Genomic DNA, 56,936 nt, shown 5'->3' with positions numbered 1-56,936 from the left:
CGTCGGTCGAGATCGTGTCGCAGCAGGCCATGCGCGAACGCGGCGCCACCACCCTCAGCGAAGCCCTGCGCGGCGCCACCGGCCTGGCCGGCGGCGGTCCGCCGTCCTCGCCCACCACGCTGTCCTTGCGCGGCTTCTCCGACATCCTGTATCTGTACGACGGCCTGCGCATGTCGGGCGCCGGCTCGACCAACCGGGTCGAGGACACCTGGAACTACGAGCGCATCGAAGTCCTGAAAGGCCCGGCCTCGGTGCTGCAGGGCGACAGCGCCATCGGCGGCATCGTCAACTTCCAGACCAAGCGCCCCGACCGCGACAACCCCTCGCGCGAAGCGATGTTCTCGTATGGGAGCTACGGCAGCACCCGCACCGGCATCGGCCTGGGCGACAACTTCGGCGAGACCGGCGCCTACCGCATCGACTACAGCCACAACGACAGCCGCGTCGGCACCATCGCCCGCAACAGCAACAAGCTGGACCACCTGACCACCGGCGTCGCCTTCGACGTCGCGCCCGCCACCCGCCTGGACCTGTCGTTCGACTACTCGCGCGACACCGGCCACGCCTATTGGGGCACGCCGCTGATCCCGCGCAGCCTGGCCAAGGACCCCACAGGCGTGGTCAGCACGCCCGACGGCCGCGTGCTCGACCGCGCCCTGGCCGGCAAGAACTACAACGTGCTCGACGACCGCAACGAGGCTGAAGCCTATTGGGTGCGGGCGCGGGTCACCCACCAGCTGACGCCGTCATGGACGCTGCGCAACGAACTGGCGATGAACAAGGTAGACCGGCTGTGGAAGAACTCGGAATCGGCCACCTTCAGCGCCCCCGGCTCGATCGACCGTGACCAGACCATCATCACGCACCACCAGCGCTACCTGATCGACCGTTTCGACGCGACCCACAACGGCACCATCGGCGGCCTGTCGAACAAGTTCGTGATCGGCGGCGAGCTCAGCAAGACCACGCTCGACAGCGAACGGCGCTTCTCGAATCGCTCGGCCAGCACCGGCGACGCCCTGCGCGTGTCGCTGTGGAATCCGGACGTGGGCTATTTCAACGACGACCCCGCGCTGATGAGCGGCCCCGGCAACCGCACCGACTTCACCACCGACGTGCGCGGCGCCGCGCTGTTCCTGGAAGACTCGCTCAAGCTGACCGAGCGCTGGACCGTGGTCGGCGGCTACCGCTACGACCGCATCCGCGTCGAGCGCAGCGTCACCGACCTGAACGCCGGCACCCGCAGCGCCTTCGGCACCCGCTACAACGCCAACTCCATGCGCCTGGGCACCGTGTATGACGTGACGCCGTCGTCCTCGGTCTACGCGCAGTACACCAACGCCACCATCCCGGTGGGCTCGCTGTTCCTCTTGTCGCAGTCCAACGCCTCGTTCCCGCTGGCCAAGGGCGAGCAATGGGAAGCCGGCTTCAAGCAGAGCCTGGGCGACGTCGAATGGACCGCGGCGGTCTATCACATCAAGCTGGAGAACGTGCTGACGCGCGACGCCAATGACCCGCGCGTGACCGTCAACAACGGCCGCCAATCGTCGCGCGGGGTGGAGCTGTCGGCCGACTGGCGCGTCACGCCGCAGCTGACCGTGTCCGGCAACATCGCGGCGCTGAACGCCCGCTTCGATTCGCTGACCGAGGCCGACGGCACCTCGCGCGTGGGCAACACCCCGCCCAACGTGCCCGAGCGCGTCGCCAACCTGTACGCCAACTACCGGCTCAAGGAACTGCCGATGAACTTCTTCGTCGGCCTGAACCACACCGGCAAGATCTATACCGACAACGCCAACCAGATCCGCATCAACGGCCACACCACCGTGGATGCGGCCGTCAGCTACCGCCTGCGGCCGGCGCTGATCACCTTCCGCGTGCGCAACCTGACCGACAAGCTCTACGCCTACTACGGCGGTCGCGCCACCAGCCAGGTGCTGCTGGCGCCGGGTCGCACCTACGAGTTGGGCGCGACGTTCGAGTTCTGATCAGCAGCCCTGCACCGCCAGCTTGCGCTGGCGCTGGTTGGCGGCGCGCTGCCACAGCACCAGCCCCAGCCCGGCGGCGGCGATGACCGCGCCGGCGATCGGCACCGCGGCGTAGCCCAGGCCGGCGGAGATCACGCCGCCACCGGCCGCCGCGCCCACGGCGTTGCCCAGGTTGAACGCGCCCACGTTCACCGACGAGGCCAGGCCGGGCGCGTCGGTGGCGGCGCGCATCACCCGCATCTGCAACGGCGGCACCACGGCGAAGGTGCCGAAGCCGAAGATCAGCAGGCCGATCGCGGCGCCCACCGGGGTCTGCGCCAGCCACGGGAAGGCCAGCAGGTCGGCGATCACCAGCACCAGGAAGGCGATCAGGCTGCCATCCAGCGACCGGTCGGCGAAACGGCCGCCGGCGGTGTTGCCGATGGTGAAGCCGATGCCGATCAGCACCAGCATCGCGGTCACGAAGTTGGGCGAGGCACCAGTCAACTCGGCCAGCGTCGGCGCCACGTAGGTGTACAGCGTGAACATCGCGCCCGCGCCCAGCACCGTGGTCAACAGGGCCACCAGCACCACCGGGGTCTTGAGCACCGCCAGTTCGTGGCGGATGTCCGGACGCCGCCCGGCTTCGCCCGCCGGCAACGCGAACCACAGCGACAGCATCGCCAGCAGGCCCAGGACCGAGGTCGCGGCGAACGACATGCGCCAGCCGATCACCTGGCCCAGCCAGGTCGCCGCCGGCACGCCGCCGACGTTGGCGATGGTCAGCCCCAGGAACATCGTCGCCACCGCGCTAGCCTGTTTGTGGCGCGGCACCACGCTGGCGGCCACCAGCGAACCCAGGCCAAAGAAGGCGCCGTGGTTCAGGCTGGTCACCAGACGCGCCAGCAGCAGCGTGGTGTAGTTGGGCGACAGCGCCGACAGCAGGTTGCCGATGGTGAAGATCGCCATCAGCACGATCAGCGCCTTGCGGCGCGACCAGCGCGACAGCGCCAGCGTCATCAGCGGCGCGCCGAGCATCACGCCGATCGCGTAGGCGCTGATCAGCATGCCGGCGCTGGGGATGGACACGCCCACGCCGTCGGCGATCACGGGCAGCAGGCCCATGGGCGAAAATTCGGTGACGCCGATGCCGAAGGCGCCGACGGCCAGCGCCAGCAATGGCAGGCCGGCTTTCACCGGCGGGGTTTCATGGGTAGACATACGGGTTCCTTGGTTGGGTGCGCCGACCAGGGAATCCAGGGACGCCGCGGCGGGAGCCGGGACGTGGGAACGGTCTGATCGGAAGACAGGCGGCCAGTATGCCGGGTATACCCTTACAGAAAAAGCAACTAAACGGGGAAAGACTTTTGACTTGGAGTCATGAATGACGTTGGGGGGTCGAGAGAGGGGAGAAATTCCCGCTCGGTAATTTTTTCGACGGAAATCGCGTTGTTCATCAAAAAAATTACCGAGCGGGAATATGGGTCCAGGATAAAAGGGACAGGTTAAACGATCCCATCCTCAACTAGGTAGTACGGCCTCAGCCGCCGCTCGCCAATGAAAAAGGCGCCCTCGCGGGCGCCCTTTTCTTGCCTTCGTGTACCGCCGCTTACTTCAGCAGCAGCGCATTCAGTCGCTTCACGAACGCCGCCGGGTCGGCGATCTGCGCGCCTTCGGCCAGCAGGGCCTGGTCGAGCAGCAGACGGGCCCACTGGTCGAACTCGCCGTCGTCGGCGGCGCGGATGCGGGCCAGCAGCGGGTGTTCCGGGTTGATCTCCAGCACCGGCTTGACGTTGGGCGCTTCCTGGCCGGCCGCCTTCAGCATGCGCAGCAGGTGCGGGCTGAGTTCGTTCTGGCCCACCACCACGCACGCCGGCGAATCCACCAGGCGCAGCGTCACGCGCACTTCCTTGACCTGGTCTTCCAGGGTCTTCTGCAGGCGCTCGACCAGCGGCTTGAAGTCCTCGGCCACTTCGGCCTGGTGCTTCTTTTCTTCCTCGTCGGCCAGCTCGGCCAGGTCGAGGCCGCCCTTGGCCACCGAGACCAGCGACTTGCCGTCGAATTCACGCAGATACGACAGCATCCACTCGTCGACGCGGTCGGACAGCAGCAGCACCTCGATGCCCTTCTTGCGGAAGATCTCCAGGTGCGGGCTGTTGCTGGCGGCGGCGAAGGTGTCGGCCGTGACGTAGTAGATCTTGTCCTGGCCTTCCTTCATGCGGCCCACGTAGTCGGCGAACGACACGGTCTGAGCCTGGTCGCCGGTGTGGGTCGAGGCAAAACGCATCAGCTTGGCGATGCGTTCCAGGTTGGCGTGGTCTTCGCCCGCGCCTTCCTTGAGCACCTGGCCAAATTCCGACCAGAACGCGGCGTACTCTTCCGGCTTGTTCTCGGCCAGGTCTTCCAGCAGCGACAGGATGCGCTTGGCCGAGCCTTCGCGGATGGCGCGCACGTCGCGGCTTTCCTGCAGTATCTCGCGCGACACGTTCAGCGGCAGGTCGGCCGAGTCGATCACGCCGCGCACGAAGCGCAGGTACGACGGCAGCAGCTGGTCGGCGTCGTCCATGATGAAGACGCGCTTGACGTACAGCTTGACGCCACGACGGCCGTCGCGGTCCCACAGGTCCATCGGCGCGTGCTTGGGCACGTACAGCAGCTGGGTGTATTCGCTGCGGCCTTCGACGCGGTTGTGAGTCCAGGCGAGCGGGTCGTCATAGTCGTGCGACACCGTCTTGTAGAACTCGCGGTACTGTTCCTCGGTGACGTCGGCCTTGTTGCGGGCCCACAGGGCGTTGGCCTGGTTGACCGTTTCCAGCTCGTCCTGCTTGACCTGTTCGCCCTTCTCCGCGTCCCATTCTTCCTTGGCCATGCGGATCGGCAGCGAGATGTGGTCGGAGTAGCGGCGCAGGATCTCGCGCAGCTTCCAGCCGTTGAGCAGCTCGTCTTCGTCGGCGCGCAGGTGCAGCGTGACGTCGGTGCCGCGCGTGGCCTTGTCGGCGGCGGCGATGGTGAATTCGCCCTGGCCGTCGGATTCCCAGCGGATCGCGTCGGTGGCGCCGGCGCGGCGGCTGACCACCGTGACCTTGTCGGCCACGATGAACGAGGAATAGAAGCCCACGCCGAACTGGCCGATCAGTTGCGCATCCTTCTGCTTGTCGCCGGTCAGCTGCGAGAAGAACTCGCGCGTGCCCGAACGGGCGATGGTGCCCAGGTTGGCCACGGCCTCTTCGCGCGACAGGCCGATGCCGTTGTCGGAAATGGTGATCGTGCGCGCTTCCTTGTCGTAGCCGACGGTGATGGCCAGCTCGCCATCGCCTTCCAGCAGCGCCGGATTGTCGATGGCTTCGAAGCGCAGCTTGTCGCAGGCATCAGACGCGTTCGACACCAGCTCGCGCAGGAAGATTTCCTTGTTGCTGTACAGCGAATGGATCATCAGGTGCAGCAGTTGCTTCACCTCGGCCTGGAATCCCAGGGTTTCGGACGTGGCAGTTTGGCTCATCGTTGTATGAAAAGTCGGAAAATTAGGGACAAAGGAAAGCCGGATGACGGGCCGCGCGGCCCGGGCGGTCTCCGGGAAACCCTATTGTGATGGGGGCCATCTGAAATATTTCAAGACCGGACCCGGCGACGGCCGTTCCGGCGCCGCCTCTGGCAAGCGAGGACACCCCGCTCCGCCCCAGGCATCAATCAAAAATGGACAGGAACCCGCTGCGATAGCGGGTCTTGGCCTCCAGCACCTCTTCAAATTCGGGCACCGCCAGCTTCCCGCTGTGCACCAGCTTGCGAATGTCGTCCGCCTTGATCTGGCGAGTCTGCTGCGAGTGCAACAGGAAATCCGCCGCCGTCGGATCCAGGATGCGATAGATCGGGCTGTAGATCAGCTGGGTCGCGCCCAGCTCGTCGAGGTAATAGAGCGCGTCGCCGTTGCGCCAGACCGACCCGAAGCCGTGATAGACCTCGCCCAGTTTGGTCCATTGCCCCGTCGGCGCGTCCTTGAACCGCAGGATCAGCGTGGACCGGGACAGCAAGCCGCCGCCCCCACGGGAACGGCTCCAGACTTCCTTGCTCTTGAAGAACAGCACCTGGCGGCCGTCCCGGAACACATACGGCGACAGCGCCGTGAAGCCCCCGGCCGCGAACGGATCATCGCCAGCCCGCTCGACCACCCGCTTCTCGCTGTTGTAGAAATAGATGCCGTCCTTGCTGGCGAACAGCGCATGCAGCACATGGGCGCCCGCCTCGTTCAGCAGCCGGTACGGCGCATGGGCCGGGTCGAAAGCCAGCGCGCCCAGGTACACCATGCCGTCGCGCGGGTCGCGCAGATAAGGCTGGCGGTAAAGATTGCCGACCGTGAAGGTGTACAGCGCCGGATCGTCCGACAGCGGCAGCAGCGTCTCGCGGTAGTAGACCCGGCGGCCATCGGCGAAGAAGTCGTCGCCCGGCCGCGTCTCGCCGCGCTGGATCGCGGCGATGCGGCGCAATTGCGCCGGGTCCGCTTGCGGCATTGTGCGGCCTTCGTAGAACACGCGGGCGCCATCGGTGGCCAGTTGCCGATCGAGCAGCGGCCGGTAGGGTTGCGCGCTGGCCGGCAGGGCCAGGAACGGATACAGGTAGGTCTGCGGCTTGTCGCCCTTGCCCGCGCGGTACAGCAGCGTCTGCCAGAGCTCGTCCAGCCGGCCCAGTTCGTGATTGCGCTCGGACGCGAAATCGCAGAAGAACGTGGCCGAACCGTCGCTGAAATAGCTGTTGCCGAGATAGCGCGTCGATGCGGGCCGCATCCCCGGCAGCACGAGGTTGCCGCAATACACATGGCGGCCGTCGCGCGCCGCCTGTCGGCCGTCGTAGCGGCCCGTGTCGAAGGTCTCGATACCCGCGGGGTCCGCCTCGTTCACGCGGTAATAGCCGTTGCTGGGCACGGCCGCGTAGACCGCGCCCTGATAATGCTTGTAGATACTGCTGCCGTAGGACTCGCCATGGTCAATCGCGGCGAAATCGTCGCCCCCGTCGACCAGCCAGATCAGCAGCATCAGCGGCAGGATGGCGGTCAGCAAGACCAGTGCGATCACGATCCCTTTGGTGCGCGTCAGCATCGATTCCCGATTCGTCGGTCCAGGGTTGGCGGACAAGAATTCTATCAAGCCCCCTGCCGCCCCCCAGGCAGACGCGCTGCGCCCGGGGACCTTCCCCGCTAAAATGCCGCACTTTCCTCCCCTACCCCTCCCCGGCCGGCTCCCTGCCATGCAACCCGCCTCCCTGACCCAACCTACCTCCCACGGCGCGTCCGACGACGCCGAACCCCGCCACGACCTGGTCTACGGCCCCGACGATCGTCCCGCCGCCCCGGTCGCCTTCGTCGCCGCCCTGCAGCATTTGCTGGCCATCCTGGTGCCCATCGTCACCCCCGGCCTGCTGATCTGCCAGGCCCTGGGCGTGAGCAGCCGCGACACCACCCTGATCGTGTCCATGTCGCTGGTCATCTCCGGCATCGCCACCTACGTGCAGTGCAAGCGCTTCGGTCCGCTGGGCGCGGGCCTCCTGATCGTGCAGGGCACCAGTTTCAACTTCGTCGGCCCGCTGATCGCCGGCGGCTCGGTCATGGTCAAACAGGGCACGCCGGTAGAGGCCGTGATGGCCGCGATCTTCGGCGTCGTCATCGCCGGTTCCTTCGTCGAAATGGGCATCAGCCGCATCCTGCCCTTCGTCAAGCGCCTGATCACCCCGCTGGTCACCGGCATCGTCGTGCTGCTGATCGGCCTGACGCTGATCAAGGTCGGCCTCATCAGCATGGGCGGCGGTTTCGGCGCCATGGCCAGCGGCACCTTCGCCAGCGCCGAGAACCTGACGCTATCGGGCCTGGTGCTGGGCACCATCATCCTGCTGAACCGCGTGCCGGTGGTGTGGATCCGCAGCACCGCGCTGGTGCTGGCGCTGGCCGTCGGCTACATCGCCGCCGCCTACATGGGCCGCCTGGACTTCACCGGCGCGCGCGAAGCCGCGCTGTTCCAGGTGCCGATGCCGCTGCACTTCGGCCTGGGCTTCTCCTGGGCACTGTTCGTGCCGATGCTGATCATCTACCTGGTCACCTCGCTGGAAGCCATCGGCGACGTCACCGCCACCAGCAAGGTCTCCAAGCAGCCGGTCGAAGGCCCGCTGTGGATGCAGCGCATCAAGGGCGGCGTGCTGGTCAACGGCGCCAACTCGCTGCTGGCCGGCGTGTTCAACACCTTCCCCAGCTCGGTCTTCGCCCAGAACAATGGCGTCATCCAGCTGACCGGCATCGCCAGCCGCCACGTCGGCGTGTGGATCGCCGGCATGCTGATCCTGCTAGGCCTGTTCCCCGCTGTCGCCGGCGTGCTGCAGGCCGTGCCCGAACCCGTGCTGGGCGGCGCCGCCATGGTCATGTTTGGCGCCGTGGCCGCCTCGGGCATCAACATCCTGGCCGGCATCCACCTGGACCGCCGCGCCCTGCTGATCATCGCCGTGTCGCTGGCCCTGGGCCTGGGCGTGTCGCAAGTGCCGGAAATCCTGTCGCACCTGCCGCACGCCGTGAAAAGCGTGCTGGAATCGGGCGTGGCCACCGGCGGCATCTGCGCGCTGGTCATGAACTGGTTCCTGCCGGAAAAGAAGTAAGCACGCGAGCCGGCGCGCCCCGCGCCGGCCCCTTGCCTGACAATTTTCCCCAGACCGCATATAATCGCGGTCTTCGCTTTACCCGCGACCGTCGCCTGGACGGCCCCGCGACCAGCCTGCCCGGGTGGTGAAATTGGTAGACGCAGGGGACTCAAAATCCCCCGCCGCAAGGCGTGCCGGTTCGATTCCGGCCCCGGGCACCACTAGGCCTTCCCAACAAGGCCCATAACCAACAAATTCGCTTTCACGTCAGCGAGTTAGCGCTAAAAGAACCTCCCAACGAGTCCCATAGATCCCCGCCGAGGTACACCGAAACCCGAGATTCTGGGTTCCCACGCGTGTACCCAAAATGCTCTCTGAAATCCACAGGGTAAACCCTCTTTTGGAAAGCATATGAAGCTAACTGCGACAAAGTGAGTGCTCAGCCGCCTTCGATCCCGCTTGGCGAACAAGAAACTCTTCTGAGCGACGTCGGCGGGGCTATCAGCGGTTACGCTCCGACGGAACAACTATCAGCCGATTGGCTGTTCCGATAAGCTGAGCTTGACGGGCTAGGGCTGATTATTCACGGCTTCCATCACGGGCTTGAAACCTGCTTCATCGCACGATTTCGCCAACTCTGACAAACGCCTCCAGTCTCTTTCAAGTCCGATCTTCATAAAGCCGGAGATCGTACTTGCCCGAACAATCAGCGCTTTCTGCGCCTCGGATGCAATCTCAGGCAATTCGGACCATCTGGACAAATCAGCCCAGTATCCCGACTGGCAGAGTGCAAACACTCGACGCTGAAGGGCAATCAAGTCGTCTTGCTTTCCCTGCTTGCGAGCTTCAGTTTGCTGATAGCGAGCTTCGGCACTCGAGACAAGCCATGTAGAATCAGCCGCCGGCTCCAGACTTACATCGCGTGCGTGCTCCCAGCACGTGTCTTTCTTGGCCCACTCACCCGCATTGGTGGCTCCCGCTGGCAGCGTAAGAATCACGGATTGAGCAAGGATCGCCGCCGCTTTCATTGCCTCCTCAAGTTCCGACGAGATCGCTTGTGCATTCCAGAGTGCGTCCCAATCCAGCTCTCGCCCCGAACGGCGAGCTCCGTGGACCAACATTGCAAGCCCGTATGCGACGATCTGTGCGCGATAGTCCCCCCGATACCAGTCGTTTCGGGCAGCTGAGACCATGGCCTCGAGTTTCTTCCACAACAAAGCGACGGCAACGATACGCTGGTAATAGCCGTCCCCATACTGAGGACTGACTTCAGCCCAATACTCGGCCGAGGTTTTCTCAGAAGTCTTCGGTTCAAAGTGGGACGCAAACTTGACAAAGTTCTTCTGAACCCCCTGGCTGGCCCACTGCGGCTTCTCACTGAGAACGCTGTCGAACTTCGCTAGGTCGGTCTTGTTGATGACCTGTCTGGCCGGATACTCGAGATCGAAGTTCTGCTTCTTCTTCTCCGAGAGGTAGAGTCGCTCATTCTGATATTGCCCTCGCGCACGCTCATAAAACCACTTGCTTCGAATACGTGTTGCCTCGCTCGAGGGAACGGCCAATCTTCGCGAGATTTCTTCAATCTTTCTGTGCAATGGATGGTTGGCAAAGAAGTCTGCGACGGCAACCTTGTTCTGCGTGTTCGCGTACTCCGCAATTTTTGGAATGAGATCGTCGGCACCTGCCGCCTCCACGACGGTCAGCTTCATAGCAACGTTCACATCCTCCAGAGACAGGCGGTCCTTCTTCCGCGCATTGAGAATGCTGGCTGTCGTCTGCCCGCCATTGACGATCTGCAGATCGACGAGACTCGAGATGAACGATCTCCCATTGATGACGCCCACCTCCACAGAGGTCGCAGTTGCGGCGATGCCGTTGTTGAATGCAAGGAAAAGATGCGGAGCGTCCTGAATCGTGCGCCGAATGCCCTTGTTGACTCCACCCTTCATCCCCAGAAACGAACGTACATTCCCCTCAAGTACACGACTACCGTAACGCTCAAAGATGTCGGCGAGCAGTGACGCTGGAACAATGCACAGATAGGATTGAATACTCTCGGACCCAGAAGCTCGCATGCATTCAATGCCGCTCGCACCGAAGTCGGAAATGCTCACCGTCACAACTTCACGCTCGCGATCGGATTCGTATACTGAGCGAAGTCGACAGAGATCCCAGACATGCAGCTCTATCGTAATGCCACCGATAGGCTGAAGAACTCTTTCCTTGAATTTCGTGCTCAGGGGTTGGTTCGAGATAACGTGAAGACGAACTCTCGAAATGCGAGCCTTCGACTTCTGCATCAGATGAGCGATTTCGTATGCGCCGTTTGACTCGACGATTCTTTCGCATAACGACTCGTTCAATGCCTCTTCAGCAAACGTCTGGAGATATGCAGAGAGCTGATTCACGGTCGCCGTTGTGAGCGTTTCGGGCTCTTCGTCGTCAAACCATCGCCCAACGACTAGGCCCACGCTCCCGTCCGCCTCGTCGAAGGCGGTGAAGCCATGGATACGGAACTGCTGCCGTCCCCGAGTCGCCGACCCAGAGAACTCAGCAGAAACGAACTCTCCAAACGCTGGATCATCGCCCAGTCTATCGGCAATCTCATGTACGAACGCGAGTACGTCCACCAAATGATCCGAGGCGGCTCGTCTTGCCACCATCTGGTTCAATTCCAAGTAGAACTCCAGATCAGTCATGCTGCCGGGAACTCCACTCGATATCCACTGAGCGCGGCGATGTCAAGTTCGTAGGTCGCGCCGGTGATAGCCGATACGACGTCCGAGGGCACCAGCCTGGGAAATCCGGCTGTGACTGCAAACGAATCTTCTCGCACCGCAACGAACCAATCCTCGCCATAGCGCCGTTGATCAACGTACCCAGCGGCAAGCAACCGTTCTTTAAACGCCGACAGCGCCGCCGGTTCCGCGGCGATACGGGCTTCTAGTCGATCCACGAGGGAGTTTAGGCAAACCGCCTCTGTGAAATTGGCGACTGATGTGGCAAGAGTAATCAGGGTAAGTGTCAACGGCACAGGTGCAGCCAACTGACTAAGAGATGAAATGCCTACTGACCTAGCTCCCGGGTTAATCGCCTTGACCTCGATCGACCTGTCGGCGAGACAGAAGTCCTGATCCGCACTGAGCGGCCCTACCCATGAATCAACGAGCTCTCCGATGGAGGCAGTCTGCGCGACGAGCAACCGCTCCAGGACAAGAAGCTCTCCCACGAGGCCTCGAATCTTGTGCTTCGGAAGTAGCCCGTCGTCCGATCCGGAGAAGAGTCGTTCCCACAAGCGAAGCCGCTCCACGAAGAGTGCAAGTACAGCGTCTTCAGCCTTCACCAACGACGCAGAGTCCACAAGATCTTGGCACAGCCGACCGAAGACGGACTCCAACCCTCTGCGCTTCAAGCGGAGAACTAGCAACCACGCTCCATCCGCTCGTTGGCGACGAAAGTAGTCGAATGCATCCGACTGCAGAACGATTGCAGGCGGTCGACTCGACACTCCGAGGCCCAGAATTGCATGCAACCCGTCGTCGAGTCCTGCATAGATATCATGAGCCTGCTTCTCGTCTAGCCTAATGAGTCGAAACGCGTCAGCTTCAATAGGAAGAGTCTCGGCCTTTCGAGCCTCTTCCTCCCAGATGGTCTCAATCCTAGTCGTCATCGTTCTCATCTGCCTCCAGCAGTCCGGCCTCGCGCAGCGCAACCTTGTTCAAGGTGTAGTAGACGGGCTTCTCGACCCCGTCGAAGTTGGGAAACGAAATGGAAATCGCCACAAGCGAGTGCGGGTCGATCTCGGCAGCAGAGAACATCTCCTCGAGCTTGTCCTTCTTCGGCTTGCCCGAGTCATCATCCTTGCCGGGCTTGGGATCTCCCGGTTCGATCACATGAATAGTCAGGAGGGGGCGTGTGCGGTATCGCCGGTAGAAGTAGCCTGGCACAGCTGCACCAAGCTTCCTGTCTCGCATGCGTTCCCCCTCCCAATCCTTTTCCGCCTGCCGTTTCATATCGGACGTAAACCCCACCAGTTCGTCGGACACGTCGCCGACTCGCTGCTTGTTCAGGCGAAGGAATCCGACGTTCTTTCTGGTTCGCTCGAATTGACGCATTCGCGGCCGAACCTTGACACCAGTTGTTCCATCTGCGGTGACAACGAAGTCTTCCAGGGTCGCGCCGGTGCCTTGAGGCATGCACACGTCCCACATTTCGAGCTCCTTCACCGAATTTCCCGAGATGAAGTCGATGAGCGGGCGAGATTTGCTCGTCGCATCTCTCATGAACGGCGTATTGATTTCCAGGATGTCCAGTCCATTCAGGAACCGCGAAATTTGAGCTTTTTTGATCTCGCCCCAGAACAGACGATTTCCCTTGAGCTTCGCAGTTGACAAGCGCTCAACGAAATCTTTGACTCGAGCCAGATTCATGTCGTTGCGATCCGCGCTCTCCGGCAGCAGAGGGGTCTCTGCGCCGAAACTGCTGTACGACACGGCCACCCGGACTTCGTTGGCGTTCCGCATCTTGTTGAGAGCAGTCACGATCAGCGCATCGGGGTGCGAGCGAATGCGCATGCCGAATCGACGCGGAGGTTGTCGCTGGGCATGCATTCGAGTGATGTCCCGCCGCAGCTCGGTGACAACCTCGGCAAGGTGTGAGTACCAGCCCTTCGCGTTCGGATCCACCCAGATGCGACAAAGATCATCGTAACCCGGTCGATAGCCGAACCACCGCCCCATCTGCAGCAGCGTGTCGTAAGCTTTGGAGTTTCGATAGAAGTAGCTGACGCACAGTCCCTCAAGCGTGAGCCCTCGAGACAATGTCAAACCCCCGACCGCGATGACGCGTCTTCCGTAGCGAGATTTTTCGTAGAGAGAGTAATTTAGCCGGTCCGATTCATCAGACTTCTGATTGACTGTTATGACCTTCACCGAGGAGATGGCTTCATACAGCGTGCGCCGTAGCTCATTCCATTCCAGGCCGACATCCGAGTAGTGTTCGAGCCACAGCTCTTGCAGGCGAACAAGGCTTGCATGATTTGACCAAACAGCATCGCTCGACAGGTACTGCTTAATATCTTCGGAAAGTACGTACAGCTCGTTATTGAGAAGCGTAGCTATTCGTGCCTGTACATCAGTAAACCTTGAGGCATTGACCAGCATCGACCGATGCCGCAATGGCTCCTTCCGATGATCCCGCACAGCGCAGGACAAAAGGAAAACCCCGAGAGCATCCTTCAGCGACCCCGGCAGGCCGGCTACCTGATGATCCTTCTTGTGCGTATACGGCAGCAGCTTCTCTGCGTCCTGGATGTTGCGGACGGCATCTCCATGCGACGCGTCGTCTCCAAAGTAGCTCATCACGCCCAGATAGCTGCTCGGCGTCTCGAGCGAGTAGACGAAGTTTGCCGGAAACAGATCCTCGTCGATATCTGGATTGATCAGTACGTTAGCGAAAGGAGTTGCCGTATACGCGACGTAGGATGCCCTCGAGAAGCGCTCAAGTAGCTCGCGGATTAGCCTGTTGATCGCTGCGGGCTCCTCATCCTTGCGACCATTGACCGAAGCGTTGTCCGCTTCGTCGTCGACCACGAGGAGCGGTAGGTCCAACTGCTTGACGCCCTTCTTCATCTGGGAGTCCAGAAACTCGATAAGATTCGAAAGCGGAGACACGTTCTTCTTCATGACAAGAAGCACGGGCTCGCTGATGTTCCCCAGCGGGATGCCGCCAAGAGCCTCTTGATTGGCCTTCAGAAAATCAGAGTCGATCGAGGTGAGAACATTAGGCCTCTTCGTCGAGAACCGGCCGGCGCCGATCGGCGTATCCGAGCGATCCTTGGTCAAAAGCTTGCGGCTGTCGCGGCCGACGAACCCCTCGTCCAGTCGCTCCTGAGACTGCGCACGCAGATCCTCTATCATTCCGGTCAGAAGCACGATGATCTTATACCCAGCATCACCGGCTTTACTGATGAGCCCGCAATAGCTTGCGGTCTTGCCGGACTGGACATCACCCATAACGAGCCCCTTGGAAATCCAGGGACCGGGCTCCAGGGGACTGCCGCACTCGGTAAGGATGTTCTCCGTGTCCTGATCAAGAACCCGAATGACCTCATTTCCGAAGTTCTTGGTGCGCAACTGTTTGACGTATGCGTCCCAGTAGTGCCAAGGGATGGAGGCCTTCACATCCAGCACCCATGGAGCGATGTCCCCGCCGTGCAGCCCTTGACCCACGGAATGACTCACGCCCATGGATGACTCGAGCTGCCTCTTCACTCCTTGAATCGTCGCATCGTCGATGTCAGGCGACCAAACCCGCAGCATGGCAAGCACCTTGGCTAGCAATTCGTCTGTCAGATCGTTGTCGCCGATAAGGCCAACTGCGGTGACGTACGGGTCGATTTTCACGGCTAAACCCTCTGAATGATCCTGTCGCGAAGACTAGGGTGACGGATGAACGGGTCGGTATCGAGGATCGCCGAAAGCGCGATCCCGGTTGCTTCTTGAAGGCACGACGCAAGTTTCACCAGTGACTCGAGCGCAGAGTCGTCACCTAGACTGCGGCTATCCGAGCACATGTCGGCGTAGATGCCATCAAGCGGAAGCGCAGACGAGATCAGATCGAGAAGGACGTCCAGCTGACGTCGCTGACCATCATCCATTTCGCTGGCAAGTGCAACGAGCGCCGGATGATCGCGATTCACGTCATACCGAAACCTTCCATGGCCCGGCTCGGAGCGGTTCCAAACGGAGACGTAGGTGGCAGTGCCGGTGCGGCGTCCAGGATAGGAGATAGTCCTCTTGCTGGCCTCGGCAAAGTGAGGAATAAGCGCAGTCAGACGGTTCCGGATGAACTCGGGCGGCTGCGCAGCGGATTTCTTGATGTCAAGCGACCAAAGATCGTCGAATGTGTTCGGAATGTCGACCTGAACACGCGTCAGCTTGAAGAATTCCTGCTTCGGAACAAGGCGGAACCACGTCCCCCAGATCACCAAACGACGGTTACGATAGACATAGAAGCCTTGCGTTCCTCGAAGGCCCTCCAAGCCCCCGGCAGTCTCAATGTCGTCCTGCAACAGATGCGAGACCGGTGGCAGAACATGCGGCGTCACGCACACTTGCCCACACTCGTGGCGAATGGTCTGCCCTTCGAGCGGCTGTCGGTAGCTGTTTCCGCGAATGAACGGGTCACGGAAGGGCAGCGCTAAGCCATTCAGCTTGATCGAGATCGGCGACGCTCCATCTTCCTTATGGGTGAAGCGGTGGAACACTAGGGCAAGGTGCTCCCGCAGCCCTGAGAACTTCGTCGTAAATTCACGCGCCAGATTAGTCGAACCCGCCGTCAGTCGATCAAAGTCCTGCCAGACGACCAAGGTGCCGCTGTCCACATCTTCGAGCCGGCTGAACATCGGCAACTTCTGAAGGGCCTCCAATGGCGGAACCACCACTAGCCAACGCCCCGAATCTTGAACGACGTCAAGGTCCCAGCGCCGCGCGGAGAGATTTCCCCCTTGTTTGCTGATCACGGTGAGCACTCGGCATTGTGACAAGGAAGCTGTCTTGAGGCCGAGACCGAACCTCCCCAAATCTTTCGGATGACGGCGATCTGCCGGATTTCTGCTGCCGTGGCGCATCGCCTGCGTGAGCTCGGAAGCGCTCATGCCACGACCATTATCCAAGATCGCGACAAAAGGCTCCCTTGTCGCGTCATACTCTATCTCGACGTTGTCCGCCTCCGCCGAGATGCTATTGTCAACTAAGTCGGCGATCGCAGACTCGGTCGTGTATCCGACCGCGCGCATGGATTCGATTAAAGACACCGGATCAGGGACGATCTCGAGGGTTTCAAGATCAGAACGCGCGATCACAGGTACTCCTCAGCGGCGCCCATGCACCAAAGACACCTGAACATCGAAATCTCCTCCATGGTACGTCCGCATTCGCCTGACCGGCCGCGAAAGAGGCCCGACTGCGTACGGACTGTGCCGCGCGCATGGCGCCGACTCGTCTCTTTGACGGAAGGAGCCCCTTCCGTCCTAGCTTACAAGATTATCTCAAAACGTAACGCGATGGAATGGTGTGAATTCGGCACTCTGTACGATTTCATTATCTCGCCTTGGATCTTTTAACGGCGCGTAATCTGAAGGTCTCGCGCCTGCCTACATGGCAAGCGGATTCAACCGACAACAGTGCACTGTAACGAAGCCCAGCACCCTGCCATAGCCTTCAGAGCTTTCTGCACTTACCCCTTGGCGGCACGCACAACCTCTCGCAAAACGCCTCAGTATTTGACCCATGCTCGTTAAAGATCCGCCGATGTGTACTCAGTCATGTTGGGGTCTCTGCGATCTGCAGCTATGGTTAGGAACAAGGCTAGACTCAGGGACCGTCTCGCTGATGCTGCGATCTTTATTCGATTGTGAAATAATGAATAAATAATGCAACATCACAGACCTTAAATTGAATGTCCAGCCAGACACAAGAGGAACAGGTGCTGGCCTTGGCCAGCAGCGTATCCCTGCTGCGAGCCCGGGATGTCGCCGCCCTCTCCCTGCCAACTATCATTCTGAGCCGCCTGGTCAGGGATGGTCGGCTTAGACGCGTTGGCCGCGGCGTGTACGCCCGTCCTGATCAACCGTTGAGCGAGCACATTTCGCTGGCAGAGGTCGCGCTGAGGGTTCCGAGAGGGGTCATCTGCCTGCTTTCAGCGTTGCGCATACATGAGCTGGGTACACAGGCACCGCATCAGATCTGGCTGGCGATTCCACAGAACTCGCCCGCCCCTCGCTTCGACCGCCCTGCGCTGCGCCCCGTCCGTATGTCAGGCCAGGCTTTGACCGAGGGCATTCAGTCCATGCGCATCGATGGACTGGACGTACCAGTTTTCAATGCAGCCAAGACCATTGCAGACTGCTTCAAGTACCGCAACAAGATCGGCATTGATGTCGCACTTGAAGCGCTACGCGACGGCTGGGAGCAACGCAAGGTCACCCTGGATGAGCTGTCGCACTACGCGGACATCGACCGGGTATCCAATGTAATGCGCCCCTACATGGAAAGCGTCTTCGCATGACTGCCCTACTACGTAAATCACGACGTCGACGCGGTCCGTCCGCGGCGATCACGCACTCACAAGAATTTTAAGGACCTCAATGCCAATTCCAGTAATTGACCTCTTCGCAGGCCCCGGAGGACTCGGAGAGGGGTTCTCCTCGCTCCGCGACTACAAGCGTGAGCCCGTCTTCGAGATCGGCCTGTCGATCGAGAAAGACCCTATCGCTCACAGGACTCTAACGCTGCGTGCCGTGTTTCGTCACCTGCGAGGAACGAAGCACATCCAGCACTACTATTCGTACATCCGCAATGAGATCGACGAGCCAACGTTCAGAACAATTCCCGCCGTCGCCGAAGCCTTCGCCAACGCAGAAAAAGAAGCTCGCTGCCTGGAACTGGGCAAGGCCGACGAGGCAAACATCGACGCGGAAATCCGGGCCGCCCTGGGAGGCAAAGATACGTGGGTTCTCATAGGAGGACCGCCGTGTCAGGCTTATTCACTGGCGGGCAGAGCAAGACGAGCCAACGACAAGACCTTCAAGGATGATGTCAAGCATTTCCTATACAAGGAATACCTACGCATCATCAGGGTGCACCTGCCTACGATCTTCGTCATGGAGAACGTCAAGGGGCTGCTCTCGTCGCAGCATTCAGGAAGCCCAATGTTCGAGCGAATCCTCTCCGACCTTTGTACCCCTTCGCCTGGGGTTGAGTACGAAATCCGTTCTTTCGTCAAGAAGGGCAACAGCGACACGCTCGAACCCGGCGACTTCGTGATACAGGCCGAGAGGTACGGCATACCGCAAAGCCGACACCGCGTGATCTTGCTGGGCATCCGAAAGGACGCCGGCGCGTTCCGCCATGATCTGCTTCCGGTCAGCAAACCCGTGTCGGTCAAGCAGGCCATCGACGATCTCCCAAAGATCCGCAGCAAGCTGTCCAGAGGAGACTCCACCGACGCGTGGCGCAAGGCAGTCCTAGCAGGCCCGTCCTACGTCGAAGGCTGGGGAACTCCAAACGAACGGGCTATGACCGAACTTATGCGGATCTCAGCCCGAGCAGCCACATGGAACAGCGTTGGAAAGCCATTCGCACAGAAGCCCGGCCGAAAACCCAAGTTTGCCGGGCAAACCGAATTCCAACGTTGGGTGCACGATCGAAGTCTGAATGGCTTCTGCCAGCACGAGGCTCGCGCGCACATGGATTCTGATCTCGCTCGATACCTGTTCGCCGCATGCTTCGCCCAAACCCTGAGATACTCCCCTCGCCTCGACATATTTCCACCGAAACTGCTTCCGAAACACAGCAACATAACGAAAGAAAGGGCCAATACCGAGGCTATACCCTTCAAGGACAGGTTCCGGGTGCAATGCGCAAGAGAGCCCGCCACCACAATCGTGTCACACATCGCGAAGGATGGCCACTATTACATTCATTACGATCCGACCCAGTGCCGAAGCCTTACAGTCAGGGAGGCGGCAAGACTGCAAACGTTCCCGGACAACTACTTCTTTGCGGGTACTCGCACAGAACAGTATACGCAGGTCGGCAATGCAGTACCGCCTCTGCTTGCCCACAAGCTGGCGAAGATCGTCAGAGGTGTCTTGGCCGAATTGAATCGCAACTCGAGAAGAAAGGCTAAGAATTCACCCTTACAGCGCAAATCGATTCCTGACGGCCCCATTCCGGCCAAGCGACAGGCTGAGCTGGATCTCGCCCAGGTGAACTGATCACTCGACGACAAGGAAATTTTGGTCGCTTTGCAGCCATTCCAGCACGTTCACAACCACATTTTTCGGCGCTCGCTTCAAAGTGCATTCCCAGACTATTGCAACACGCCAGCCGCCCTGTCGGAGCAGGGCTATATCCCGAATGTCCCGGCTGACATTACTTTCGAATTTGAGGCGCCAGAATTCGGCGTTTGACCTTGGTGTGGTGGTGTAACGGCAGCCTTCATGTCGATGCCAGAAACATCCGTGCACAAAAAGCGCCGCGCGATATCTCGAGAAAACCATGTCAGGTGATCCCGGCAAATCGCGCCGGTGCAAGCGATATCTAAAGCCAGCAGCAAAGAGCGCATGCCGGAGTTGGAGTTCGGGCCGGGTGTTCTTCCCACGGATGCCCGCCATCATCCGACTGCGCTGAAGAGTGGTCGAAAGCGTCATATACGGATAATACGAAAATGGACATGTAACACTTCGGCGTCTTACGCGCCGAAAAATCCAAAATTGAATAGCCCCCATTTGACCAAATAGGATTGATCGTACGATCAACCACCGTTCGTAAATGCAGCGCCTCAAGAGCATTATTGGATGAGCCGCCTCCAATAGCCTATACCACCAAGCGCCTGTCTTAGCCATGACCTCATCGATGGCCGAGCTGATTAGGAAAGTTTCCTTCGGCTATCGCAGCCGCGAAAACGTCGGCATGCCGCGTCAGGATGGTTCGCATCCGCATACCCAAGCCGGCCTTCCTCGCAGCAATTGCAACGCGTGTAGTCCCTGCTGGCCGGGCTGATCCCGGCCGCGCGGCATTTCGAAGAGCGCGCCGGCCCGGATCATGACGCTGGCCATTGACTGCCGCCCTTCCTGATCCCGCGATCCACGGAGCGAATCAGAAATTCACCTGATCCGACGTGCGATCATCGACACAATCGTCTGGCTCAGCCAGGGGTTCAACACACTTGCGCTCCAGCGCATTGCCTACAAGGAGGATCCCGCCTTGCAGACCGCCCTCAAACTCGTTGCCGTGAGCAGCATCGCCCTCGCCCTGGCGGCGTGCGGCAGCGCCAAGGGCTCCAACAAGACCAACTTTAGCAAAGCCATCCAGGCTTACCTGGATGCGCAGAACGGCATCTGCGCCAACCTTCCCGCGCGGGAACTGCCCTCAAGCTGGAAAGGCAGGACATGCTAGGCCAGGGCTGCAAAGCCCGCGCAGACGCGCTTGCCGATGCCGGCCTGCTCGGCAAGCACGATACGGAACTCAAGGCGTTGTTCGGCGGCGCCGTGCCCGGCACCGAATACCAAGTCACCGAATTGGGCAGGAACTACCTTGGAGAGCGGCACAAGTTTGCCTTCTGCACGGGCTCGTACACCGTGGTCGATGTGGACAACTTCACCGAGCCCAGCAACATGATGGGCTTGAAGGTGTCGCAGGTGAACTTCCACTACAAGGCGAAAGACACGGCCGACTGGATCAAGAACGCAAAGTGCAAGCCGCATACACGAGCATGGCGGAAGAAGCAAAGGGCGACATCCACGGCCACGCGGGGCTGGTGCTGATCAATGACGGCTGGATGCACGAACGCCTGTTCAAGCACTGAAGCGAGGGAGGGCCGCCCACGTCGGGAAGGCCGCCCCTTACGCCACTCACGCCGGGCGCGATCTCAATGGCGCCCCCAGCGCCCCTCGTAATACACCCAATGCCCATGCCGCTGGCGCCACTCGGGACGGTGATACACATAGCCCGGCCGCGCTGGCAACCAGGCGCCCTCGATCCAGGCATGGCGCCCGCCGACCCATTCCCAATGGCCCGGCGCCCACACATAGCCCACGCGCGGCGGCGGCACGACTTCCACGCGGGGAGGCGGCGGCGCCACGTCGATGCTGATGGCCACGCCGGCCTGCGCGACGCCGGGCACAGAGAGCGCCCCCAGGGACAGGACCATCGCGGCACCCGCGGTCATCGCGGCTTTGACTAGATTATTCATGATGCATCTCCCTCGCAGTCGCGTCCGCCAATGCGGACGCGGTGAGGCCAGTGTGCGCGGAAGGGATTATCGAAATGGTTACGCACCATGGGCAGATGGTTTCAGTGGATTTCGCACCGTGGCGACGCTTCCGCCACGCGCCCCACCCGGGACTATCCGGCCCCGTAAATTCCGCACAGTGGATTTAAGGGGAATTCCCCGATTCTCCGCCCCAGGCCCGGCCGATACCATTCGCCGCATTTCCGCCTGTCGGCGGACATAGACCCATAAGTTGCGCGCCCGCGCGGAGACACCATGAAAGCACTGACTACCGTCGCGGCAGGCGCCGCGCTCCTTCTCTCGTCGTGGGGCGCCAGCGCGGGCGTGACGTTCGAGAACGTCAAGAACAAAGGCTTCGTGCAGTGCGGCGTGTCCACCGGCGTGGCCGGCTTCTCGGTCAATGACAGCAAGGGCGGCTGGATGGGCCTGGACGTGGACCTGTGCCGCGCGCTGGCCGTGACCATGTTCGGCGATGCCTCCAAGTCCAAGATCATGGCCGTCAGCGCGGTGCAGCGCTTCACCGCCCTGCAGTCCGGCGAAGTCGACGTCCTGCCGCGCAACACCACGCTGGTCATGACGCGCGACACCACCCTGGGCCTGATCGGCGTGGGCGTGAACTACTACGACAGCCAGGGCATCATGGTGAACAAGTCCCTGAACGTGAAAAGCGCCAAGGAGCTGGACGGCGCCACCGTCTGCGTGCAGCCCGGCACCACCACCGAACTGAATCTGTCCGACTGGTTCCGCTCGCAGAACATCGCCTTCAAGCCGGTCGTGGTCGAGCGCATGGATGAAATCGTCCGCGCCTTCGCGGTGGGCCGCTGCGACGCCTTCACCGGCGACAAGTCGCAACTGGCCGCGGCCCGCACCAATCTTGAGAATCCCGAGAAATACGACATCCTGCCGGAGAACTTCTCCAAGGAACCGCTGGGCCCCATGGTGCGCCAGGGCGACGAGCAATGGTTCAACGTGGTCCGCTGGACCATGTTCGCGATGCTGGAGGCCGAGGAATACGGTGTCACCTCGAAGAACGTGGACGAGATGCTCAAGAGCACCAACCCCAACGTGCAACGCCTGCTGGGCGTGACGCCGGGGATGGGCAAGAACCTGGGCGTGGATGACAAGTGGGCCTACAACGTCATCAAGCAGATCGGCAATTACGGCGAGAGTTTCGAGAAGAACCTGGGAGAGACCAGCCCGCTGAAGCTGGCTCGGGGATTGAATGCGTCGTATCGGAACGGCGGGCTGATGTATGGGTGGCCGGTGCGGTGACGCGGCATACCTGAATGGAGAAACGGGCGCTTGAGGCGCCCGTTTTGTTGCCTGCTCTCGGACACCTATTCCAAGATGTAAGCACAGGTTGGGACGCCACGGAGCCGACAGCAAACCCCGTTTATGATGGCGTCGTAGCGAGTCCGCCCAAATGCGTTACTCTCCCCACCCCAATCATTCCCCCCGCAAGGAGCCCAACATGGCACAAGCCTCCGCCCGCCACATCCTGGTTTCGACCGAAGCCAAGGCCAACGAACTGAAGACCGCCATCGAAAACGGCGCCGACTTCGCCCAGCTGGCCAAGGAAAACTCGAGCTGCCCGTCCAGCCGCGACGGCGGCAACCTGGGCACGTTCGGCCCGGGCCAGATGGTCAAGGAATTCGACACCGTGGTGTTCAGCGCCCCGGTCGGCGAAGTCCAGGGCCCGGTGAAGACCCAGTTCGGTTATCACCTGGTCGAAGTGACCAGCCGCAAGGACTGAGTCCTCGCCCCAGCAGGTCCAGAGACCGCCGCCAGCGCAATGCCGGCGGCGGTTTTTTTTGAAAGCCGCCAGACGGCCCGCGGCGCAGGCGGGAACCCGCCCCCTCCCTCTTACAGCAGATACAACCGGAACGGATACGCGTAGTAGATCTGCTCGGTGCGGTTCACCTTGCCCTCGAACTCCTGGTAGATCCGCTTGCGGGCGCGATACAGCGCCTCCATGGGCGCCTCGCCCTGGCGGGTGCCGCCGAAGAAGTAGCGCAGCATCAGGGTCGAGGAATTGCCGGACTCGTTGCTGATGATGGGGGCCAGGTAGTGATGGGCGCCGCAACGGCGCGCGGCGTCGACGAAGGCCTTGCTCATGCCGAGCTGGCTGGCGTCGAAATAGACCAGGTCGAAGGCGGCGCCCTGCAGGTCCTTGGGGTACATGTCGTCCTCGCCCAGGCCGATGGCGTCGTTCTCGTCTTTTTCCGGCCGCCCCCAGGTGGGACTGACGACACCTTCGCCGCTGATCAGCAGGAAATCGTAGCGGCTGCGCGCGAACATGTCGGGCGTGGCGGTGGTGGTGAGCTGGAAGGTCGAGCCGGGGTAGAGGCGGCGCACGTCGCCGGCGCCGTCGTCGGGATCGGTCTCCGGATCCCGCAGGATCAGGCCGCGGGCTTCAGGGCCGAAGGCGGCGGCGCGGGGACGTGCGCCGGCAGCCGCCGCAGCCGCGGGCGCGGCGGGCGACAGGCGGGATTCGGGCGCGGCATTGCCCTCGGGCGTCCCGGCCGCCGCCGCGAAGCGGAACGCGACCGGCTTCTGCACGAACAACGGCGTGCCGTCGACCGGCAGCAGATCGAGCGCGAAGTGCATGGAGGTCGGCTGGATCTCGAAGATGACGCACGGCGCCTTGCGCAGCGACGGCAGCAGCGGTCCCAGCAGTTCGTGCGACAGGATCGCCATGCGGGCGTCGAAGCGGCCGTCGAGCCGCCGGTTCTCTTCCAGCATGTCGTAGACGCGGCGGAATTCCTTGGACAGGATCCCGGCCGACCGCTCGGGGATGACGGTCTGCGTGGTCGCGTCGTAGTCCGATTGCAGCGTCAGGCGGTCGTCCTGCTGTTGCAGCAGGATACGCATGCAACGGGCCGGCGAAACAGCGGTGACGGTGACGTCAGGGGTGCCCGCCGCCACCGCGGCGGCGGCGCCCGGCAGCGCCAGGGCGCAAGTCAGCAGCAAGACGCCCGCGGCACGCGAGCGCAGCGGGCGTCGAGGCGGGCGGCCGACGCGAAAAACGGCGTAGGGAGTCATTGATGCGGCATTCGGGAACGAGACACGCCCATGCTACGCAGGATCCGTGTGAAGGTCTGTGAAGTTTGCACCTGACTTTGTCCGCCCCGGACGATCAGGCCTTGCCCGTCATCACCATGTGCGCCAGGGCGTCGGCATCCAGGCCCGCCACGTCGCGCTCGACGACCTTGACGCCGTTCTTGAGAATCGCGACGCGGTCGGCCAGCGCGACCACGTCGGCCATGTTGTGGCTGATCAGGATGACGGTGCGCCCTTCCTCGCGCAGCTTGCGCACCAGGTTCAGCACCAGCGCGGTTTCCTTGACGCCGAGCGCGGCGGTGGGCTCGTCCATGATGACGACCCTTGCGTCCCAGCGCAGCGCCCGCGCGATGGCGACGGCCTGGCGCTGGCCTCCCGACATGCGTTCGACCGGGCGGTCCATGTCGTCGATCGGCACCGACAGGCGTTGCAGGTAGCCGCGCGCCTCCTGCGCCATGCGGCGCTTGTCGAGCACGCGCAGCGGGCCGATGCGGCGCACCAGTTCGGCGCCCATGAAGACGTTTTCCCAGATGGACAGGCGCGGCGCCAGCGCCAGGTCCTGGTAGATGGTGGCGATGCCCTGCGCCAGCGCGTCATGCGGCGAGCCGAACACCACCGGCTTGCCATCCAGGCTCAACTCGCCGCCCGTGGGCGCCTGGGCGCCCGAGATGATGCGGATCAGCGTGGACTTGCCCGCGCCGTTGTCGCCGCAGATGGCCATGACGCGGCCCGCCGGCACCTCCAGGTCGACGCCCTTCAGGGCCTCGACGGCGCCGTAGGACTTGCGGACTTGGCGGAGCGATAGCGCGGCGGGCGGAGCGGCGGTCATGGTGGCGGAAGCGGACATGAAGGATGCGGCGGCAGGCGGCGCGGCACGCCGCCTGCCGTGGGCCTATTTGGCGGGGGTCAGGAATTGCTGCACGTTGCTGGCATCGACCAGCACCGAGTCCATGAACAGGTAGGGGCCGGACGCGATCTTGTCCTTGGGCTCTTTCTTGACGACGATGCGGTCAATCGCGTCGATGGCGGTGACGCCCAGCTGCTCGAACGGAATCATCATGGTGGCGGTGATGAGGCTGTCGGGATCGGCGATGCGGCGATAGGTCTCCGGGCCGCCGTCGACCGACACCAGGGTGATGTCGCCCTTCTTCATGCCTTGCGCCTGCAGCAGGTCGTCAATCACGTAGGCCTGGCCGTCGAACGAGGCCCAGACGCCCTTGAACTGCCCCTGGTTGCGCAGGAACAGCGCCTGCATGCCGTTGCGCACGTCGTCGCGCCAGCTTTGCGTGCGCGCCATGCTGAACTTGGCCAGGTCCTTGACGGCGGTGTTTTCCGACAGCACCGCGTCGAGCATCTTGCCGCGGATGCGGGTGCCGGAATTGCCGTCGAAGCGGGCCGACAGGATGTTGCCCTGGTAGCCCATCTTGCCCAGCAGGTACAGCACCGATTGCGCGCCGGTGGCGTATTCATTGACCTCGACGTCGAACAGCATGTGCGGGCTGGCGCCGGACATGACGCCGACCACGGCGATGCCCTTTTCCTTGGCGGCCTGCAGCTGGGCGTCGGTCTCGACCGGCTTGCCCATGGCGATGACGATGGCGTCGACCTTCTTGTTGACCAGCGTGTCGAGCTGCTCGGCCAGCTTGGGCAGCGAGCCCTCGGCGTTCAACTGCGTCACGGTCCAGCCCTTGGCGCGGGCGGCTTGCGCGGCCGCGTTGGCGGCGCGCGCATGGGTTTCCGAGGACATCTGGAAGGCCACCACGCCGACGTCGAACGCGTGCGCGGCGCTGGCGGCCAGCGCCTGCGCGGCGAATGCGCCCAGCAGCAGCGTGCGCTTGAAGAATCGGTTCATGCTGTTTCCCCTTCCTATCCGAATTTGAAGGCCGCTTTCTTGAGCACGGCCGATGACACCGCGACGGACGCGACGATGATGAAGCCCAGGACGATGTCCTGCACGTAATAGGCCGCGCCCATCAGCACCAGGCCGTTGCCCAGGACCTTGAGGATCAGCGCGGCGACCAGCGTGCCGGGAATGTTGGCATGGCCGGGATTGAACATGGTCATGCCCAGCAGCACGGCGGCGATGGCGTACAGGAAATAGTCGCCGGCCATGTTGGGCGCGGCGGAAGACAGGCTGGAAGTCAGCAGCACGGCGGCCAGGCCGGCGCACAGGCCGGACAGCGCCAGGCCGATGCTCTTCATGGCACGGATGTTGATGCCTGCCAGGCGGGCGGACTCGCCGGCCTCGCCGGTGGCGGTCATGCGGGCGCCGGTGCGGGTCCACTTGACCAGGAAGAAGGCGAACAGCACCGCGCCCACCATCCACAGCACCAGCGCGGGAATGCCGAAAGGCTTGCCGCGCGCCAGGTCGGTGAAGGCGGCGGGCCAGCGGCCCACGTACGAGACGCCGTCCGTCAGCATGAAGGCGAAGCCGCGCGCCATGGCGGCCATGCCGAGCGTGGCGATCAGGGAGGGAACCCGCAGCCGGGTGACGGCAAAGCCATTGAAGAGGCCGCAGAACAGGCCGACGCCCAGGCCGGCGGCGATGGCCAGCAACACGGGCTGGCCGGTATGCACCAGGGCGCCGGTGACCACGGCGGCCAGGCTGGCCACGTCGGCCACGGACAGGTCCAGTTCCGCGGTCACCAGCGCCAGCGTGAAGCCGATGGCGATGATGGCCAGGAAACTGGTTTCCTTGGCGATGTTCAGCAGGTTGCCGGGCGCGGCGAAATTCGGGGCGGCTATCGCGAAAAAGCCCACCAGGACCAATCCCGCAATTGCCGTGCCGTACTTTTCCAGGATGCCGCGCATCGCCTCGCCCTTGCTGCATGTGATTGATGGCGGGGCGTCCATCATGCCGCGCCCGCCGGCCGGATCGTGGTCCGGGCCTGTGGCGTCGTAGTGTATACCCGGCACACGCGCGCCGGCACCGGGGTGCGCCGGATCACGCCTAGGGTTTTACCCCAGCCGCAGGGCCGCCAACGCGTGCGACACGGGCGCAAGCGCGGCCTCGGCGGCGCGGAATTGGGCGTACAGCCGCCGATAGGCGGCGACGCGCTCGGGCCGAGGCTCGTAGCGCCGGGCGACGCGCGCCAGCGCGTCCTGCGCCGCCGCGAAGCTGGCGTAACGCCCCACCCCGGTCCAGGCCGCGGCCGCCGCGCCAAGAATGCCGGGCTGGTCGGCCTGGTCGACGATGACGGGACGCTCGCAGATATCGGCCTTGGCCTGGCACCACCGCGGATTGGACGCGGCGCCGCCGCCGAAACGGATTTCGGCCACGGGCTGGCCCAGCGCCATCTCGGCGCGCTCCAGCACGATGCGGTTCAGGAACGCCACGCCTTCCAGCACGGCCCAGGCCAGGTCGCCCGGGCCATGGCGCCGGTTCAGGCCGACAAAGGCGCCGCGCAGGTGCGGATCCCAGTACGGCACGCGCTCGCCCTGCAGGTATGGCAGGAACAGGGCCGGCTGCGGATCGCGCGGCGCGCCAAGCAGGGCATCCATCGCCGGGCCGACGCCGGCCATGCCCTCCGCGCCCAGGCGGCCCAGCAAGGGCAGCAGCCAGGCAATGGTGTCGGCGCCATTCTGGCCCGGCCCGCCGACCTGGTGATGGCCGCCGCCCCAATCCACGGTCATCAGGCCCTCGGCATGCACCGGCTCGGCGCCCACCGCGCCGAACACTTCGGTGGTGCCCGAGATGTTGTAGGCGTATCCCGGGCGCAGCGCGCCCAGGCCGGCGACGGCGGCCCAGGTGTCGTTGGCGCAGGCGATCACGGGACGGCCGGCCAGGCGGGCCAGCGCGCCCGGCAGCCCGGGCCGCACCGGGCCGACGATGTCCAGGGGATCGAGCAGGTCGGGCACCCAGGCGGGATCGGCGCCGATGGCGGTCAGCAGGTCGCCGGCGGACGTCGCCGAAGCCGGCACATCCGCGACAGGCGGAGATGCCTGCCCGGCGGCTACCGGGCCAGGCGTCGCCGAAGCCGCCAGGCGCGCCAGTGAAACCGTGTCGCTGGCCGCCCGGCCGGTCAGGCGCAGGTTGAGGTAGTCCTTGGGATCCAGCACGACCCGCACGCGAGCCGCGTGCGCCGGCTCCCTGCGCAGCAACCAGGCGATGCGGGCCCAGGGATGGAAGGCGTTGATCTGTCCGCTTTCCGGATGGCCGGCCGGCAGCGACGACACCCATTCGGGCAGGTCCGCCGCCGCCCGCGTATCGCGCCAGGTGATGGCCGGCCGGATGGCCGCGCCCTGCGCGTCCACGAACACCTGCGTGCGCGTGACGCCGCAGATGGCAATGGCCTGGACCGCATCGAAAGCCGCCGCGCCGGCCTGCGCCGCCAGGGTGTCCGCCAGCGCCTGCAGGCCGCGCCACCACGCGTCGGCGTCGATCTCGTCCCAACCGGGCTGAAGCGCAACACCCGCCGGGCTGTCGATGAAGCAGGAATGGGCGATTCCGCCCTCCCCGTCGACCAGCGCCGCGCGAAAGCGCGTGCCGCCCAGGTCCACCGCGAGGACGTAGTTCACAGAAGCATTCATGACATCGATCGAAAAGGCAAAGAGACGGGCGCGCCGGAACCGGCATATTACGAAAACGCCCCTTCCGGCGCATCAATGGAAGCGATGGCACGGGCCCCTGCCCCCAATCCCGCACCTCCCCGTCGCCGGCCCGCCCTACGCTGCGCCGCAGCACCGGATTCCCTATCAATTGATAATTTCTGTTCAGGTGACAGCGGCCGGCGGCGTGCGACAGAATGGCCTGCGCCTGGCGGGAGACAGCCGGGCCCCACATCCAAGAGGTCCAGGCCCATGAAGCCATCCAGGAACAAGGTCATCATCACCTGCGCCATCACCGGCTCGGTCCATACGCCGTCGATGTCGCCGCACCTGCCCGTCACGCCCGACGAGATCGCCCGCTCCGCCATCGAGGCGGCCGAGGCCGGCGCCGCCATCGTGCACTTGCACGCGCGCCAGCCGGACACGGGCCAGCCGACGCAGGATCCGGCGCTGTATGCGCAATTCCTGCCGCGCATCAAGGCCGCGTCCGATGTGGTGATCAACATCACCACGGGCGGATCGCCGGTGCTGCCGCTGGCCGACCGCATGGCGCCGGCGCTGCGCTTCAAGCCGGAAGTCGCATCGCTGAACATGGGGTCGATGAACTTCGGCATGTACGAACTGCTGGAGCGCTTCAAGACGTTCTCGCACACCTGGGAACGCCCCTACCTGGAAGGCAGCAACGACCTGATCTTCAAGAACACCTTCAAGGACATCGAGCACATCCTGACGGCCTGCGGCGACAACGGCACGCGCTTCGAGATCGAGTGCTACGACATCGGCCACCTGTACACCGCGGCCCACTTCGTCGACCGCAAGCTGCTCAAGCCGCCTTTCCTGATCCAGTCCGTGTTCGGCATCCGGGGCGGCATCGGCACGCACCCCGAAGACGTGATGATGATGAAGCGCACCGCCGATCGCCTGTTCGGCGCCGACTACACCTGGTCGGTGCTGGCGGCCGGACGCAAGCAGACGCCGCTGGCGACGATGGCGGCCACGATGGGCGGCAACGTGCGCGTGGGGCTGGAGGATTCGTTGTGGGACGGGCCGGGGGAACTGGCGCGCTCCAACGCCGACCAGGTGCGGCGCATCCGCCGCATCCTGGAGGACCTGTCGCTGCAGATCGCCACGCCCGACGAGGCGCGCGCGATCCTGCAACTGAAGGGCGGCCGCGACGTCGCGTTCTGAGCGGCGGCGGGGCCACCCACCACAACAAGATCCGCGGGATCGAGGAGACAACCATGAGAAAGACACTGTGCGCGGCCGCGCTGGCCGCCGCGCTGGGCGGGACGGGCGCGGCGCAAGCCGATGACGGCGTGATCCGCATCGGCTTCATCACCGACATGTCGGGGCTGTCGGCGGACGCCGACGGCCCCGGCGGCGTCGAGGCCATCAAGATGGCGGTGGCCGACCTGGGCGGCGTGGTGGCGGGCAAGAAGGTCGAGGTGCTGGTGGCCGACCACCAGAACCGCGCCGACATCGCCTCGTCGCGGGCGCGCGAGTGGCTCGACCAGAAGGGCGTGACCATGCTGATCGCCGGCGCCAACTCGGCGGCGGCGCTGGCCATGGCCAAGGTGGCCGAAGAGAAGAAGACGCCGTTCTTCGTGGTGAGCGCGGGCGCCTCGGAACTGACCAATTCGCAATGCACGCCCTACACCGTGCACTATGTCTACGACACGGTGTCGCTGGCGCGCGGCACGGCGCGGGCGATGCTCAAGGAAGGCAACAAGGACTGGTTCTTCCTGACGGTGGATCACGCTTTCGGGCAGGCGCTCGAACGGGACGCGTCGACCGTCGTGCAGGCCGAGGGCGGAACGGTCAAGGGCCGCGTGCGCCATCCGCTGAACACGGCGGACTTCTCGTCCTTCATCCTGCAGGCGCAGGCGTCGGGCGCCTCGGTGCTCGGGCTGGCCAACTCCGCCAGCGACACCAGCAATGCCGTCAAGGCGGCGGCCGAGTTCGGCCTGACGCCGAAGATGAAGATCGCCGGCCTGCTGGTGCTGATCACCGACATCCACGCGCTCGGCCTGCCGGCCGCGCAGGGCATGTACCTGACCACGGCGTGGTATTGGGACCAGGACGACGCGTCGCGCCAATGGGCGGCGCGCTTCGAAGAGAAGATGAAGAAGAAGCCGTCGATGCTGCAGGCCGGCGACTACTCGGCCACCACCACCTACCTGAAGGCCGTGGCCGCCACCGGCAGCACCGATGGCGACACGGTGATGAAGTGGCTGAAGGCCAACCCGGTGAACGACTTCTTCGTGAAAGACGGCAAGATCCGCGCCGACGGCCTGATGGTGCACGACATGTTCCTGATGCAGGTGAAGACGCCGGCGGAATCGAAAGGCCCGTGGGACTACTACAAGCTGGTGGCGCGCGCGCCGGGCGACCAGATCTATACCTCGCCGGCCGAATCGACCTGCCGCCTGATGAAGCCATGATCCCGCCCGGATCGCCCTGAGCAAGGAACCTGCATGACTGTCAAAAATCCCATCCCGGCGGACATCGGCGCCCTGCCCGTGGACCTGGCCGGCAAGCGTGTCATCGTCACGGCCGGCGCGGCCGGCATCGGCGCCGCCATCGCCGGCGCTTTCGCGGCGCGTGGCGCGCGGGTGCATGTGTGCGACGTGGACGAACGCGCGCTGGCGGCCTGCCCGCATCCCTGGTCGCGCGCCGACGTGAGCCGGCGCGACGAGATCGACCGCTACATGGGCGAGGCGCTATCGCACCTGGGCGGACTCGACGTCCTGGTGAACAATGCCGGCATCGCCGGGCCGACCGCCGGCATCGGCGACATCGCCCCGCAGGACCTGGACGCCACGCTGGACATCAACCTGGCCGCGCAGTTCCACACCGTGCGGCACGCGCTGCCGGCGCTACGCGAAGCGGGCGACGGCAGCATCCTCAACATCAGCTCGGTGGCCGGCCGCATGGGCGTGCCGATGCGCACGCCCTATGCCGCCACCAAGTGGGGCGTGATCGGCCTGACCCGCTCGCTGGCGGTGGAGCTCGGCGGCTACGGCATCCGCGTCAACGCACTGCTGCCCGGCCTGGTGGCCGGCCCCCGCATCGACCGGGTCATCGAGGCGCGCGCCCGCAACATGGGCGTGACGGTGGCCGAGGAGACCCGGCTGGAGTTGGCCGGCGTCAGCCTGGGGCAATTCGTGCGCGCGGCGGACATCGCCAACATGGCGCTGTTCCTGGCCAGCCCGTTCGGGGCGATGGTCAGCGGCCAGGCCATCAGCATCGACGGCGACCTGCAATCGCTGCCATGGCAGCCGCCCGCGGACTAGCTCCTACGCCAATAGCTGGACCGTCCGCGCATACACGCCCTGCTGCCGCTGCCGGGCGGCAGCGTGCAAGGCCTGGAGCAGGTGCTCGGCCGACTCCCGGCTGGCGGCCTCGTTGCGCGCGATCAACACAAAATCGAACCATTGGCGCGAGGCCAGCGGCAGCGCCACCAGGTCGGGATAGGCCGCCGTGATGTCGGCGGCCGACAGCGCGTTGACCATGCTGACGCCGCGCACCGCGCACACCGTGCCGGCGAGCAGCGACATATGCGCCCGCATGCCGGAACGCAGCTGCATCGACTCGGCGATGTCGCCCTGCGGCATGACGTAGTCGGACCACAAGGGCTGCACGTAGCTGTCGGGGCGGATGTCGGCCACCGCCACCACCTCGCCGCGCGCCAGGGCATGCTCGCGATGCACGATCGCCATGACCTCGGTGCGCAGGAAGGGCCGGAACATCAGCCGGGAATTCTCCTGCGACACCGCGCCCAGCCCGAAATCCGCGCGCATGGTGTCGACGGCGCTGATCGCCTGCACCGACGACTCCAGGTCGATCGAGAACGGCCGCGTGCCGTGGGCGTCGAGATAGCGACGCACCGCGTCCGGCGCATAGGACAAGGCCAGCGCGGGCGAGCTGGCGATACGCAGCCCGCGGCCGCCGAACTGCTCGATGCTGTGCAGCGCCTCGTCGATGCGCACCAGCTCGTCCAGCACGAACTTGGCCTCGCCGTACAGATACTGTCCCGCCTCGGTGGGCCGCAGCGTCTTGTGGGACCGGTCGAACAACTGCACGCCGGTCGCCTGTTCGAGCCGCGAAATGGCGTGGCTGACGGCCGGCTGGGTCAGGTGCATGGCCTGCGCGGCCTGCCGGGTGGACCCGGTCATGACGACGGTGTAGAAGATGCGCAGGTCGTGGATGTTGAAGTTGCGCTTCATGCGGTATCGCGGCTCCCCTGTTGGCGCGGAGGCTCGCTCCGCCCGATGCCTGATTCTAGGTCGAGAACGCCGCCAGGAGCAGGCGGACCGGACGGGCAACCGTCCGGCATCCGCGAATCGCCGTCACGCCTGGTCTTCGGAGTAGATCCCCGCCGAGATGGTGGCGCTGCCCACGAACATCTCGCCATACAACACCGGCACGGGGTTGCCCTGCGCCGTGGTGTTGACCGGGCCGTTGAAGTTGTACGACGCGCCGTTGTCGGGCCCGTCCTTGACGCTCAGGGCCCGTTGCTGCGGCGTGAGCAACTGCACCACGCCGCCCAGCGTCATGGCCAGGCCCATGGTCATCAGCGAGGTGCTGGCGCCCGCCCACAACGCGACGTTGACGCCGGGAATGAAGGACGCGACGATCATCGCCACGCCCACCACCACCTGCATCAGGCCGCCGCGCTTGGCGCCGGTGGGCATGGGCGCGATGCGGATGTCTTCACGGCCCGCCGGCCGCGCCAATTCGCTTTCATCCAGGTTGCGGCGGCCGAGGAAGCAGGCGTAGCGCACGCCCCTGGATTCGCTGTCGAGCAGGCGGGCTTCGAAGCCGGGCAGCAATACGCACAGCGCGCGTACCGCTTCGGCGGTGCTGGAAACGGCCAGCCGGTGCAGCCGGCCGAACTCCGCGCCCAGCCGGCCGTAGAGGCGGACGGTGGTGAGGGTTTGAGTCATGCCTGGCTCCCCGGCAGTCCTTGCGGTCCGGCCGCGGCGTCGGCCGGCTTCGGGTAGCGCTGCTTGACGTTGCGGCATTGCGCCACCCAGCTCGTCACCTCGTCGGGCAGCGCCTGGCCCGACGCCTGCAGGTGCGCGGCGAACTTCATGATCGCGTCGAGCTGGTCGCCGATGGCGGGATAGGCGCGGGCGCGCAGCGGCGCGTAGGGTTCATAGTGGCGGATTTTCAACGGTGAACTCCTTGTTCAGATAGGGCCAGGCTTCGACGGTGACCTGGAATGTGCCGGGAGATCCAAACTCCAGATCGACTTCAGCCTCGGTGCACGGGTACACGGCACGGCCGATCCGGATCGTGCACGGGACAGGCAACGCCGACAATGTGTGGCGCGTCAGGATGGAGGGCGATTCCGGCCGTGATGCGAGGGCTTTCTCCCGAACATATTGCAGATCGGGATTGCCCTCTCCCTCGACAAAGGGATCTCCCGTCACCGCCGAAGTCGCCTCCACGCTTTCGCGCGGTCCACGCATGACGCCGACAATCCGACCCGTCGAGTCGTAAAACGATGCGATGTACATATTCATTCCTCTCACCTTTTCACCATCAGCGCCACGATCCGGATCTTCGCGCCATTGCTTACGGAACTCGATGAATTCACGACGATGGTGTTGTTGCCACGTATCGCATTCCCAACGGTTACCGCGGTAAGCGGCATGCTCGTATATTCCCAAGGCTGAGGCCCGTCCCCGCTGCCACTCTGCCAGGCTGAATGGGAACCCGTGGCTTCCTCCATCAAGGCGCCATTGACATAGATGCGCAAATTGGATGCCATGCCGCTGTAGCCGGACCGGTACGCAATCACCACAACAGGACCATCTACGTTGCTATTGATGACGAGGGTCCCGGCTCCAGGCCCGGACCACGACACGGGAATCGTCACGGCATTCCCAGCGATCGACAGCGTATCCACCTGCGCTTCGTGAATGTTGGCACGCTTGATATACGCCTGCCCCACGTTGGCAAGCTGTGCGGCAATCGTCCCGACATCGATGCGCTCGGCGCTCATCACTCCTGCGTTGATCTTCTCCGCGCTCAAGCTCCGGATCATCGCATTCGTGATCCTGCCCGTCCCGATGACCGCATCGTTGATGAACGTCTGCCCGTTATCGATCACGAACGGCGTGGTCGTCGCGCCGTTGGCCAGGTTCAGCAGCGCCAGCCGGTCGGCCAGGAAGTACACCGAGGTCTGCATCGATCCGTCGGGCTGGCTGTACGCCCCCAGCGACATGCCGGCTGCGTAGATCTGCTTGTCCTTCGTGACCTGGGCCTTGATGCTCCAGGTGGCCTTGAGCTGACCGTCCACGTCCACCAGCGCATTGCGCGTTTCCTGCACGCCGGCGGCGGCGCCGTTGGCGGTCGCCATCACCGTGTCGACGCGCGAGGACAGCGCCCCATCGGCATCGGCCCGCTTGGTCTCCTCGGCCGTGATCGCGGCGCGGGTCTCATCCAGGCCGGTGGTCAGGCCGTCGATGGTGCCGGTCAGTTCCTGGGCCAGCTCGTCGCGGCTGATCTTGCCGTTCAGGTATTCCAGGATTTCGCTCGCTTCCCAGCTGGATTCGCCCATCACGCCCTGGTCGCCCGGATACCAGGCGCCGATCTCGCCGTTCAGGGCGACGATGCGGCCCCAGAAGTAGAAGCGCTTGCCGGCCGCCAGGCCCATCAGGGTATGGGCGCTTTGCGGGAAGGCGAAGTCGCCCAGCTTGATGGCGCTGGCGCGGTCGTTGGACGCGCTGTACCAGATCTCGGTGCGCTGCGCGGTGAAACGCCCTTCCGGAAAGGCCCAGCGCAGGTCGATGCCGAACACCAGGGGTTTGGTGGCCAGCAGCGCCAGCGCCGGCGGCGGCGCGATGTCGCCTTCCAGCATCGTCTCGGTGGAATTGACCCACACCGACGAGATGTCCGACACGTTGATCGCCCGCACCCGCGCCACGTAGGCGCCGGCGCGGATGTCCGGCAATTCCAGCGTCAGCGCGCCGGTGCGGCCCGCCTCGACCCAGTCGGAATTGTCGCGCCGCCACTGCACCTGGTAGGCCACGGCCGAGGCCGCCGCGTCCCAGCTGATGACGCCGACGTGCCGCGCCAGGCCCTGGTCGATCACCGAGCGCGAGGCCAGCCGGATGTTCACAGGGGACGGTTGCACCGATGGCGGCACGACGGTGATCGGCTTGGGATCGAGCCGCGTGCCGAAGTCGACGTTGTCGAACTTGCCGGGTTCGTGCTGCACGGCGGCGATCTCGGCCACCAGGCCTTGCTTGCGCTTGACGCTCAACACGCGGAACGTCTGCGCCGACAACGCCTCGGATTCCAGCGTCCACACGCACTCGGCTTCCGGCGCCTGCGAGAACGGCGTGGTGACCGTGATGTGCAGCACCGTGCCGGGCAGGCCGACCAGGTCGGCGGTCAGCTCGGTCGAATCCACGGTGAAGACGGTGTTGTCCACGGTCAGGCCGGTGCCCACCGCCGTCGCCACCACGCGGGTTTCCGACAGGCCGTTGGGCAGGTTGACGGTCAGGCGGTCGCCCGGCCGCACGCCGAGTTCGGCATCGACCGTGATCTTGCTGATCTCGCCTTCACGGATTCGGCCGCCGATGCGGCGGCCCGCCAGGTGCTGGTCGGCCACGCGGATCACGCTGCCCGGCCGCACGCGGCAGGCATCCAGGCCGACCGAGAACGTGACCGAGCGCGTCTCCAGGTTGGAGGTCAGCAGCATCCACTTGCCGATCCGGTGCGCCTGGCCGCGCGAGGTGCAGCCGAACCCGGTCACTTCGACCTGCTGGATTCCATAGCGCGCGATGCCTTCGCGGTTCTCGACGTACTCGACCTTCTGGCGACCCATTTCGGACATGTCGTTCCAGGACACCAGCGCCACGGTGTAGCGCGTGGTCAGCGCCGAGCCGACGTAGTTGAAGCGGCCATCGACCACGTTGGCCGACGAGAACGTGTAGACCGGATCGCCCGGCATGTCGGCCGAGGCGAACACGGCGGCGTTGGCCCAATAAGCCATGCCGCGGAAAATGGAGGCGAAGTCCTGCACCACCCGGTAGGCGTCGGCCGCCTGTTGCAGGTAGACGTTGCAGGTGAAGCGCGGTTCCTTTCCGCCGAAGCCGTCATCGACCATCTCGTCGCAATAGCGGCCGATCTGGTACAGGCCCCACTTGTCCAGCCAGCCCGCCGGCACGCGCGTGCCCAGGCCATAGCGGTCGTTGCTGATGAGGTCGTAGAACACCCAGGCCGGGTTGTTGGTCCAGGCCAGCTTGAAGGTGCCGTCCCACACGCCGTCATAGCGGCGCAGGTCCGGGTGATAGTTGGACGGCACCCGGATGATGCGGCCGCGCACGTGGTACGCGCGGGTGGGAATGCTCTGGAACTGCGACGCGTCGATCTTGATGCCCACCAGCGCCGACATCGGATAGCGCAGCTTGGCGTCGACGATCTCGGTGACCGTGTCCACCACGGTGCGGTCCGAGATGGTGTTGCTGTTGGCGTTGGGCGTCACGCGGCGCACGCGCACGGTCCAGCCCTGGCGCGCGCGCGGCAGCTCGATGCGGTGCGAGCGCGTATAGCGCTGGGTGGTCTTGCCGTCGAACGCGGTCGACAGCACCGTCTGGTAGCCGGCGCCGTCGGTGTTCAGCTCGATCACGTATTCGACGCGGTAGCCGTTGATGTCGCCGTTCTTGGTGTCCGCGCGGCTCAGGCCTTCGACCGCCAGCGTGACCCGCACGGCGGAAGCCTGCAGGTTGGTGAACAGACGCGTCCACGGCTGGCTCGACTTGAGCTCGGCGTTGATGCCGATGGTGCTTTCCGACGCGGGAAAGCCGGGCAGCGGCTCCTGCAGCTGCGTGCCGGTGCGAAAGTCGATCGACGCGCCGCTGAAGTTCAGCGAGCCGTCCTCGTTGGCCACGGGCGTGCCGTTCAGGTAGACATCGCGCAGCGCGTTGTCCATGCCGTGCACGGGGCCGTAGATCTCGCCTTCGCCCAGCAGGTCGATGACGCGCGCGTAGGCGGTGCTGTGCAGGCTGTCGGGCGATTCCACCGGCGCGCGACCGCCGCCGCCGCCCTTGCCCTTGTGGCCGACAAGGCCCTGGCCCTCGGCCATCGGCTTGCCGCCAAAAGAAAAGGCGCCCGCGGGCGCCCTGTTCCTGATGCGATGTCGTTGTTTCATACCTGGTCTTCCGAATAGATGCCCGCGGAGATCGTGGCGCTGCCGACGAACATTTCCCCGTACAGCAGCGGCACGGGATTGCCCTGTGCCGTCGTGTTGACGGGCCCGTTGAAGTTGTAGGAGGCGCCGTTCTCCGGCCGGTCCCTGGCGCTGAGCAGCCGCTGCTGCGGCGACAGCATCTGCGCGACGCCGCCCAGCATCATCGACAGGCCCAGCGTGGCCGTGGCCTGAACCATGCCCCCCGCCGTGAACGCCGCCGTCAGGCCGCCGCTGTAGAACGCCGCCGCGGCGATCAGCACCGCCCCCAGCACCGTCTGGAACAGGCCGCCGTTCTTGGCGCCCGCCAGCACCGGCGCGATGCGGATGGCGTCCGCGCCCACCGGATGCCCCAATTCGTCTTCCGACAGATTGCGGCGGCCGGCGAAGCAGGCGAAGCGCACGCCCCGTTGCTCGCTGTTCGCGAGCGCGCGTTCGAAGCCCGGCAACAGGGCGCACAGCGCCCGCACCGCCTCGGCCGGACTGGCCACGGCCAGACGGTGTTCACGGCCGAAGCGCGCGCCCAGCCAGCCGTAGAGTCGGACCACTCGTGTCCTGTCGTTCATGTCTTTTCTCCATGGCGCAGCACCACCCGGGTGGCTTCGCGCCAGAATCCGCCATACACGACCCGCTCGGAGTCGCGCCCATACAGGTGGTGCAGCATCGCGTCGGGCAGCGGAAACAGGTCCGGCGCCTCGCCCAACGGCTGCGCGCCGAGAAACACGCCGGCATGGTTGGCGCGATCCGAACGCACCTGCATCACCACCACGTCGCCCGGCGCCAGCGCTTCATGCGGCTGCAGCGGGCGAAAGCCCGCCTCGGCGTAGTGATCCATGTACAGGTCGCCGGCGCGGCCAGGTTCCCACCAGCCATCCTCGCGCGGAAAGTCCGGCAGCTTGATGCCGCGTTCGCGCGCATACCAGTCGCGCACCAGCGAATAGCAATCGAGCACGCCGTGCGCGAACTGGCGCCCCAATAGCGGCGCCTGGAAGCCCTCCGGCGTGAAGCCGCGGATCTCGCCAGCCTTGATCCTGCCGTCCAGGTCCTTGGCCACGGCGACGATGTACCAGGGCAGGCCGGACGCCTCGCAGGCCACCCGATCGGCTTCGCTGGGCAGCGCCGTCGCGTCCGGGTGCGAGTGCACCACGGCCGTGATCCGGCCGCTTTCCTCGGCCGCCGCGTAGTCCTGCGCCGACATGACGAAGTGCTCTTCGCTGGCGGCGGTGTTGCGGCACGGCACATACCATTCGCGTCGGCCCGCCTTGACCACCAGGCCGCAGCATTCCTGCGGATACGTCGCCACGCCATGGTCGCGGATGGCCTGCATCGTGCGTTTGAGCATGCCTATCCCCTGACCAGGTCGGCGGATGGAAAACCGCCGAAGTTGATGACTTCGTACTCGCCGAAGCGCTTCTTGCAGTCGGACATCAGGCCCGAACAGCGGTCCAGCGTCGGATCGCTGACCGGCTTGCCATCCAGGTCGAACATGCGGCTGCCGGTGTAACCGCAGTAGGGGCCGCGATAGCCGCCCTTGCGCAGCCACGAGCACACGCCAGCGATGATCGGCCGGTCGGGCAGCTTCTGGCCATTGAAATCCAGCGCGCTGGACAGCGAGAATTCCACCACCTCGGCGGTCTCGGCGGTCTTTTGCTGCACCAGCCAGACTTCCTGCGGCAACTCTTCCTGCGGGTCGGCGGTGGGATTGCCCTGCGGGAAATTGACCGCATCCAGATACTTCCCGAGCGTGCGGCGCACCACCACGCGCGCGCCCACCAGGTCATCCAGGTGGACGCAGAGCGCCGAGATCACGCCCACCACCGGCTTACCTTTGTCATCCTGCCCGATATTGCCCACCGACAGCGTCGGCGAGGGCTGCTGCCCCTCTCCCACCAGTTCGAACCCTTCGGCGCGGATGGCCCACGGATCGTACTGCTGCCCCTGCCACCAGATGGCGCCCACTTGCGTGTAGCCATGGAAACGCAGGACCTGGCCGCCGATGGCCGTCGCATCCAGCTCGAACAGCTCGACCAACGCGCCGACTTCCAGCTTTTGAACGTCTGAATAAATACCCATTGCTATTCCTCCCCGGCCTGCCGTGGCGGTTGCCCGGACTCGCCGGCCTCGCCACGCAGGCGCTCGACCTGCCTGGTCAGTTCCTCGATACGCCGGTGCATTTCCTGCATGGCGCAGACCATGCGCGCGACCAGCTTGGAGCTGTCGACGCCTTGCAACTTCATGCGTGGCGCGGCGCCGTGGACATCGGTCATGACCGCGTCCTTTTCGCCCGACACGGCCAGCGGCGCCACTTCCTGCAGTTCATGCGCGATGAAGCCATCCTGCGCGCTGTCATCCATCACCATCCGGAACGTGCGTGGCCGCATGCGCAGCACGGACCGCAAGGCCCAGGCGCCGTCCATGTCCTCGATGTCGTACTTCACGCGGTAGTCCGACGTGGTGTTGTACGAGGTTGCCGACGGCGAGGTCTGGATGGTGCCCACCAGCCCGCCGGCGGCGTTGGTGAATACGATGGGCGACGTGTGGTCCGCCTGCGGGCTGTACAGCGTGCCGAAGCGGCTGCCGCCACCCTCGAAGTTGATGGCCTGCCGCACCAGGTAATTACGGTTGTATTCCGCGCCCAGGACCCAGGTGGCGGCGGTGTTGATGCGCCCGCAGTCATAGCCGATGACTTCGAAGATCAGCGGCTGGTAGGCGCCCGTCCCGGTTCTGCCGCTGGTGATGTACGAGCCCGACGGAAAGCACTGCAGGGACAGCACGCTGGCGTTGGCGCCGCTGTCCTGCCACACGTTCACGCGGCTGCCCGCGGCGGCGGTGCCGGGTGCGACATTCAGGTTGCCGGCCCCCGACAGGCTCTGGAAGACCCCGCCCGCATTGGGCCCGAAACCCATTGCGCCCCGGACTTTCCAGGTTGCGGAATCGAACGCCAGGTCCTGCGCCACGTTCGGATCGTATTTCGCGTAGGCCGTGCCATTCCAGCGGTGCCAGCCCGCGCCGTCGACGTAGATGTCGCCGCAATCCGCGGTCGGCATCTGCAGCGCATTGCTCCAGCTGCCCACGGCGCGCCACGGTTGCCAGCTGCCGTTGGTGGTGTTGCCGTGGCGCACATACCGGCGCGGTTTCTGACCGGTGAAGAGCACCGACATTTCCTGGCACACGATGCCCGCCGACAGCCAATAGACATTCATGTAGCCGGCATTGACGGCGGCGCTGGGCGGCCAGTTCGATCCGGCCGACATGGGCGTGGCGCCGACCCAGGTGTAGAACGTGTTGTCGGCGATCAGCGTGTTGGCGTCCGTCGCGGCGGTCAGGTAGACATGCGTCATGGCCTGATCGGCGCGAGCCTGCTCGAACCAGGCGCCCCAGGTGGCGACGCCGGCGCTCTGGAAGCGGTTGCGGATGAATTTGCGCGGATTGGCCAGCGTATAGGTGGTGTACTCCTGGTACACCGCGTTGTTGCTGCCGGTGCCGAATTTCACCGACAGCAGGCCCGCCAGCGGCGCGGGATAGTTCGCTCCGGCCGCCGCGGCCGCATTGGTGTTCTGGCTATAGTCGCCCGGCGTGGCATAGGTATCCAGGTCATCCGCGGCGCCCAGCGGCCGCGCGTTGACGCCCGGGATCTGCGCCTGCGGCACCTTGCCGCCGGCGTCCAGCGTGGCAATGCCGCCCGGCGCCGCCAGCTGCGCCGAATCGACGCTGGCCACCCAGGACGACCAGGTGCCGGTGATCAGCGACCGGTTGTAGACCTTGTTGCCATTGCCGGCGTAGTACACCTGGCACACGCCGGAGGTGACGCTGGCGCCGCCCTGGGGCGAGGCCGACATGACCAGCAGGTAGCCCGACTGTCCGATCGGGAAATTGCTGCCCCCGGCCGCGATCGCCGACGTGGCGACGGCCCACAGTCCCCGTTGCGTATAGCCGTTCAGATCCTGCGCGGCTGCCATCGAACCGGCATAGGACACCACGGTCGAGACGTCGGTCAGTTCCTTCCAGGCGGACCAGGTGGTGGCCGACACCCGCACGCGCCAGAAGCGCTGCATGGCGGCCGCGACATTGGTGCGGGTGGTGTAGACCTGCGTCACCGGCGTGCCGGTGGCCGTGACTTCAAGGAAGCCAACGTTGGCCACCGGATAATGGGCGCCCGCCGTGGCCCCGGCGATGGTGGACTGATAGAACGAACCCGGCGTGGCGTAGTCGTCCAGGTCGTGCGCGGTCGTCGGCAGGACGGCCGCGAACGCGCTCGGGATCTGCGCCACGGGAACCTTGCCATTCGCGTCCAGCGTGGCCAGGCCATTGGCGGCCCCTTTCTGCGACAGCGCCGGCAGCTCCTGCCAGGCGGCCCAGATGCCGCCATAGAACGAGCGCCAGAAACGACGCGAATAAGCGCCCGACCGGTACTGGGTGTATTCCTGGTACACGAACAGGCCGTCCGCGGAAGCCGCCACTTCCAGCAGGCCGGCGTTCGCGATCGGATAATTGCTGCCCGTCAACGCGTTGGCGTTGGTGCCCTGGTGATAGCGTCCGGGGTTCGTCAGCGTGTTCAGGTCCACCGTCGCGCCAAGCGCCGACGCGTTCCACAGGCCAGCCAGTCCGGACTGCACGTCGGCGAAGTTCGCGTTCACCTTCTGCATGGCCACGCGCAGCGGATCGCCCGCCTGGTCGTTGTCGGTCTTGCCGACATTGATCGCTTGTAGGGTTGCCATGGTGTCAGGGCCTGAAGACTTGTTGGAAGGTCACGGCCAGCGAGTACATCTCGCCGCCCATCGCGGTCAGGTCGTAATCCGTCGCGGTGTAGTAGCCTGGCTCGCCCAGCGGCGGTTGCCACTGGAAGTTCCGATACCCCTGGTGCCGGTCCAGGAACGCCACGATCGGCCCGACCTGCGCTCCCGAGCCGGAGAACTGCAGCGGCCACGAGGCCACTTTGTTGTTGATGCCGTCGGCCGCGGTCTGGCTGTAGCCATCGCCGAACTGCGCGGTCAGCACGCGAAACTTGGTCCGCCCTTGCGGATTGACGCGCGGCGACCAGGTGAAGGTTTCGACTGCCATGATCATGCCCCCGCTAAACGGTTGTTGTTGGCTTGCCAGGCCAGGCCGCCCTGGCGATACGATTGCGTCATGCGGCGGTCGACCAGCTGGGTGACGTATTCGCCTATCTGCTGGCCGAACTGCTGCCAGCCGCCCTCGCCCGATTCGCTCGAGGAACTGACGTTGCCGTCCTGCACATAGACGTTGACGGACACGCCGCCCGCGGCCTGACCCGTGTCGCCGCCCACATTCGGGAAAGCGGCGCGGATGCCGAGCGAGCCGTCGGCGCCGCGATGCAGCGGCATGATGGCCTCGGGGCCGGCTTCGCCCATGACGCCCATGGGGAAGGCGACGGGGCTGGCGGTCATGCCGTTGGTGAAGGCGCCGCCTTTGGCGAACTGGACGGGAAACGCCTGGGCCACCGACGGCACGATGGCGCTGCTGGCGCTGCTTGCGCCACCCGAGCCGAACAGCCCTGCAATGAAGCCCCCTGCCTGGCCGATCCAGCCGCCCAGGCCGCCCGAACCCGACATGAATTCCTTGCCCAGCAACGTCTCCATGAGCTGGGCGGAGGCGGCCGATGTCACCATCTTGGCCACGTTGTCCAGGAACGACAGCCCCATCTTGTCGAATTTCTCGGAGACGAAGTCATACATCTTGGTGCCCAGAATGTCCTGGATCTTGCCCGCGCCGTTGCGCGCCGATTCGAGCAGCTTGTCGTTCACCTTCGCCATGAAGTCGCCGTCCTTCTCGACGAGTCCGAGATTGCGCCGCTCCTTGTCGTACTTGTCCTGGCTGAGCGTGCCATCTCGCAGCGCGTCATCGAGCGCACCCTGCTTCTGGGTCTTCTCGCGTCTGGATTCCGCATCGGGATCCGCGAGATTCTCGATATAGGCGCGCATCTTCGTCTGGTCGCGCAGCCTGTCGAGATCCCACGCAGCGGTCGTCAGGCTGTACTTGTCGCTGGGACTCTCGCCCGCGAACCGGCCGGCTTCGGTTTCGTACTCCATCTTCGCGGTTTCGGATGTCCGGCCCAGCATCGCGCCGGTCTTTTTCATTTCCGCCAGCGCCTGCTCGACCGCCTCGGACCGGATCGCCTGGGCATGCTTGTTCAGCGCGTCCGTCGACTTTTTCTTGCCGTCGGTGCCCTTGTCGGTGGTGTCGTTGCTTTTCTGGCACACGGTCGCGGCCCGCGCAACGGCGCTCTCCCACGCCCGCCGGGCCGCCGCATTGCGATTGAGCTCGGCGGTGTTCTGTCTGAGCGCCGAGGTTTCCGCCGCGATGTTCGCGGCGTTGTTGTTGTTTGCCATGGTCCTATACCTCACATAGATCCGCCTCCGGCCCGCTCGCGCGGGCCGGACACGTCGTCAAGACCCCTTCTTGATCTTCGACATCAGGAACGCCTTCAACGCGTCCGCCCCCGCTTCGGCGGGAGGTTCCTCGTCTTGCGCGCCCCAGCGCACCAGCATGTCGGTGGCGCGCACCTTGGCCCCCGCCGCCCGCGCCACCGTGGCGGCCAGGCTGGCGGCGAGCACATCGGCCCGGTCGTCTCCCAGCGGAGACGTCCGGTCCCATTCGCGCCACAGCGACACTTCATGGGTGTCGATGGTGTCCATCAACTCGCCCAGCGTGCGCCCCAGTCGAAGCGCCAGGACCATCAGGAAACGGAGGTCTGGCGTTTCCTGGAGGGCTTTTTTGCGCGCTCCTGCGCCCCCTCCCCGAGGTTGCCCAGCTCGATCGCCTTGGCCACCAGCGTGGCGTGCGCCAGCCCGTAGGCCGCGGCCACGACGTCGACGTCTTCGTCGTCGAAGACGCGGCGCGGCCCCTGTTCGGTCTGCTCGAACAGCGTGCGCACCAGCAGGCTGGCCGAGGCGCGGGTGTAGTCCACGCCCGGCGCGTCCAGCTTGGCGCGCACCACCTCGTTGTCCTCGCCCGGCACCACGCCCGCCGCCGCCCAGATCGCGCGGATATGGAACAGATGGTCGCCGGCGCTGGGCGCGCGCACGATGACGCGCGCGTCCTGCCATTGCGGCACGGTCAGGGTTTCGTGGGCGAAGCCGGCCAGCGGGTCGACCGCCAGGCCGCGCAGGCCCGCGGCGCGAGCAGAGGAATTGATCGACGTGTCCGTCATGGCGCTCAGCCCCCGTTGGCGGGCGCGTCGGTCAGCTTGACGGCGCCGGTGACGCGCACGTTGAACGTGGCGGACACGACGTTGTCCAGCTGGCCTTGCCACTGGTATTGCGTCACCAGGCCGAGGAATTCGAACTTGGCGCCGTCGGCGAAGGTCACGCGGAAGGCGCGGGTCTTCTTGTCGCTGCGCGCGGCCACCAGCGCCTTCTGGGCGGGATCGCCAGCCTTCCAGTTGCCGGCCATGCTGAAGGTGCCGCTGTCGTCCAGGCCTAGGGCGTATTCCTTGGCGGTGGACTTGAGCACGGTGACGTCGATCTCGGTGGTCTGGCCGCCCTGGAAGTTCGGGTCCTTGATGGTGATGGCCAGATCGGCGTAGGTCAGGCCGGCGGTGCCCAGGTCCTCGGTGGCCGTGGTCGACACTTCCAGCTGGGTGCCCTGGGTTTGAACGAATTGCGAAACGGTAGTACCTGCCATTGCAGACTCCAAAAAAAAAGCCCGCCAGAGGCGGGCAACAAAGGCGTTTCCGGAGATCCGGAGCGGCCATGAAAAAGCCCCGCGGCAATTGCCGAGGGGCTTGGTCGGTACGTTCAGATTTTCTTCGGGCGCAACTTGGCCCGACGACTCAATTATGCGGATGTGGCGCCCGCGCCGCAAGCCTTTGCGCGATCGGCGTGTCGCACTTGCGGCGCCGTCACCAGCCCGCGCCGGCGCAATGCCGGCAACAGGGCGACCTTGGCTTCCTGGTAGGCGGCGTGCTGCTGCTCGGGCGTCAGGCGCGGGTTGCTGAAAACGCGAGCGCCGGCCGCCCGGTTGCCGGCATGCACGCCGATCGCGGAGCGCTGCTGCCACGGCAGCTCGTCGATACACAACTCGGTCTGCTCGCCGCGCGCGGCGGCCAGGCGGGCATCGACGTCTTCGTCGTCGTAGGCCTCGTCGGCCGTCATGCCGCGCGCGAACGCCGAGACCCGGCCGACGCCCAGCTTGGGCCGGTAGCCCCGGCTCCAGTGGTACCACTCCATGATCAGCGCTTCGACCTGATCCGACTCTTCCCGCGTCATGTTCTGCCCCTTCTGGTTGCGGCCCTGCGCCGCCTGCTGCCAACCGGCCCGCTCCGCCGGCCGCGACACAAAGGAACGCGCGATGGCGGCGCCCGCCTGCGATGCCGCCGCGACCCAGCCCTGCGGGGCCTGCAATGCCATGTTTCCTGCCTGATTCATTTGCCGCTCCTTGCCATTGAGTTCGATGCCGGTGTCCGTCGCTGGCGGACGCTGCCGAGGTGGCGCCGCCCGGGCGCCGGTGTTGCGGATCGCCATTGCGGCGGTCCGGATGGATGAGGGAGAGAAGCCCTTTGGTAGCGATACGCTACCCACGCTTCCGTCTGATAACAGCACACGTTTTGGGTAATCCATGAGTAAGATTCTACAAATGTATAATCTCGTTTTCAACACTTGTTGTTGCACAATTTTCCACAACTGTTTAGCGTTGACACCATGGCTCTCGGAAAACAAATCAGGCGCTATCGCGCCGCTCTCGGTCTCACCCTGGAACAGCTGGAAGCGCGCACCGGCGTGGGCGTGGGCACCATCGCCGCGCTCGAGGGGCGCGACAGCGAACGTTCCAAATACGCGGCTCGCCTGGCGGCGGGATTGGGGCTGTCACTCGAACAATTGCTGGACGAGTCGGCGCAGTATCCGCCGGACGTCGTGCTGGCCGATGCCGGCGGCGGCGAACCGCCGCGGGTGGACCACGGCGCGGGCGATGATCTGCGCATCCCCCGCTTCGATACCGGCGGCGCCATGGGCGCGGGCGTCGAACTGCGCGACCAGCCCGGCGTGATCCAGAGCCTGCGCGTCAGCCAGGAATGGCTGCACAAGAACCTGCGCCACTACACCGCGGCCGCCAACCTTTGCGTGGTGACGGGTTTCGGCGACAGCATGCGGCCCATGTACAACCCGGGCGATCCGCTACTGGTTGACCTCGGCGTGGTCAAGGCGGAAGTCGACGGCGTGTTTTTCTTTCGTGTCGGCAACGAGGGCTTCATCAAGCGCCTGCAGCGCATTCCCAGCGCCCAGGGCCTGCTGATCCGCGCCAAGTCCGAGAACACCAAATACGATGCCTGGGACATCACCGAAGACATGGATCTGCAGATTTTCGGACGTGTGTTGAAGGTCTGGCGCAGCGAAGACCTCTGACGCCGCGCCACGGCGTCAGACCGCTTGCCGACGCGCGCGCCGGCCAGGCGGACGCGGCCTCGCGCGCCACTGTCAGGGCCGGTGCGTCAAAGCCCGACGCGCTGCGGCTGCGGCGATTGCCAGCTGCCGTCCAGCAAGGCCGGCTTGGGCCAGTAATAGCGCAGCGTGATCGTGAACGGCCCCGCCGGCGCCGGCAGCCAGTTGGCCTCGCCGCCCTTGCCGGGCGTCTGGGGCTGGATGTGCAGCGTCAGTCCGCCGTCGCGATCGCGCTTGAGCGCGGGCAGCATCGACGAATCCACCAGCGTGCGCCGGGCGGCCTGGGGCGCCTGCGCGGCCCCGGCCGGACGCTGCAGCGTCACCGACCAGAACGCATTGACCGGCGGCAAGGCGCGCGGCGCGAACCGCAACGTATACGGCTGGGCGCCGTCCAGCGGCTGGCCCGCGGCGTCGGTGGCCAGCACCGTGGTGATCGATTCTTCGCGGCTGTCCGTACCCAGGCCGACCTGCGCGCCAGTGGCGCGCGCCAGATAGTCGTTGCCGAGCGTGCGGCGGTCGCCGAACAGCGTGTCGGCCTTGCCGTCCAGCGCCAGGCGGCGTTTGTCGATCTCGTTCTGGCCGTCGTGCATGCCTTCCTGCATGACCTGGCGCAGGCGCGGATTGCTGCCCTCCGCGACCGCCGGCGCGCCGGGCCGGATGCGCATGCTGTCCAGCCTCTTGCGCAGCGACTTCTCGCTGTGCGCCACCGGCGCGAACTGCAGCAGGAATCCAAGCTGGTTGTAGAACTCGAGCGAGGTGCGCATCTGCGCGGGCGATTCGGGCGCCAGCCACTCGATCGTGGCCGGCGCGGGCGGCGGCTTCTTCAGGTAGGCCGAGAGCGGCTGGATGCGGTAACCGTCCTCGATGCGCTTGACGTTGGCCTGGTCCGAGGACGAGAAGCGCTGGATGCGCCCCGCGAGGCTCACCAGCTCGGTCTCGGCGCGGATCACCGTGGCGATGCCCGTGGGCGCGGCGCCGTTCCAGCGCGGCCCGGCCACCAGATACCTGCCGCCGCCATTGCCCGTGGCGCGGCTGCCGAGATAGGCGAAGTTGAAGCCATACAGGTCGGTCAGCCGCAACGCGTGGTAGCGCCTGGCCTCCATCGGCGGCACGCTGACGACGACGGGCTCGGCGCGCAGGTCCAGCACGGCGGAAAACTGCGGCGCGTCGTCCGGCGCCGGCTCGGCGCGGCCGAGGGTGTTGAACGGCCCGCGGTAGTGGGGATTGCCCCGATCGATGCTGGCGGCATACATGGCCTGGTAGCTGGCCACCATGGGATAGCCGTAGACATAGGCTTCCTTGGCGATGCGGCGCGCCTCGGGCGCCGACACGCCGTCGATGCCGACGTACTGCGCCCCCGTCGCCGCGTCGGGCGAGGTGAAACTGCAGCCGGCCGCGCCGGTGCACAACGTCAGGACAAGCAGGCCGCGAACATAGCGGGTCGATCCAACGCCAGCGAGGCGTATGCGCATTCCATGCTCCAGCAGGGCAAGCCGTTGGCAACGCCCGGGTGGCGGCAGCGTCGCGACAAAAAACAGTCGCTCAAATTCTGGCACATTTCACCACGCCGGTGAAAGCGCGTGGCGATGACAGGACGACTTCACGCACGCCCGATGGCCGCATGGCGCCCGGGACGCCACGCGGTCTGCGTAATTCAGTCCGGCAAATGCGGGGCTTCCAGTTGCCGCGGCGGGATCGACGTGATCGCGCTTTCGCTGGCGCAAGCATCGGTGGTCAGGTGCTGGATCAGGTCGAGCGTGGTCGAGCGGCGCGTCAGCATCAGGCAGGTGACTTCCGCGTCGGCCACGCGCGTGGCGTGCCAACAGCCGGGACGCATGCAGACGCCTTGCCCGGGATCGACGCGAAACGCCGCCAGCGTGTCCAGGTCGGGGCTGCCATCGGCCGCGCTGCGGGCCACCACCTGGATGATGACGCCGGTCAGCGGCACGATCGCCTGCTGCGTCAGCAGGTGCTTCTCCAGGCTGGCGACATCGGGCGAGGCGCTGCGGTAGTTGACCCACAGCACCTCGGCGTCGCCGCCCGCGCCGGTGTTGAAGACATGTTCCTGCCAGAAGTCGGTGGCGTCGTTGCTGAACAGCGGCACGCCATTGCCCTGCGGGATTGGCTTGCCGAGCATCCAGCCATAGGATGCGAAGGCATCGGCGGTCAGGTCGTAGATGGGCAATGCGGCAACGCGGGTCATGTCTCGTCCTTGGCGGATGGGGCGGCAGCGGTGCGCTTGGGAAATTCGGCGGCGTAGTCGAAATCGCCGCGCGCGATCGCCGCCAGGATGGCGGTGCGCCGTTCGGCGGCGCGCTTGAGGTTGGCGGCGGTCGGCTTGACGCGGATGCGCTCCACGCAATGGCGGCCCTGGTAGAAGAAACCGATCTCGATGGACGATTCGGATGCCGGCCGGACGCCGTCGAATCCCTTGTTCATGCCGACACCTACGCCGGATGCGAGCCGGCGCCCCCTGGAAAGACCCGGATTATCGCAGTTTTTCGAGTATTCCAGCCGCTTCGCCACCGCGCGCCTGCGCGGCCTGGCTGGCCAGCGCCAGCCTGCGCCAGTTGCGGCTGGCGTAGGCATGGGCCTGGCGCAGCCCCGCCCACAGGCCGAGGCGCTTGGCCCAGCGCCAGCGGCCGGCGGCCTCGAACTGCGTGGTCCGGCGCACCTCGGTGCCTTGCCCCGGCAGCGGCCGCAATTCGAAGGTGTCGACCAGCGTTCCGACCCAGTCGGCGCACCAGACCGTGCTGCGCTGCATCTGGTAGCGCAGGCGCTCGCCGGGCTGCAGGATCAGGATGCGCTGGTCGATGGTGCCGCGGTCGGTGGTGCACTGGCGCGTATGGCCCACGGCGGCCGCGCCTTCGAGCACTTTGCAGCTGATCGGCTTGGGCACGCCGAGGCGGAACAGCAACGGCCGGCTGTCGTCCATGCGCGCATGCAGGAAGTGCGGCCAGATGTGCCGCGGCTCGCACGGGAACAACCAACGGGATTCGATCTGCATGCGGACTCCTGGCGACGATGGCGCGCCGTCGAGACGGCCTTCGGCACTGTTATAACGCCTATTACCCCCGCTCTGGAGACCGCCATGCCCACCGACCTGTCATCGCAGTACGTCTTCCTTGACGCCGCCGGCCACGCCACCCCGCTCGCGGGCGGCGACGCCTTCTGGTCGCAGCCGCATGAGGACCTGGAACGATACGGCCACGGCTGGCTGGTGTCGGAATACCCCTGCGCCCGCGACTGGCCGCAATGGGAGATGCATCCGCAAGCCGACGAGATCGTGCGCCTGACGGCCGGCTCGGCCGACCTGCATCTGGACGGCCCTGCCGGCATACAGGTTGTCCGGCTGCGGGCGGGCGACGCCTACGTAGTGCCGCGCGGCGCCTGGCATACGCTCAAGGTGGTGGAGTCCTGTCGCATCCTGCACATCACCATGGGCGCGGGCACGCAACACCGGCCGGTCTTACGAAGCGCAGGCGGCGTGACGACGCCTGCGCGCGGTTCAGCCGGCGGCTGCGGCGGCGCGGATGCGCGGCAGCTCGCGGTCGTCGATGGGCCAGTGCAGCGCCGCCGACAGCACGCCCAGCGCCATCGCGCCGATCCAGATCAGGTCGTACGAATGGGTCGCCTCGTACACCACGCCGCCCAGCCAGACGCCGAGGAACGAACCCACCTGGTGGCCGAAGAAGACGAAGCCGAACAGCGTGGTGATGTAGCGCACGCCGAACACCTGCGAGATCAGGCCGTTGGTCAGCGGCACCGTGCCCAGCCAGACGAAGCCCATGACCGCGGCGAACACGTACACCGACGCGGGCGACAGCGGCAGCAGGAAGAACAGCGCCATCGCGGCGGTGCGCAGCAGGTAGATGCCGGCCAGCAGGTATTTGCGGCGATGGTGCGCGCCCAGGATGCCGCAGACGTAGGTGCCGGCGACATTGGCGAGCGCGATGATGGCCAGCGCCGCGACCGCGTCCGCCGCCCGCAGGCCCTTGTCCATCAGGTAGGCCGGCAGGTGCGTGCCGATGAAGGCCAGCTGGAAGCCACAGGCCAGGAAACCCAGGTTCAGCAGCCAGAAGCCGGGCTGCGCGAAGGCCTCGCGGATCGCCGCGCCCAATGGCTGCTCGGGCGCCGCCGCGGCGCCAGCAGCCCGCCGCGACGTCTCTTTCAATGGCCAGGCCAGCGGCATCACCACCGCCAGCACCGCCGCGAAGATCATCAGCGCGCCGACCCAGCCCGTGCCGCCGATCAGCCACTGCGCCGCCGGCACCATGGTGAACTGCCCCAGCCCGCCGACGGCGCCGGCCACGCCCAGCGCCCAGCCGCGCCGCTCGGGCGGCACCAGGCGGCTGAGCGCGCCGTAGATGACGGCGAACGCCGTGCCGGATAGCGCAATGCCGATGCAGATGCCGGCGGTCCACATGAAGGCCGCGGGCGTGGCGGCATGCGCCATGCCCGCCAGGCCCAAGGCGTAGAACACCAGTCCGCCCAGGATGACCTTGGCCGAGCCGAAGCGGTCGGCCATCATGCCGGTGAACGGCTGCACCACGCCCCAGGTCAGGTTCTGCACCGCCAGCGCCATGGCGAAGGTTTCACGCGACCAGCCCCGGTCCATGGTGACCGGCAGCAGGAACAGGCCCTGCACGTGGCGCACGCCCAGCGCCAGGCCCATGACGATGCCGCCCGCCAGCACCATGAGCCACAGGTTGCGGGGCGCGGCGGCGGGACCGGGCGAAGAAGCGACGGACGATGCGGCGACGGACATGGCGAACCTCGGGCGTGGGACGTCGATCCCGTGCGGATGGATGGATGATGCTATTACAGGGGCGCTTCGGCCCCGCTTCAACTGATTATTTTTCGCCGGCTGCATGCGCGCCGGGAATGCCAGCCGGCAGCCACAACGAGAACACCGAGCCCTTGCCCGTCACCGAGCGCAGCGCGATGTCGCCCTGCAGCAGATCCGCCAGGCGGCGCACGATGGCCAGCCCCAGGCCCAGCCCCTCGTTCCCCTGCGACGCGGCCGGCGCGCCGGCGCCGCGCGTGAACTCGGTGAAGACGGTTTCCTGCAGGTCGGGCGCGATGCCCGCGCCGGTGTCCCAGACCTGGATCAGCACGCCGCCCCGCCGCCGGCGCGCCGACAGCAGCACCCAGCCGGCCGGCGTGTACGACAGGGCATTGCCCAGCAGGTTGTCGAGGATGCGGCGCAGCAATGCCGGATCGGTCTGCAGCGCCAGCGAGGTCGGCGCCACCACCAGGCGCAGGCCGCGCGCCCGCGCCTGCGGTTCGTAGTCCAGCCGGATGTCGTCGAACAGGGCGTCGAGCGCGACGGCGCGGCGCTCGGTGCGCACCAGGTGCGCGTCCAGGCGCGACACGTCCAGCAGGCCGTCCAGCAGGCGGTTCAGCCCGTCGAGCACGCCCTGCTGGCGCCGCGCCACATGCAACGCGTCCTGTGGCGTGACGCTGCCCTGCTCGGCGCGGCTGGCCAGGATGTCGGTGAACATGCCGAGCGCGTGCACCGGCTGGCGCAGGTCGTGCCCGGCGGCGGCCAGGAAGCGGGTCTTGGCGCGGTCGGCCGCGGCCACGCGGTCGCGCTCGTGTTCCAGGCTGCGGATCAGGGCGCTGTTCTCGAAGCGCAGCGCCACCGTGGTCCTGAGGCTGCGATAGGTGACCGCGCTGAAGTACAGGTTCACCGCCAGCAGGCAGACGCCGAAGGCCGCGTACACCAGGTGCAGCCCGTCGGCCGCCGCCAGGCAGGCGGCGATGAACGGCGCCACCATGCCCAGCGCCGAGCCGACGTAGGCGGGCGGATAGGCCGACAGCGACGGCACCGCGCCGCTGCACATGCCGGCCAGCATCACGCAGCCGAACGCCAGCAACAGGTCCTGCCCCGACATCACCGCCAGCAACCCGGCCAGCCCCCACAACAGGCCCGAGGTCCATGACAGCAGGCAGAAGCCGCGCACCCAGGGCCGCACCGGCCCGGCCGCGCGCCGCAGGAACCGGCGGCAGACGAGCACGCGCGCCAGCGTCAGCAGATAGACGGCGCCGATCCACGCCGCCAGCACCCCGGCGGGCGCGGCCTCGCGCATGACGTAGAGCACCGGCAGCGCGACGACGAAATTGGCGAACAGGACGCCATACGATTGCTTGTAGAGCAGCGTGGCCAGCTCGGTCGCGATGGCGTCGGCGACGGGGGCCGCGTGCGCGGCGGCGGTGCCCGGTGGCTGGGGCGGGGATAGCGCGGCAGGGGCGGTCATGCGCCTGGATCGGTCCCTATAATGGTGCATCATTCTGACACAAGCCGCGGCGCCCTCACCGCCCTCATGACCCCGACCTCCCCGCCTCCCCTGCTGCGCATCCTGCTGGCCGACGACCACGGCATCGTGCGCGAGGGCCTGAAAATGGTGCTGAGCCAGGCGGGCGCGATGATCGGCTCGATCGACGAAGCGGCCACCGGCGAGCAGGTGCTGGCGCTGCTGGCCGCGCATGGCGCCGACGTGCTGGTGCTGGACCTGGGCATGCCCGGCGTGGCGGGCTCGGGCTGGGTGCGCGCGCTGCGCGAACGCCATCCCGCCCTGCACATCATGGTGCTGACCGCCAATACCGACGCCCGCAGCCGCCAGGCCATCCTGGAGGCCGGCGCCGACGAATACCTGGCCAAGACCGGCAGCTCGCGCGAACTGATGGCCGCGATCCAGCGATTGCACGACGGCCAGGCCGGCCGCCCGGCGCAACCCCGGCCCACCCACGCGCCGGCGCCGGCCGAGACCCTGACGCGGCGCGAGCAGCAGGTGCTGGCGCTGGCCGCGCAGGGCGCCACCGCCGCGCAGATCGGCGCGGCCCTGCACATCAGCCCGCTGACCGCGCGCAAGCATCGCGAGAACCTGATGCGCAAGCTCGCGCTGCACAGCACCGCCGAACTGGTGGCCTACGCGGTGCGCCTGGGCCTGCCCAGCGCCTGATCCGCGCGGCGCTTGATCCGCGCGACGCCTGCCTGACCGCGGCCGCGCGGCGCTGGCCAAAATACGGCACGCGCCGTATTTGCTACCGAATCTTCCAAACGTAGACTGGTTTCGCAGCATCCGCTTTCTCTTTCCGACAGGGCCATGGGAGATCGCGGGGCTGCACCGCACTCCCCCACGCCACTTTCCGCGCGGACCCGCCCGGGCCGCGCAGGACACGTGCGCGCCCGCGCCAGGCGCCCGCCGCGGCGCTGCGGGCGTCCCCGTCCACGACCCGCAGCACCGCCACCATGCCCCCTGCCTCCTGTTCGTCCGCCGCCATTCCCTCCTCCCCGCTGGCCGACCCGGTCAGCCAGCTGGTGCGCGAAGAGTCCGAACGCCTGCGACGCTTCGTGCTGCGCCAGGTGGGCAACAGCTCCGACGCCGACGAGATCACGCAGCAGGCCTTCGTCGAGATGTCGTCGAGCTTTGACCGCTTCCGGGGCGAGAGCAAGCCGTCGACCTGGCTGTTCGGCATCGCCCGCAACCTCATCCGCAATCACCTGTCGCGCGCGCCCGAACGGCGCTATGCGTTCGTGAGCGAGGACGCCCTGGTCGAGGAACATGACCGCCGTTCGGACCCGGCCGCGCGCACCGAACTGCTGCAGACGCTGCGCATCCTGGAGCGGTCGCTGGCCGCCATGCCGCCCGACCTGGGCGAGGTGCTGATGATGATCTGCGCCGACGGCCTGTCCTACGAAGAGGCCGCGGCGCAGCTGAATCTGCCGATCGGCACGGTGCGCAGCCGCCTGTCGCGGGCGCGGTCGCTGCTGCGTTCGCGCATGCGCCAACAGGGCGCCTGGCTCGACGATTGAGCCGCCCGCGGGCGCGTTGTTAACGGTTCGTTTTCTATCGTTACATTTGTCGTTTCTTTGCTTGCTACTGCTGGTTACAGTGCTGCCTTCGTTCCCCTTTGGCAGGCATCACCACCATGCGGCACGTCCGGCTACGCTCGATCCCCCTGATTGCACCTTCGTCCGCCGCCGCGCGGGTCGCGCCATGAGGCGCGCCCTCACACTGCGGCCGCTGGCGCTGGCTGTGGCGCTGGCCGGTCTTCATGCCGGCGCCCAGGCGGACGAGGCGTTCGCCGACTGGCAATACGATTGCGTCGGCCGCACCTACGCCATCACCCCGGACGTGTCGTGCAACCGCGACTACGCCGAAGGCCTGGCGGCGGTGCTGACCGGCAAGGCGAGCGACGCCGCCGGCACCTGGGGCTACATCGACAAGCAGGGCCAGATGGTCATCACGCCGGCCTACCAGGACGCCGAGTCGTTCCAGAACGGCCTGGCCGCCGTGCAGCAGGACGGCCTGTGGGGCTACATCGATACGCGCGGCGCCTGGGTGATCAAGCCGCGCTTCGCGCGCGCCTCGGGCTTCAACGCCGCGGGCACCGCGCTAGTCGAGGACGATGAGCGCGACGTGCTCATCAATCGCCAGGGCCAGGTCGTCAAGACCTTCGAGCTGGGCACGCGGTCGTGGGGGTTCGAACCCGGCCAGAAGCTGGCGGCAATGGAAGTGCCGCAAGCGCCGCGCCTGTTCAATACCGCGACCGGCCGCGCCCTGACGCTGCCGACCGACGTAATGCGGCTGGAGCGGCCGGTGGCCGACACGCTGCCGGCGCAGCGCCGCAGCAACCGCTACGGCGGCCTCTGGGGCCTGCTGGATGCCAACGGCAAATGGGCCATCGCGCCCGACGTGCTGGGCTCGGACCAGCCGCCGCTGCGCGACGGCGACACGCTGGCCGTGCACCGCGAGCAGTCCTGGATGTTCGTGCGGCCGGACGGCACGCCGCTGACGGCGGGCCGCTATGAAAGCGTGGCCCAGCCCGGCGCGGGCCTGTGGCTGGTCAAGCCCCGCGACACGGCGCGGTACGTGCTGCTGGATGCCGACCTGCGGCCGATGCGCACCTTCACCAACCCCTACGTGGGCGTGGAGGAAAGCGGCGGCTGGAAGGTGCTGACGGACGTCGACGCGGTCGTGATGATCGCCCCCGGCGGCAATATCGTGGTGACGCCGGCCGCCTTCGGCCGTGTCACGGTCAGCGACGACGGCCTGGCCTGGCTGTATGCCCAGGGCCCCCGCGACGCGTTCGCGAGCGACGCGGCCAAGCCTGCCTCCGAGACCGATCACCCCGACGCCCTCGAGGCGCCGGCCGAGGCGGGTCCCGGCCCCGCCGACCCTCCGCCGCCGATGGCGCCGACCCTCATCGAATCCGCGCCGACACCGACGACCGCCGACGCCGCCGGTCCGCCGGTCGATGCCGCGGCGGCCGATGCCGCGGCGGTCGATACCGCGACGGTCGATGCCGCGGGCCCGGCCGTCGATGCCGCGGCCGACAACGCGG

General features: G+C 65.7%; 50 protein-coding genes, 1 tRNA gene and 1 pseudogene (1 of these 52 running past the window's edge). 17 read left to right on the top strand and 35 right to left on the bottom strand.

What is annotated here, in order from left to right:
* On the top strand, positions 1–1,988 hold the 3' portion of the coding sequence (locus H0523_RS06915; RefSeq protein ID WP_054429139.1) for a TonB-dependent receptor. 196 nt of this gene lie to the left of the window's left edge; 1,988 of the gene's 2,184 nt are visible here — the last part of the coding sequence; its start codon lies beyond the left edge, outside the window; it ends in the stop codon at positions 1,986–1,988.
* Here the strand turns inward: H0523_RS06915 and H0523_RS06910 are convergent, their stop codons facing one another.
* From H0523_RS06910 to H0523_RS06900, 3 genes are all read right to left on the bottom strand, one after another.
* Positions 1,989–3,188 (bottom strand): MFS transporter, encoded by a 1,200-nt coding sequence (locus tag H0523_RS06910; protein WP_054429140.1) that lies wholly within the window; start codon positions 3,186–3,188, stop codon positions 1,989–1,991.
* A gap of 388 nt (positions 3,189–3,576) precedes the next feature.
* Positions 3,577–5,466 carry a molecular chaperone HtpG gene (htpG, locus tag H0523_RS06905; protein ID WP_054429141.1) on the bottom strand — a complete coding sequence of 630 codons (1,890 nt, stop codon included), beginning with the start codon at positions 5,464–5,466 and terminating at the stop codon, positions 3,577–3,579.
* 184 nt (positions 5,467–5,650) lie between these two features.
* The gene (locus tag H0523_RS06900; RefSeq protein WP_231689912.1) at positions 5,651–7,033 is read right to left on the bottom strand and encodes a DKNYY domain-containing protein; all 1,383 of its coding nucleotides are present in this window, start codon (positions 7,031–7,033) and stop codon (positions 5,651–5,653) included.
* 172 nt (positions 7,034–7,205) lie between these two features.
* Here H0523_RS06900 and H0523_RS06895 point away from each other — a divergent pair, with 172 nt between their 5' ends.
* The gene (locus H0523_RS06895; protein ID WP_054429143.1) at positions 7,206–8,597 is read left to right on the top strand and encodes a nucleobase:cation symporter-2 family protein; all 1,392 of its coding nucleotides are present in this window, start codon (positions 7,206–7,208) and stop codon (positions 8,595–8,597) included.
* 118 nt (positions 8,598–8,715) lie between these two features.
* Positions 8,716–8,800: transfer RNA gene (locus tag H0523_RS06890), tRNA-Leu, on the top strand.
* A 348-nt stretch (positions 8,801–9,148) separates the two neighbouring features.
* On the opposite strand, the gene H0523_RS06885 is transcribed toward H0523_RS06890, so the two are convergent.
* From H0523_RS06885 to H0523_RS06870, 4 genes are read right to left on the bottom strand one after another with little or no spacing between them, the layout of a single operon-like run.
* On the bottom strand, positions 9,149–11,278 hold the full coding sequence (locus tag H0523_RS06885) for an AIPR family protein (protein ID WP_054429144.1): 2,130 nt from the start codon (positions 11,276–11,278) through the stop codon (positions 9,149–9,151).
* Positions 11,275–12,249 (bottom strand): PD-(D/E)XK motif protein, encoded by a 975-nt coding sequence (locus H0523_RS06880; protein ID WP_054429145.1) that lies wholly within the window; start codon positions 12,247–12,249, stop codon positions 11,275–11,277. Before H0523_RS06880 ends, H0523_RS06885 begins: the two co-directional genes overlap by 4 nt.
* A complete protein-coding gene (locus H0523_RS06875) occupies positions 12,239–14,983 on the bottom strand; it encodes a Z1 domain-containing protein (RefSeq protein WP_054429146.1) in 2,745 nt (914 codons plus the stop codon). Before H0523_RS06875 ends, H0523_RS06880 begins: the two co-directional genes overlap by 11 nt.
* A gap of 2 nt (positions 14,984–14,985) precedes the next feature.
* Positions 14,986–16,443 (bottom strand): ATP-binding protein, encoded by a 1,458-nt coding sequence (locus H0523_RS06870; protein WP_231689913.1) that lies wholly within the window; start codon positions 16,441–16,443, stop codon positions 14,986–14,988.
* A gap of 596 nt (positions 16,444–17,039) precedes the next feature.
* Here H0523_RS06870 and H0523_RS06865 point away from each other — a divergent pair.
* Positions 17,040–17,648 carry a type IV toxin-antitoxin system AbiEi family antitoxin domain-containing protein gene (locus tag H0523_RS06865; RefSeq protein ID WP_054429147.1) on the top strand — a complete coding sequence of 203 codons (609 nt, stop codon included), beginning with the start codon at positions 17,040–17,042 and terminating at the stop codon, positions 17,646–17,648.
* A gap of 79 nt (positions 17,649–17,727) precedes the next feature.
* Positions 17,728–19,359 carry a DNA cytosine methyltransferase gene (locus H0523_RS06860; RefSeq protein ID WP_054429148.1) on the top strand — a complete coding sequence of 544 codons (1,632 nt, stop codon included), beginning with the start codon at positions 17,728–17,730 and terminating at the stop codon, positions 19,357–19,359.
* On the opposite strand, the gene H0523_RS06855 is transcribed toward H0523_RS06860, so the two are convergent.
* Positions 19,360–19,794: a very short patch repair endonuclease gene (locus H0523_RS06855; protein WP_082404326.1), complete on the bottom strand. Its 435-nt coding sequence runs from the start codon at positions 19,792–19,794 to the stop codon at positions 19,360–19,362.
* A gap of 556 nt (positions 19,795–20,350) precedes the next feature.
* Between H0523_RS06855 and H0523_RS06850 the strand changes: the two genes are divergently transcribed.
* The gene (locus H0523_RS06850) at positions 20,351–20,542 is read left to right on the top strand and encodes a hypothetical protein (protein WP_054429149.1); all 192 of its coding nucleotides are present in this window, start codon (positions 20,351–20,353) and stop codon (positions 20,540–20,542) included.
* Positions 20,536–20,910 (top strand): SEN1982 family lipoprotein, encoded by a 375-nt coding sequence (locus tag H0523_RS06845; protein ID WP_231689914.1) that lies wholly within the window; start codon positions 20,536–20,538, stop codon positions 20,908–20,910. The genes H0523_RS06850 and H0523_RS06845 overlap by 7 nt, the downstream gene beginning before the upstream one ends.
* Positions 20,911–21,014: 104 nt before the next feature.
* On the opposite strand, the gene H0523_RS06840 is transcribed toward H0523_RS06845, so the two are convergent.
* Positions 21,015–21,338, bottom strand: a complete 324-nt coding sequence (locus H0523_RS06840; RefSeq protein WP_054429150.1) for a YXWGXW repeat-containing protein — start codon at positions 21,336–21,338, stop codon at positions 21,015–21,017.
* Between the two features lie 294 nt (positions 21,339–21,632).
* Here H0523_RS06840 and H0523_RS06835 point away from each other — a divergent pair, with 294 nt between their 5' ends.
* A complete protein-coding gene (locus H0523_RS06835; protein WP_054429151.1) occupies positions 21,633–22,649 on the top strand; it encodes an amino acid ABC transporter substrate-binding protein in 1,017 nt (338 codons plus the stop codon).
* Positions 22,650–22,848: 199 nt separating this feature from the next.
* Positions 22,849–23,130 (top strand): peptidylprolyl isomerase, encoded by a 282-nt coding sequence (locus H0523_RS06830; RefSeq protein ID WP_006385706.1) that lies wholly within the window; start codon positions 22,849–22,851, stop codon positions 23,128–23,130.
* 110 nt (positions 23,131–23,240) lie between these two features.
* Here the strand turns inward: H0523_RS06830 and H0523_RS06825 are convergent, their stop codons facing one another.
* The 5 genes from H0523_RS06825 to H0523_RS06805 form a co-directional block, all read right to left on the bottom strand.
* Positions 23,241–24,347 carry a hypothetical protein gene (locus tag H0523_RS06825; RefSeq protein WP_054429152.1) on the bottom strand — a complete coding sequence of 369 codons (1,107 nt, stop codon included), beginning with the start codon at positions 24,345–24,347 and terminating at the stop codon, positions 23,241–23,243.
* Positions 24,348–24,513: 166 nt separating this feature from the next.
* A complete protein-coding gene (locus tag H0523_RS06820) occupies positions 24,514–25,284 on the bottom strand; it encodes an ATP-binding cassette domain-containing protein (protein WP_054429153.1) in 771 nt (256 codons plus the stop codon).
* A gap of 45 nt (positions 25,285–25,329) precedes the next feature.
* Positions 25,330–26,289 (bottom strand): sugar ABC transporter substrate-binding protein, encoded by a 960-nt coding sequence (locus H0523_RS06815; protein WP_054429154.1) that lies wholly within the window; start codon positions 26,287–26,289, stop codon positions 25,330–25,332.
* A gap of 14 nt (positions 26,290–26,303) precedes the next feature.
* Positions 26,304–27,248, bottom strand: coding sequence for an ABC transporter permease (locus H0523_RS06810; RefSeq protein ID WP_054429155.1), 945 nt, complete (start codon positions 27,246–27,248; stop codon positions 26,304–26,306).
* Between the two features lie 147 nt (positions 27,249–27,395).
* Positions 27,396–28,967, bottom strand: coding sequence for a xylulokinase (locus H0523_RS06805; protein ID WP_231689916.1), 1,572 nt, complete (start codon positions 28,965–28,967; stop codon positions 27,396–27,398).
* Between the two features lie 270 nt (positions 28,968–29,237).
* Between H0523_RS06805 and kce the strand changes: the two genes are divergently transcribed.
* The 3 genes from kce to H0523_RS06790 are packed head-to-tail and all read left to right on the top strand — an operon-like array spanning position 29,238 to position 32,278.
* Positions 29,238–30,173 carry a 3,5-dioxohexanoate:acetyl-CoA acetone transferase gene (gene kce / locus H0523_RS06800; protein ID WP_054429157.1) on the top strand — a complete coding sequence of 312 codons (936 nt, stop codon included), beginning with the start codon at positions 29,238–29,240 and terminating at the stop codon, positions 30,171–30,173.
* Between the two features lie 53 nt (positions 30,174–30,226).
* Positions 30,227–31,426 (top strand): ABC transporter substrate-binding protein, encoded by a 1,200-nt coding sequence (locus H0523_RS06795; protein ID WP_054429158.1) that lies wholly within the window; start codon positions 30,227–30,229, stop codon positions 31,424–31,426.
* 33 nt (positions 31,427–31,459) lie between these two features.
* A complete protein-coding gene (locus H0523_RS06790) occupies positions 31,460–32,278 on the top strand; it encodes an SDR family oxidoreductase (protein WP_082404328.1) in 819 nt (272 codons plus the stop codon).
* A gap of 3 nt (positions 32,279–32,281) precedes the next feature.
* On the opposite strand, the gene H0523_RS06785 is transcribed toward H0523_RS06790, so the two are convergent.
* The 15 genes from H0523_RS06785 to H0523_RS06715 all read right to left on the bottom strand — a co-directional run bounded on the left by H0523_RS06785 (position 32,282) and on the right by H0523_RS06715 (position 46,670).
* Positions 32,282–33,211, bottom strand: coding sequence for a LysR family transcriptional regulator (locus tag H0523_RS06785; protein WP_054429159.1), 930 nt, complete (start codon positions 33,209–33,211; stop codon positions 32,282–32,284).
* Positions 33,212–33,334: 123 nt separating this feature from the next.
* Entirely contained in the window at positions 33,335–33,931 is a 597-nt protein-coding gene (locus H0523_RS06780) for a tail assembly protein (protein WP_054429160.1), read from the bottom strand.
* On the bottom strand, positions 33,928–34,161 hold the full coding sequence (locus H0523_RS06775; protein ID WP_054429161.1) for a hypothetical protein: 234 nt from the start codon (positions 34,159–34,161) through the stop codon (positions 33,928–33,930). Before H0523_RS06775 ends, H0523_RS06780 begins: the two co-directional genes overlap by 4 nt.
* Positions 34,142–34,513 (bottom strand): hypothetical protein, encoded by a 372-nt coding sequence (locus tag H0523_RS06770; protein WP_156333440.1) that lies wholly within the window; start codon positions 34,511–34,513, stop codon positions 34,142–34,144. Before H0523_RS06770 ends, H0523_RS06775 begins: the two co-directional genes overlap by 20 nt.
* A 5-nt stretch (positions 34,514–34,518) precedes the next feature.
* On the bottom strand, positions 34,519–38,151 hold the full coding sequence (locus tag H0523_RS06765; protein ID WP_218950876.1) for a TipJ family phage tail tip protein: 3,633 nt from the start codon (positions 38,149–38,151) through the stop codon (positions 34,519–34,521).
* Complete coding sequence (locus tag H0523_RS06760) at positions 38,148–38,753, bottom strand: tail assembly protein (protein ID WP_054429162.1); 606 nt, start codon at positions 38,751–38,753, stop codon at positions 38,148–38,150. The genes H0523_RS06765 and H0523_RS06760 overlap by 4 nt, the downstream gene beginning before the upstream one ends.
* Positions 38,750–39,529 (bottom strand): C40 family peptidase, encoded by a 780-nt coding sequence (locus H0523_RS06755; RefSeq protein WP_054429163.1) that lies wholly within the window; start codon positions 39,527–39,529, stop codon positions 38,750–38,752. Before H0523_RS06755 ends, H0523_RS06760 begins: the two co-directional genes overlap by 4 nt.
* Before the next feature lie 2 nt (positions 39,530–39,531).
* Positions 39,532–40,260: a phage minor tail protein L gene (locus H0523_RS06750; protein WP_054429164.1), complete on the bottom strand. Its 729-nt coding sequence runs from the start codon at positions 40,258–40,260 to the stop codon at positions 39,532–39,534.
* Positions 40,261–40,262: 2 nt separating this feature from the next.
* Positions 40,263–42,905 carry a pyocin knob domain-containing S74 family peptidase gene (locus H0523_RS06745; protein ID WP_054429165.1) on the bottom strand — a complete coding sequence of 881 codons (2,643 nt, stop codon included), beginning with the start codon at positions 42,903–42,905 and terminating at the stop codon, positions 40,263–40,265.
* A 4-nt stretch (positions 42,906–42,909) separates the two neighbouring features.
* Positions 42,910–43,248 carry a phage tail protein gene (locus H0523_RS06740; protein WP_054429274.1) on the bottom strand — a complete coding sequence of 113 codons (339 nt, stop codon included), beginning with the start codon at positions 43,246–43,248 and terminating at the stop codon, positions 42,910–42,912.
* A gap of 2 nt (positions 43,249–43,250) precedes the next feature.
* Positions 43,251–44,537, bottom strand: coding sequence for a phage tail tape measure protein (locus tag H0523_RS06735; RefSeq protein WP_054429166.1), 1,287 nt, complete (start codon positions 44,535–44,537; stop codon positions 43,251–43,253).
* 57 nt (positions 44,538–44,594) lie between these two features.
* The gene (locus H0523_RS06730; RefSeq protein ID WP_054429167.1) at positions 44,595–44,885 is read right to left on the bottom strand and encodes a phage tail assembly protein T; all 291 of its coding nucleotides are present in this window, start codon (positions 44,883–44,885) and stop codon (positions 44,595–44,597) included.
* Positions 44,885–45,358 carry a phage tail assembly chaperone gene (locus tag H0523_RS06725; RefSeq protein ID WP_054429168.1) on the bottom strand — a complete coding sequence of 158 codons (474 nt, stop codon included), beginning with the start codon at positions 45,356–45,358 and terminating at the stop codon, positions 44,885–44,887. The genes H0523_RS06730 and H0523_RS06725 overlap by 1 nt, the downstream gene beginning before the upstream one ends.
* A gap of 5 nt (positions 45,359–45,363) precedes the next feature.
* Entirely contained in the window at positions 45,364–45,831 is a 468-nt protein-coding gene (locus H0523_RS06720) for a phage tail tube protein (RefSeq protein ID WP_025138221.1), read from the bottom strand.
* Positions 45,832–45,983: 152 nt separating this feature from the next.
* Positions 45,984–46,670 carry a hypothetical protein gene (locus H0523_RS06715; RefSeq protein ID WP_231689918.1) on the bottom strand — a complete coding sequence of 229 codons (687 nt, stop codon included), beginning with the start codon at positions 46,668–46,670 and terminating at the stop codon, positions 45,984–45,986.
* A 177-nt stretch (positions 46,671–46,847) separates the two neighbouring features.
* Between H0523_RS06715 and H0523_RS06710 the strand changes: the two genes are divergently transcribed.
* Positions 46,848–47,549, top strand: a complete 702-nt coding sequence (locus H0523_RS06710; RefSeq protein ID WP_082380423.1) for an XRE family transcriptional regulator — start codon at positions 46,848–46,850, stop codon at positions 47,547–47,549.
* A gap of 86 nt (positions 47,550–47,635) precedes the next feature.
* On the opposite strand, the gene H0523_RS06705 is transcribed toward H0523_RS06710, so the two are convergent.
* From H0523_RS06705 to H0523_RS06690, 4 genes are all read right to left on the bottom strand, one after another.
* Positions 47,636–49,057 carry a DUF1254 domain-containing protein gene (locus tag H0523_RS06705; RefSeq protein WP_054429171.1) on the bottom strand — a complete coding sequence of 474 codons (1,422 nt, stop codon included), beginning with the start codon at positions 49,055–49,057 and terminating at the stop codon, positions 47,636–47,638.
* A 182-nt stretch (positions 49,058–49,239) separates the two neighbouring features.
* Positions 49,240–49,788, bottom strand: coding sequence for an ureidoglycolate lyase (locus H0523_RS06700; RefSeq protein ID WP_054429172.1), 549 nt, complete (start codon positions 49,786–49,788; stop codon positions 49,240–49,242).
* Positions 49,785–50,024, bottom strand: coding sequence for an Arm DNA-binding domain-containing protein (locus tag H0523_RS06695; RefSeq protein ID WP_054429173.1), 240 nt, complete (start codon positions 50,022–50,024; stop codon positions 49,785–49,787). The genes H0523_RS06700 and H0523_RS06695 overlap by 4 nt, the downstream gene beginning before the upstream one ends.
* Positions 50,025–50,073: 49 nt before the next feature.
* Positions 50,074–50,592, bottom strand: coding sequence for an SRPBCC family protein (locus H0523_RS06690; protein WP_054429174.1), 519 nt, complete (start codon positions 50,590–50,592; stop codon positions 50,074–50,076).
* Between H0523_RS06690 and H0523_RS32395 the strand changes: the two are divergent.
* Positions 50,527–51,009: pseudogene (locus H0523_RS32395) on the top strand (cupin domain-containing protein); the annotation flags it as partial. The gene H0523_RS06690 and the pseudogene H0523_RS32395 overlap by 66 nt on opposite strands.
* An 84-nt stretch (positions 51,010–51,093) precedes the next feature.
* On the opposite strand, the gene H0523_RS06680 reads toward H0523_RS32395, so the two are convergent.
* Together H0523_RS06680 and H0523_RS06675 are read right to left on the bottom strand one after the other, a co-directional pair.
* Positions 51,094–52,353, bottom strand: a complete 1,260-nt coding sequence (locus H0523_RS06680) for an MFS transporter (protein ID WP_369817048.1) — start codon at positions 52,351–52,353, stop codon at positions 51,094–51,096.
* An 85-nt stretch (positions 52,354–52,438) separates the two neighbouring features.
* On the bottom strand, positions 52,439–53,845 hold the full coding sequence (locus H0523_RS06675; protein WP_054429176.1) for a sensor histidine kinase: 1,407 nt from the start codon (positions 53,843–53,845) through the stop codon (positions 52,439–52,441).
* Positions 53,846–53,911: 66 nt separating this feature from the next.
* Between H0523_RS06675 and H0523_RS06670 the strand changes: the two genes are divergently transcribed.
* From H0523_RS06670 to H0523_RS06660, 3 genes are all read left to right on the top strand, one after another.
* Positions 53,912–54,550: a response regulator gene (locus H0523_RS06670; protein WP_054429177.1), complete on the top strand. Its 639-nt coding sequence runs from the start codon at positions 53,912–53,914 to the stop codon at positions 54,548–54,550.
* Positions 54,551–54,840: 290 nt separating this feature from the next.
* Positions 54,841–55,404, top strand: coding sequence for an RNA polymerase sigma factor (locus tag H0523_RS06665; RefSeq protein ID WP_054429178.1), 564 nt, complete (start codon positions 54,841–54,843; stop codon positions 55,402–55,404).
* A gap of 184 nt (positions 55,405–55,588) precedes the next feature.
* The coding region (locus H0523_RS06660) for a WG repeat-containing protein (RefSeq protein WP_180180043.1) at positions 55,589–56,936 on the top strand (1,348 nt) is incomplete at its 3' end.

Source organism: Achromobacter insuavis (genome assembly GCF_902859645.1).
Taxonomy (GTDB): Bacteria; Pseudomonadota; Gammaproteobacteria; order Burkholderiales; family Burkholderiaceae_B; genus Achromobacter; species Achromobacter insuavis.
Note: the sequence above shows the minus strand (reverse complement) of the source record. Positions and strands in the feature narration are given on the sequence as shown.

Bases quoted from the DNA above. Each gene is read 5' to 3' on its own strand.
- H0523_RS06835 (WP_054429151.1), top strand. From the start codon at position 21,633: ATGAAAGCACTGACTACCGTCGCGGCAGGCGCCGCGCTCCTTCTCTCG.
- H0523_RS06740 (WP_054429274.1), bottom strand. From the start codon at position 43,248: ATGGCAGTCGAAACCTTCACCTGGTCGCCGCGCGTCAATCCGCAAGGG.
- H0523_RS06820 (WP_054429153.1), bottom strand. From the start codon at position 25,284: ATGTCCGCTTCCGCCACCATGACCGCCGCTCCGCCCGCCGCGCTATCG.
- H0523_RS06885 (WP_054429144.1), bottom strand. From the start codon at position 11,278: ATGACTGATCTGGAGTTCTACTTGGAATTGAACCAGATGGTGGCAAGA.
- H0523_RS06880 (WP_054429145.1), bottom strand. From the start codon at position 12,249: ATGACGACTAGGATTGAGACCATCTGGGAGGAAGAGGCTCGAAAGGCC.
- H0523_RS06725 (WP_054429168.1), bottom strand. From the start codon at position 45,358: ATGACGGACACGTCGATCAATTCCTCTGCTCGCGCCGCGGGCCTGCGC.
- H0523_RS06840 (WP_054429150.1), bottom strand. From the start codon at position 21,338: ATGAATAATCTAGTCAAAGCCGCGATGACCGCGGGTGCCGCGATGGTC.
- H0523_RS06860 (WP_054429148.1), top strand. From the start codon at position 17,728: ATGCCAATTCCAGTAATTGACCTCTTCGCAGGCCCCGGAGGACTCGGA.
- htpG (WP_054429141.1), bottom strand. From the start codon at position 5,466: ATGAGCCAAACTGCCACGTCCGAAACCCTGGGATTCCAGGCCGAGGTG.
- H0523_RS06830 (WP_006385706.1), top strand. From the start codon at position 22,849: ATGGCACAAGCCTCCGCCCGCCACATCCTGGTTTCGACCGAAGCCAAG.
- H0523_RS06845 (WP_231689914.1), top strand. From the start codon at position 20,536: ATGCTAGGCCAGGGCTGCAAAGCCCGCGCAGACGCGCTTGCCGATGCC.
- H0523_RS06795 (WP_054429158.1), top strand. From the start codon at position 30,227: ATGAGAAAGACACTGTGCGCGGCCGCGCTGGCCGCCGCGCTGGGCGGG.
- H0523_RS06770 (WP_156333440.1), bottom strand. From the start codon at position 34,513: ATGAATATGTACATCGCATCGTTTTACGACTCGACGGGTCGGATTGTC.
- H0523_RS06810 (WP_054429155.1), bottom strand. From the start codon at position 27,248: ATGCGCGGCATCCTGGAAAAGTACGGCACGGCAATTGCGGGATTGGTC.
- H0523_RS06760 (WP_054429162.1), bottom strand. From the start codon at position 38,753: ATGAACGACAGGACACGAGTGGTCCGACTCTACGGCTGGCTGGGCGCG.
- H0523_RS06665 (WP_054429178.1), top strand. From the start codon at position 54,841: ATGCCCCCTGCCTCCTGTTCGTCCGCCGCCATTCCCTCCTCCCCGCTG.
- H0523_RS06910 (WP_054429140.1), bottom strand. From the start codon at position 3,188: ATGTCTACCCATGAAACCCCGCCGGTGAAAGCCGGCCTGCCATTGCTG.
- H0523_RS06755 (WP_054429163.1), bottom strand. From the start codon at position 39,529: ATGCTCAAACGCACGATGCAGGCCATCCGCGACCATGGCGTGGCGACG.
- H0523_RS06690 (WP_054429174.1), bottom strand. From the start codon at position 50,592: ATGCAGATCGAATCCCGTTGGTTGTTCCCGTGCGAGCCGCGGCACATC.
- kce (WP_054429157.1), top strand. From the start codon at position 29,238: ATGAAGCCATCCAGGAACAAGGTCATCATCACCTGCGCCATCACCGGC.
- H0523_RS06790 (WP_082404328.1), top strand. From the start codon at position 31,460: ATGACTGTCAAAAATCCCATCCCGGCGGACATCGGCGCCCTGCCCGTG.
- H0523_RS06710 (WP_082380423.1), top strand. From the start codon at position 46,848: ATGGCTCTCGGAAAACAAATCAGGCGCTATCGCGCCGCTCTCGGTCTC.
- H0523_RS06680 (WP_369817048.1), bottom strand. From the start codon at position 52,353: ATGTCCGTCGCCGCATCGTCCGTCGCTTCTTCGCCCGGTCCCGCCGCC.
- H0523_RS06780 (WP_054429160.1), bottom strand. From the start codon at position 33,931: ATGACTCAAACCCTCACCACCGTCCGCCTCTACGGCCGGCTGGGCGCG.
- H0523_RS06765 (WP_218950876.1), bottom strand. From the start codon at position 38,151: ATGAAACAACGACATCGCATCAGGAACAGGGCGCCCGCGGGCGCCTTT.
- H0523_RS06720 (WP_025138221.1), bottom strand. From the start codon at position 45,831: ATGGCAGGTACTACCGTTTCGCAATTCGTTCAAACCCAGGGCACCCAG.
- H0523_RS06675 (WP_054429176.1), bottom strand. From the start codon at position 53,845: ATGACCGCCCCTGCCGCGCTATCCCCGCCCCAGCCACCGGGCACCGCC.
- H0523_RS06750 (WP_054429164.1), bottom strand. From the start codon at position 40,260: ATGGGTATTTATTCAGACGTTCAAAAGCTGGAAGTCGGCGCGTTGGTC.
- H0523_RS06745 (WP_054429165.1), bottom strand. From the start codon at position 42,905: ATGGCAACCCTACAAGCGATCAATGTCGGCAAGACCGACAACGACCAG.
- H0523_RS06805 (WP_231689916.1), bottom strand. From the start codon at position 28,967: ATGAATGCTTCTGTGAACTACGTCCTCGCGGTGGACCTGGGCGGCACG.
- H0523_RS06865 (WP_054429147.1), top strand. From the start codon at position 17,040: ATGTCCAGCCAGACACAAGAGGAACAGGTGCTGGCCTTGGCCAGCAGC.
- H0523_RS06695 (WP_054429173.1), bottom strand. From the start codon at position 50,024: ATGAACAAGGGATTCGACGGCGTCCGGCCGGCATCCGAATCGTCCATC.
- H0523_RS06715 (WP_231689918.1), bottom strand. From the start codon at position 46,670: ATGGCGATCCGCAACACCGGCGCCCGGGCGGCGCCACCTCGGCAGCGT.
- H0523_RS06730 (WP_054429167.1), bottom strand. From the start codon at position 44,885: ATGGTCCTGGCGCTTCGACTGGGGCGCACGCTGGGCGAGTTGATGGAC.
- H0523_RS06700 (WP_054429172.1), bottom strand. From the start codon at position 49,788: ATGACCCGCGTTGCCGCATTGCCCATCTACGACCTGACCGCCGATGCC.
- H0523_RS06895 (WP_054429143.1), top strand. From the start codon at position 7,206: ATGCAACCCGCCTCCCTGACCCAACCTACCTCCCACGGCGCGTCCGAC.
- H0523_RS06855 (WP_082404326.1), bottom strand. From the start codon at position 19,794: ATGACGCTTTCGACCACTCTTCAGCGCAGTCGGATGATGGCGGGCATC.
- H0523_RS06705 (WP_054429171.1), bottom strand. From the start codon at position 49,057: ATGCGCATACGCCTCGCTGGCGTTGGATCGACCCGCTATGTTCGCGGC.
- H0523_RS06815 (WP_054429154.1), bottom strand. From the start codon at position 26,289: ATGAACCGATTCTTCAAGCGCACGCTGCTGCTGGGCGCATTCGCCGCG.
- H0523_RS06735 (WP_054429166.1), bottom strand. From the start codon at position 44,537: ATGGCAAACAACAACAACGCCGCGAACATCGCGGCGGAAACCTCGGCG.
- H0523_RS06670 (WP_054429177.1), top strand. From the start codon at position 53,912: ATGACCCCGACCTCCCCGCCTCCCCTGCTGCGCATCCTGCTGGCCGAC.
- H0523_RS06785 (WP_054429159.1), bottom strand. From the start codon at position 33,211: ATGAAGCGCAACTTCAACATCCACGACCTGCGCATCTTCTACACCGTC.